Source organism: Bacillota bacterium (assembly GCA_023511485.1).
Lineage (GTDB): Bacteria > Actinomycetota > Aquicultoria > Aquicultorales > Aquicultoraceae > CADDYS01.
This window is the reverse complement of record JAIMBH010000002.1, coordinates 57,672-115,342: the sequence shown is the minus strand read 5'-3', so window position 1 is coordinate 115,342 and position 57,671 is coordinate 57,672. Positions and strand designations below refer to the sequence as shown.

The 57,671-nt window shown below is 44.8% G+C and carries 56 protein-coding genes (2 of these 56 cut by a window edge); 22 read left to right on the top strand and 34 right to left on the bottom strand.

Translation table 11 applies throughout. From position 1 onward, the window contains the following. The 8 genes from groES to K6T91_01430 form a co-directional block, all read right to left on the bottom strand. Nucleotides 1–278 carry the 5' portion of a co-chaperone GroES gene (groES, locus tag K6T91_01465; protein ID MCL6471473.1) on the bottom strand. It extends 13 nt beyond the left edge of the window, so the window shows 278 of its 291 coding nt (coding positions 1–278); its start codon is at nt 276–278; its stop codon lies beyond the left edge, outside the window. Between the two features lie 145 nt (nt 279–423). Next, nucleotides 424–1,953, bottom strand: coding sequence for an apolipoprotein N-acyltransferase (gene lnt, locus K6T91_01460; GenBank protein ID MCL6471472.1), 1,530 nt, complete (start codon nt 1,951–1,953; stop codon nt 424–426). A gap of 170 nt (nt 1,954–2,123) precedes the next feature. Then, complete coding sequence (gene tsaD / locus K6T91_01455) at nt 2,124–3,155, bottom strand: tRNA (adenosine(37)-N6)-threonylcarbamoyltransferase complex transferase subunit TsaD (GenBank protein ID MCL6471471.1); 1,032 nt, start codon at nt 3,153–3,155, stop codon at nt 2,124–2,126. A 189-nt stretch (nt 3,156–3,344) separates the two neighbouring features. After that, complete coding sequence (rimI, locus tag K6T91_01450; GenBank protein ID MCL6471470.1) at nt 3,345–3,863, bottom strand: ribosomal protein S18-alanine N-acetyltransferase; 519 nt, start codon at nt 3,861–3,863, stop codon at nt 3,345–3,347. A 6-nt stretch (nt 3,864–3,869) separates the two neighbouring features. Further along, the gene (gene tsaB, locus K6T91_01445) at nt 3,870–4,577 is read right to left on the bottom strand and encodes a tRNA (adenosine(37)-N6)-threonylcarbamoyltransferase complex dimerization subunit type 1 TsaB (GenBank protein ID MCL6471469.1); all 708 of its coding nucleotides are present in this window, start codon (nt 4,575–4,577) and stop codon (nt 3,870–3,872) included. Continuing rightward, nucleotides 4,578–5,045 (bottom strand): tRNA (adenosine(37)-N6)-threonylcarbamoyltransferase complex ATPase subunit type 1 TsaE, encoded by a 468-nt coding sequence (gene tsaE / locus K6T91_01440; GenBank protein MCL6471468.1) that lies wholly within the window; start codon nt 5,043–5,045, stop codon nt 4,578–4,580. A gap of 26 nt (nt 5,046–5,071) precedes the next feature. Further along, a complete protein-coding gene (locus tag K6T91_01435; GenBank protein ID MCL6471467.1) occupies nt 5,072–5,668 on the bottom strand; it encodes a uracil-DNA glycosylase in 597 nt (198 codons plus the stop codon). 39 nt (nt 5,669–5,707) lie between these two features. Further along, nucleotides 5,708–5,932 (bottom strand): zinc ribbon domain-containing protein, encoded by a 225-nt coding sequence (locus K6T91_01430; GenBank protein ID MCL6471466.1) that lies wholly within the window; start codon nt 5,930–5,932, stop codon nt 5,708–5,710. 202 nt (nt 5,933–6,134) lie between these two features. On the opposite strand from K6T91_01430, the gene K6T91_01425 reads away from it, so the two are divergent. Next, nucleotides 6,135–6,326, top strand: coding sequence for a hypothetical protein (locus K6T91_01425; GenBank protein ID MCL6471465.1), 192 nt, complete (start codon nt 6,135–6,137; stop codon nt 6,324–6,326). A gap of 97 nt (nt 6,327–6,423) precedes the next feature. Here K6T91_01425 and K6T91_01420 read toward each other — a convergent pair whose 3' ends face one another. From K6T91_01420 to K6T91_01385, 8 genes are all read right to left on the bottom strand, one after another. Next, a complete protein-coding gene (locus tag K6T91_01420) occupies nt 6,424–6,849 on the bottom strand; it encodes a hypothetical protein (GenBank protein MCL6471464.1) in 426 nt (141 codons plus the stop codon). A 160-nt stretch (nt 6,850–7,009) separates the two neighbouring features. Then, nucleotides 7,010–7,558, bottom strand: a complete 549-nt coding sequence (locus K6T91_01415; protein ID MCL6471463.1) for a hypothetical protein — start codon at nt 7,556–7,558, stop codon at nt 7,010–7,012. A 3-nt stretch (nt 7,559–7,561) separates the two neighbouring features. Then, nucleotides 7,562–8,701, bottom strand: a complete 1,140-nt coding sequence (gene alr, locus K6T91_01410; protein ID MCL6471462.1) for an alanine racemase — start codon at nt 8,699–8,701, stop codon at nt 7,562–7,564. A 111-nt stretch (nt 8,702–8,812) separates the two neighbouring features. Then, the gene (locus K6T91_01405; protein MCL6471461.1) at nt 8,813–9,265 is read right to left on the bottom strand and encodes a CBS domain-containing protein; all 453 of its coding nucleotides are present in this window, start codon (nt 9,263–9,265) and stop codon (nt 8,813–8,815) included. Between the two features lie 75 nt (nt 9,266–9,340). Then, nucleotides 9,341–10,867, bottom strand: coding sequence for an NAD(P)H-hydrate dehydratase (locus tag K6T91_01400; protein ID MCL6471460.1), 1,527 nt, complete (start codon nt 10,865–10,867; stop codon nt 9,341–9,343). 5 nt (nt 10,868–10,872) lie between these two features. Then, entirely contained in the window at nt 10,873–11,250 is a 378-nt protein-coding gene (gene acpS / locus K6T91_01395) for a holo-ACP synthase (protein ID MCL6471459.1), read from the bottom strand. Nucleotides 11,251–11,453: 203 nt separating this feature from the next. Further along, a complete protein-coding gene (locus K6T91_01390) occupies nt 11,454–13,121 on the bottom strand; it encodes an FAD-dependent oxidoreductase (protein ID MCL6471458.1) in 1,668 nt (555 codons plus the stop codon). 175 nt (nt 13,122–13,296) lie between these two features. Next, nucleotides 13,297–13,896: a class I SAM-dependent methyltransferase gene (locus K6T91_01385; protein MCL6471457.1), complete on the bottom strand. Its 600-nt coding sequence runs from the start codon at nt 13,894–13,896 to the stop codon at nt 13,297–13,299. Between the two features lie 512 nt (nt 13,897–14,408). Here K6T91_01385 and K6T91_01380 point away from each other — a divergent pair. Both K6T91_01380 and K6T91_01375 read left to right on the top strand, forming a co-directional pair. Further along, nucleotides 14,409–16,439 carry a sodium-translocating pyrophosphatase gene (locus K6T91_01380; GenBank protein ID MCL6471456.1) on the top strand — a complete coding sequence of 677 codons (2,031 nt, stop codon included), beginning with the start codon at nt 14,409–14,411 and terminating at the stop codon, nt 16,437–16,439. A 214-nt stretch (nt 16,440–16,653) separates the two neighbouring features. Further along, the gene (locus K6T91_01375) at nt 16,654–17,574 is read left to right on the top strand and encodes a UbiA prenyltransferase family protein (protein ID MCL6471455.1); all 921 of its coding nucleotides are present in this window, start codon (nt 16,654–16,656) and stop codon (nt 17,572–17,574) included. Nucleotides 17,575–17,610: 36 nt separating this feature from the next. Here K6T91_01375 and glmS read toward each other — a convergent pair whose 3' ends face one another. The 8 genes from glmS to K6T91_01335 form a co-directional block, all read right to left on the bottom strand. Beyond that, nucleotides 17,611–19,434: a glutamine--fructose-6-phosphate transaminase (isomerizing) gene (gene glmS, locus K6T91_01370; protein ID MCL6471454.1), complete on the bottom strand. Its 1,824-nt coding sequence runs from the start codon at nt 19,432–19,434 to the stop codon at nt 17,611–17,613. Nucleotides 19,435–20,000: 566 nt separating this feature from the next. Beyond that, complete coding sequence (glmM, locus tag K6T91_01365; GenBank protein ID MCL6471453.1) at nt 20,001–21,332, bottom strand: phosphoglucosamine mutase; 1,332 nt, start codon at nt 21,330–21,332, stop codon at nt 20,001–20,003. Between the two features lie 296 nt (nt 21,333–21,628). Continuing rightward, nucleotides 21,629–22,672 (bottom strand): alanine/ornithine racemase family PLP-dependent enzyme, encoded by a 1,044-nt coding sequence (locus tag K6T91_01360; GenBank protein ID MCL6471452.1) that lies wholly within the window; start codon nt 22,670–22,672, stop codon nt 21,629–21,631. A gap of 175 nt (nt 22,673–22,847) precedes the next feature. Then, nucleotides 22,848–23,243 (bottom strand): 30S ribosomal protein S9, encoded by a 396-nt coding sequence (rpsI, locus tag K6T91_01355; GenBank protein ID MCL6471451.1) that lies wholly within the window; start codon nt 23,241–23,243, stop codon nt 22,848–22,850. A 3-nt stretch (nt 23,244–23,246) separates the two neighbouring features. Continuing rightward, nucleotides 23,247–23,690, bottom strand: a complete 444-nt coding sequence (gene rplM / locus K6T91_01350; protein MCL6471450.1) for a 50S ribosomal protein L13 — start codon at nt 23,688–23,690, stop codon at nt 23,247–23,249. A gap of 186 nt (nt 23,691–23,876) precedes the next feature. Beyond that, nucleotides 23,877–25,004, bottom strand: a complete 1,128-nt coding sequence (gene hemW, locus K6T91_01345; GenBank protein MCL6471449.1) for a radical SAM family heme chaperone HemW — start codon at nt 25,002–25,004, stop codon at nt 23,877–23,879. A gap of 67 nt (nt 25,005–25,071) precedes the next feature. Beyond that, nucleotides 25,072–25,707, bottom strand: a complete 636-nt coding sequence (locus K6T91_01340; GenBank protein ID MCL6471448.1) for a hypothetical protein — start codon at nt 25,705–25,707, stop codon at nt 25,072–25,074. Nucleotides 25,708–26,049: 342 nt separating this feature from the next. Continuing rightward, nucleotides 26,050–26,550, bottom strand: a complete 501-nt coding sequence (locus K6T91_01335; GenBank protein ID MCL6471447.1) for a hypothetical protein — start codon at nt 26,548–26,550, stop codon at nt 26,050–26,052. Nucleotides 26,551–26,918: 368 nt separating this feature from the next. On the opposite strand from K6T91_01335, the gene K6T91_01330 reads away from it, so the two are divergent. Next, the gene (locus tag K6T91_01330; GenBank protein MCL6471446.1) at nt 26,919–28,025 is read left to right on the top strand and encodes a fructose-1,6-bisphosphatase; all 1,107 of its coding nucleotides are present in this window, start codon (nt 26,919–26,921) and stop codon (nt 28,023–28,025) included. 131 nt (nt 28,026–28,156) lie between these two features. Here K6T91_01330 and K6T91_01325 read toward each other — a convergent pair whose 3' ends face one another. Beyond that, nucleotides 28,157–28,918, bottom strand: coding sequence for a ZIP family metal transporter (locus tag K6T91_01325; protein MCL6471445.1), 762 nt, complete (start codon nt 28,916–28,918; stop codon nt 28,157–28,159). 235 nt (nt 28,919–29,153) lie between these two features. On the opposite strand from K6T91_01325, the gene K6T91_01320 reads away from it, so the two are divergent. Genes K6T91_01320 through K6T91_01300 form a run of 5 tightly spaced genes read left to right on the top strand, consistent with a single transcriptional unit; the run spans nt 29,154 to nt 34,344 of the window. Beyond that, entirely contained in the window at nt 29,154–30,245 is a 1,092-nt protein-coding gene (locus K6T91_01320; protein MCL6471444.1) for a GAF domain-containing protein, read from the top strand. A gap of 22 nt (nt 30,246–30,267) precedes the next feature. After that, a complete protein-coding gene (locus tag K6T91_01315) occupies nt 30,268–31,371 on the top strand; it encodes a 4Fe-4S dicluster domain-containing protein (GenBank protein ID MCL6471443.1) in 1,104 nt (367 codons plus the stop codon). After that, nucleotides 31,368–32,243, top strand: a complete 876-nt coding sequence (locus K6T91_01310; protein ID MCL6471442.1) for an FAD/NAD(P)-binding protein — start codon at nt 31,368–31,370, stop codon at nt 32,241–32,243. The genes K6T91_01315 and K6T91_01310 overlap by 4 nt, the downstream gene beginning before the upstream one ends. Nucleotides 32,244–32,261: 18 nt before the next feature. Further along, nucleotides 32,262–33,092, top strand: coding sequence for an oxidoreductase (locus tag K6T91_01305; GenBank protein MCL6471441.1), 831 nt, complete (start codon nt 32,262–32,264; stop codon nt 33,090–33,092). Further along, nucleotides 33,052–34,344 carry a Ni/Fe hydrogenase subunit alpha gene (locus K6T91_01300; protein MCL6471440.1) on the top strand — a complete coding sequence of 431 codons (1,293 nt, stop codon included), beginning with the start codon at nt 33,052–33,054 and terminating at the stop codon, nt 34,342–34,344. The genes K6T91_01305 and K6T91_01300 overlap by 41 nt, the downstream gene beginning before the upstream one ends. A 14-nt stretch (nt 34,345–34,358) precedes the next feature. Here the strand turns inward: K6T91_01300 and K6T91_01295 are convergent, their stop codons facing one another. Further along, a complete protein-coding gene (locus K6T91_01295) occupies nt 34,359–36,275 on the bottom strand; it encodes a PAS domain S-box protein (protein ID MCL6471439.1) in 1,917 nt (638 codons plus the stop codon). 25 nt (nt 36,276–36,300) lie between these two features. Then, nucleotides 36,301–39,396: a PAS domain S-box protein gene (locus K6T91_01290; GenBank protein MCL6471438.1), complete on the bottom strand. Its 3,096-nt coding sequence runs from the start codon at nt 39,394–39,396 to the stop codon at nt 36,301–36,303. A gap of 468 nt (nt 39,397–39,864) precedes the next feature. On the opposite strand from K6T91_01290, the gene K6T91_01285 reads away from it, so the two are divergent. After that, on the top strand, nt 39,865–40,026 hold the full coding sequence (locus K6T91_01285; protein ID MCL6471437.1) for a hypothetical protein: 162 nt from the start codon (nt 39,865–39,867) through the stop codon (nt 40,024–40,026). 249 nt (nt 40,027–40,275) lie between these two features. Here K6T91_01285 and K6T91_01280 read toward each other — a convergent pair whose 3' ends face one another. Then, on the bottom strand, nt 40,276–42,261 hold the full coding sequence (locus tag K6T91_01280) for a SpoIIE family protein phosphatase (GenBank protein ID MCL6471436.1): 1,986 nt from the start codon (nt 42,259–42,261) through the stop codon (nt 40,276–40,278). Nucleotides 42,262–42,499: 238 nt separating this feature from the next. Then, on the bottom strand, nt 42,500–43,411 hold the full coding sequence (locus K6T91_01275) for a 4Fe-4S binding protein (GenBank protein MCL6471435.1): 912 nt from the start codon (nt 43,409–43,411) through the stop codon (nt 42,500–42,502). Between the two features lie 99 nt (nt 43,412–43,510). On the opposite strand from K6T91_01275, the gene K6T91_01270 reads away from it, so the two are divergent. The 4 genes from K6T91_01270 (at nt 43,511) to K6T91_01255 (ending at nt 48,513) form a co-directional block, all read left to right on the top strand. Continuing rightward, entirely contained in the window at nt 43,511–43,969 is a 459-nt protein-coding gene (locus K6T91_01270; GenBank protein MCL6471434.1) for a hypothetical protein, read from the top strand. A gap of 257 nt (nt 43,970–44,226) precedes the next feature. After that, entirely contained in the window at nt 44,227–45,222 is a 996-nt protein-coding gene (locus tag K6T91_01265) for an NAD-dependent epimerase/dehydratase family protein (GenBank protein MCL6471433.1), read from the top strand. Nucleotides 45,223–45,496: 274 nt separating this feature from the next. After that, on the top strand, nt 45,497–47,284 hold the full coding sequence (locus K6T91_01260) for a DUF255 domain-containing protein (GenBank protein MCL6471432.1): 1,788 nt from the start codon (nt 45,497–45,499) through the stop codon (nt 47,282–47,284). Nucleotides 47,285–47,511: 227 nt separating this feature from the next. After that, nucleotides 47,512–48,513, top strand: coding sequence for a carbohydrate kinase family protein (locus K6T91_01255; protein MCL6471431.1), 1,002 nt, complete (start codon nt 47,512–47,514; stop codon nt 48,511–48,513). Here K6T91_01255 and K6T91_01250 read toward each other — a convergent pair. Continuing rightward, the gene (locus K6T91_01250) at nt 48,493–48,789 is read right to left on the bottom strand and encodes an EscU/YscU/HrcU family type III secretion system export apparatus switch protein (protein MCL6471430.1); all 297 of its coding nucleotides are present in this window, start codon (nt 48,787–48,789) and stop codon (nt 48,493–48,495) included. The two genes, K6T91_01255 and K6T91_01250, sit on opposite strands and share 21 nt — an antisense overlap. Before the next feature lie 2 nt (nt 48,790–48,791). Next, nucleotides 48,792–49,979 carry a hypothetical protein gene (locus K6T91_01245; GenBank protein MCL6471429.1) on the bottom strand — a complete coding sequence of 396 codons (1,188 nt, stop codon included), beginning with the start codon at nt 49,977–49,979 and terminating at the stop codon, nt 48,792–48,794. A gap of 189 nt (nt 49,980–50,168) precedes the next feature. Here K6T91_01245 and K6T91_01240 point away from each other — a divergent pair, with 189 nt between their 5' ends. From K6T91_01240 to K6T91_01225, 4 genes are all read left to right on the top strand, one after another. Then, nucleotides 50,169–50,354 (top strand): hypothetical protein, encoded by a 186-nt coding sequence (locus tag K6T91_01240; GenBank protein ID MCL6471428.1) that lies wholly within the window; start codon nt 50,169–50,171, stop codon nt 50,352–50,354. Nucleotides 50,355–50,594: 240 nt separating this feature from the next. Further along, the gene (gene dapA / locus K6T91_01235) at nt 50,595–51,500 is read left to right on the top strand and encodes a 4-hydroxy-tetrahydrodipicolinate synthase (protein ID MCL6471427.1); all 906 of its coding nucleotides are present in this window, start codon (nt 50,595–50,597) and stop codon (nt 51,498–51,500) included. Nucleotides 51,501–51,684: 184 nt separating this feature from the next. Next, nucleotides 51,685–51,819: a redoxin domain-containing protein gene (locus K6T91_01230; protein ID MCL6471426.1), complete on the top strand. Its 135-nt coding sequence runs from the start codon at nt 51,685–51,687 to the stop codon at nt 51,817–51,819. A gap of 18 nt (nt 51,820–51,837) precedes the next feature. Further along, entirely contained in the window at nt 51,838–52,161 is a 324-nt protein-coding gene (locus K6T91_01225) for a redoxin domain-containing protein (protein ID MCL6471425.1), read from the top strand. Between the two features lie 117 nt (nt 52,162–52,278). On the opposite strand, the gene K6T91_01220 is transcribed toward K6T91_01225, so the two are convergent. Then, complete coding sequence (locus K6T91_01220) at nt 52,279–52,731, bottom strand: rhodanese-like domain-containing protein (protein ID MCL6471424.1); 453 nt, start codon at nt 52,729–52,731, stop codon at nt 52,279–52,281. Nucleotides 52,732–53,173: 442 nt separating this feature from the next. Here K6T91_01220 and K6T91_01215 point away from each other — a divergent pair, with 442 nt between their 5' ends. The 4 genes from K6T91_01215 to K6T91_01200 all read left to right on the top strand — a co-directional run bounded on the left by K6T91_01215 (nt 53,174) and on the right by K6T91_01200 (nt 56,234). Continuing rightward, nucleotides 53,174–53,617, top strand: a complete 444-nt coding sequence (locus K6T91_01215) for an RrF2 family transcriptional regulator (protein MCL6471423.1) — start codon at nt 53,174–53,176, stop codon at nt 53,615–53,617. A 2-nt stretch (nt 53,618–53,619) separates the two neighbouring features. Then, nucleotides 53,620–54,069: a DUF4418 family protein gene (locus K6T91_01210; protein ID MCL6471422.1), complete on the top strand. Its 450-nt coding sequence runs from the start codon at nt 53,620–53,622 to the stop codon at nt 54,067–54,069. Between the two features lie 73 nt (nt 54,070–54,142). Next, complete coding sequence (locus K6T91_01205; GenBank protein ID MCL6471421.1) at nt 54,143–55,231, top strand: glycosyltransferase; 1,089 nt, start codon at nt 54,143–54,145, stop codon at nt 55,229–55,231. After that, entirely contained in the window at nt 55,146–56,234 is a 1,089-nt protein-coding gene (locus K6T91_01200) for a radical SAM protein (GenBank protein MCL6471420.1), read from the top strand. The genes K6T91_01205 and K6T91_01200 overlap by 86 nt, the downstream gene beginning before the upstream one ends. A gap of 224 nt (nt 56,235–56,458) precedes the next feature. On the opposite strand, the gene K6T91_01195 is transcribed toward K6T91_01200, so the two are convergent. Together K6T91_01195 and K6T91_01190 are read right to left on the bottom strand one after the other, a co-directional pair. Next, nucleotides 56,459–57,532, bottom strand: a complete 1,074-nt coding sequence (locus K6T91_01195; GenBank protein ID MCL6471419.1) for a DUF362 domain-containing protein — start codon at nt 57,530–57,532, stop codon at nt 56,459–56,461. 27 nt (nt 57,533–57,559) lie between these two features. Then, a protein-coding gene (locus K6T91_01190) for a decaprenyl-phosphate phosphoribosyltransferase (GenBank protein ID MCL6471418.1) crosses the window boundary here: on the bottom strand, nt 57,560–57,671 show its 3' end. The gene runs 833 nt beyond the window's last position; the window shows 112 of its 945 coding nt (coding positions 834–945); the start codon falls outside the window, past its right edge; it ends in the stop codon at nt 57,560–57,562.

Here is a 57,671-nt window from a genome sequence, read left to right as displayed (position 1 = left end):
GCTAAAATATCATCCTCGCGCATGATGAGATATTCCTGATCATCAATTTTTATCTCACTGCCTCCGTATTTCGAGTAAATAACCTTATCTCCAACTTTCACAGACATTGGAAGAACCTTCCCGTCTTCCCCGCGTTTTCCCGGACCAACGGCAACCACTTCTCCCTCTTGAGGCCTTTCTTTTCTCGCGGTGTCCGGAATCACAATCCCGCTTTTCGTGGTCTCCTCTGCCTCCACTGGTTTGATAATCACGCGGTCATTTAATGGCTTAAGATTCATAAAACAACCCTCCTAGCAGTGTTTTTAGCACTCTTTATATTAGAGTGCTAAACGAATATTACAATAGCCTTGCTGCTAAATCAAGACCCTAGATTATTTTTTTTGCCAAAATCGCAAGACTGCAAACATTTTGGTAGACAGGCCCTTAAAGGAAAAACCACACCTGCCCAGGCCTAATATTCAATAACCTGCCTAAAATACCTGCCAGCAATACAGCCGGAGAAAGGCATGTTACTAAATGGCCGAATCTTGAGTAAAAACTTGGCCTTTTGCTGAAATCAACCTGGTGTATTAGAATTGCCTGCTTGTTTTTATGGGTCCTTATACTAACTCTGCCGCTACTTTCGATAACACCTGAAACTCCGGTATTTGCCGCCTGTATAACCGGAACCCCGTATTCCGCAGCACGCATGCGTGTAATCCGAAAATGCTGCTCTAAAGCCGCAGTTTTACCGAACCAACCATCATTTGTAATTACAACTATCATCCGAGCGCCGTTCTGGACCATCCTGCCAACAAGCCTGGAATCTGATGACTCGAAGCAAATGACTGTTGAAAACCGTCCCAGTAGATAGCCATCTTTCGCCATGTTAAAAACCCAATAAGTCTTTCCAGGCGTACGGTCTTCTACAAACCTTGCCAAGCTATTTATCCTCTCGACAAGCGGGCGAAACGGCACATACTCGCCAAATGGCACGAGGTGTATTTTTTGGTAGGACCGATATTTCCCTTGCCTATCGACATAAATGGCATTGTTATAAGTCTTGCCCTGGGCATCCATACTAATGCCTCCGAAAATAAGCTCAGTTTTTGTAGAGGAAGTCAAATCGGTTATTTTCGAAAGGTATTCTTGCTCCCCGTTAATCATCGAAGCAAAAACGCTTTCAGGCCATACAATCAAGTCAGGCTTAGATTTTACAGCCTTTTTGGTCATGCGAAAGTAGATGGCCTTAATCTCATCGTTGTTAGATAGATCAGCTTTCAAGTTTTGGGCTATATTGGGCTGAATTATTGCAACTTTAATTTTTTGGGAGGCAGTCTTTTTGACCGGGTCATCTTTTAGCATGTCAATAACCGGTACCAAGAGTAATAAAACAAGAAGTACTAATCCAACAGCAATGGTCCTCCGCTTCTCATCCTCCATGCCACCGGCTACAATATAAAATAAGAGAATGTTGACCAGGACAATTAAAAATCCGACCCCCAGTTCGCCAAAATATGAGGCAATCTTGAGTATATATATGTTATCTACGGTCGAGCCAATATAGCCCCAGGCAAACCCCCACGGCCCCACAGACCGCCCGAGCTCACACGTAGCCCAAAGCGCAGGTATAAGAACTAGCTGAGCTGTAGATGTAAATTTTTCCATCACTGCTCTTGCACCCAACGCAAATAAGACCATCCATACAGAGAGAACCAGGCTTAGGGATATCCAAGCGATATAACCAAAAATCTGGATCCAATATAGCGACGTTGAGAAAAAAACCGCGCCAAAAACGGCTCCCAAAATCAGGGAATCTTTCAGTCCACCGCCTCTTATCGCAAAAAACAGAGGAACAAGTGCAAACCATGCCAAGACGCCTGTTGATGGATATACAAACGGAATAGCAAGCAAAAGCCCAGATGCAGTAGCGAGGATGTAATTTTTTAATATATTGCTCTTTAAAGAATCCAACGCATCAACCTATGGATCAAAGGTTTGAGGTTAAACCCTCGCTTTCTATGTCAAAGTCTTGACGTGCCAATATAACAATATACCAATATGCCAAATTCAAGAAATAAAAGACGTTGGCGCTTTGCAAAATTGCAATTTTGCAATTTTGCAATTTTGCAATTTTGACACGTCTAGACCCGAATTTCCTGTCCCAGTTTTAGATTCGGTATCGGGTTGGCCTCAATAGATATTCTATCACCAGCTATATATCTATGATAGGCAGCCGCCGCAATCATAACTGCATTGTCGGTACACAAAAAGATGTGGGGGTAAAATAGCTTGATGTCCTCTCTACGGGTCTCCTGTATCATACGCTCTCTAAGATAGCTATTAGCGGCAACTCCGCCAGCCAAAACAACTGACGCTACTCTTTTTTCCTTTGCTGCTTGAATTGTCTTTGCAACCAGCACATCAACCACAGCAGCCTGAAAACTGGCAGCGATGTCATAAAGTGGTAGCTCTTGGGCATCAAGGTTCAAGCGTGAGACATAAGTAAGAACAGCGGTTTTTAGTCCGCTTAAGCTAAAATTAAAATCGCCGGTTCGCATCATTGCCCGAGGAAACTGTATGGCCGAAGGGTTGCCCTCTTTTGCCATTTTGTCTATGATCGGCCCGCCTGGATATCCTAACCCTAAAAATGCGGCTACCTTATCATAGGCCTCACCGACCGCATCATCGATTGTCTGGCCAATAATCTCATATTTCGAGAAATCTTCCATATAGGCGAGCATTGTGTGCCCACCCGACACAACAAGAGCTACAAGAGGTGGCTTTAAATCTGGATGGTCGATAAAGTTAGCATGTATGTGGGCCTCGATATGATTAACCCCGACCAGGGGCAGCCCCTTAACATACGATATTACTTTTGCTGCGCCGAGCCCCATAAGAAGTGCTCCTACAAGCCCCGGACCAATAGTAACAGCCACCGCATCCAAATCTTCATACTTAAGTTTCGCCTTTTCCATAACATCATCAAGAACCGGATTTATCGTCTCAAGATGCTTTCTTGAAGCTATCTCTGGAACAACGCCGCCGAATTTCTGGTGAAATTCGATCTGGCTTGCAACTACACTTGAGACCACATCGCGACTGTTTCTAACAACGGCCGCTCCGGTCTCGTCGCAAGACGTTTCGATGCCCAATATATAAATGTCTTTGCGCAAATCGATTAATTCGTCACTCATAGTCATAGTTTATGGTCGATGGATTTGAGGGTAAGAACGCTGGTTTAGAAGCCAGAAGGTTTTCACCCTCCCCTCCCTTTAAGAGAGGGTAAATATCGCTTGTTAATTATTAATTAACAAGTGTTCATAATTAATTAACACTTGTTCACTAATTATGAACATACCTGCTTATGCGTACTTTCTCTCAAGCTCTTTGCTTATTTCGCTAAAGAGCTTCTTGTAATAATCACTGGTGATATCACCGGTCCAAAAGATAAAAGCATCCTCATAATTATCTGTATAATAGCCTTTACGAATACCCTTCATCCTGAAACCAAACTTCATGTATAGATGCTGGGCTTTGGTATTTGACTTGCGCACTTCAAGGGTTATATGTTTGATTCCGCGGTCCATCATAACCTCGATGGCTGCCAGCATAAGGCGTGTCCCTATGCCTTTGTTCTGAAATGGCAAATCGACCGCAATATTGGTAATATGTGCTTCATCGAGCACATAATACATGCAAATAAACCCTACGATCCGTTCACCAAGCTCAGCAACCAAACACATATTGTGGTGATTGCCTAAAAGTTCCCTCTGAAACGTCATCTTGCTCCACGGAGCAGACTGAGAGCGACGCTCTATATCATAGACCTGATTGATATCGGCCATAGTCATCTGGCGTATAACTGGTTTCATCGTTATCATAAAAACTCACCCCCGATGACGTTTTTCCCACATCTCTTCGGCTTGAGACAGGCGGACATAAATCGGCAAAAGTTGGCGTAAATCATCGAAATCCCCTGCCGCTACCCGAGGCCTTGCCAAATCAATCAAGTCTGAGGCTCTCGGCCACCAATCTTCCTCAGAAGCAAATTTTGCTCTATCCCCTAAAACTCTAGCAAAAACATCAGAATATAACTTTAGTGCATCACCCGTGATGACAATATTCCCATAGCCCTCGATAAGTAAAACGTCGGCTAGCTCGTCTGGTCTGACCGCCCTAAAATCCATTATGCGTTCTGTGGCACCATTAGCGGATTGATATAGAGCTGTATAGACCTCTCCTCTCTTTGCATCGGTAACTGGGCACACCGGTGATCCATAATGTTTATTGTGATTAGCAATTGCATCAAGACTTGGTATGCCAATTATCGGAATATCAAGCATCTGAGCAAAGGTACGGGCCATAACCATACCAATACGAAGACCTGTATACGACCCCGGACCACTTCCAATTACAATGACTTCGATGTCACCAATATCTAATCCTGATACATTCAATAGCTCATCGATAGCTGGAATAAGTTTCGCCATATGGCCTCTTGGAAGCCATATATTAGCATCGTTTATTATCTTTTCCTGGTCGCCTATGGCGATAGTTAAAACAGGGCTTGATGTATCAAAGGCAAGTGCTAACATTTAGTCTCCAGATAACCAATTCTTAACTTTTTGCCGCCATTCATCGCCGTACGGATTTATCTCTATGCGCCGATAAGACTCATCGATTAACCTTAGTATCCGCACCTCCAGCCGTACATCGGGTAGGAGTTCCTCGATTTTGTCGCCCCACTCAACTATCGTGATACCGTCTCCATAAAAATACTCATCAAAACCAAGCTCCTCAAGCTCATCAGGGGACGATAAGCGGTAAACATCAAAGTGATAGAGAGGAAAAACCCCCTCATCATATTCTTTTATAATAGTGAAAGTAGGGCTGGTAACCGGCTCAACAATCCCTAAGCCAGCAGCTACACCTTGCGTAAAGACTGTTTTGCCGGCCCCAAGATCACCAGTTAAACTAATCAAATCGCCTTTAGATAAGGTAGGAGCCAGCTTTCTTGCCAGCTCCCACGTTTCCTCAGACGAATGAGAAACAATGCTAATCATAACGTCCGATCATTGCTCATAGACCATTAAAATAATCCCATCTGCTCTACTTCAGGTTCGCTGGTTGCTTCCAACCTTACCTCCGGTTCCTCAAGGTACTCTTTCAGCTTCGCAAAATCTTCCGATAACGGCCCCAGATTTGCGCGGGAATGAAGAGCGGCTGCCGGATGGTATATCGGCACTATGAAACGTCCTTCTCTTTTAAATTTTTGCCCATGGACCCGCCCCATTGAAACATCTTTTAGGCCGAGAATAACCGCTGAAGCGAAACGTCCAAGCGTCGCGATTACTTTGGGCTTAATCTCTTCAATCTGGGTAAATAAATACCGGTTTGTACAAACTTCTATTTCTTCTGGCTTTGGGTCTCTATTTTTAGGCGGTCTGCACTTTACGACGTTGGTTATATAGACATCCTCCCGCTTAAGCCCGATGGACTCTAGAAGCTCTGTTAAGAGCTTCCCTGCAGCTCCAACAAAGGGTTTTCCCTGTTTGTCCTCATAAAAGCCAGGGCCTTCTCCAATAAACATAATATCTGCGTTTGGATTTCCATCACCAAAGACAACCTGCGTGCGCCCTTGCTTTGCTAAGGGGCAAAGCATGCAGTCTTTTGATGATTCCATCATGTCGAAAAGCCTTGTCATATAATCAAATCACCATATTGTTTATTTACTGCATGTAGCGCAGCTTGAACTAGAACAACTACTGCATGCGCTGGTAGCCTTTGCAAGGCTATTTCTTTCACTAGAAGTAAAACCAAAAGAGGAGAATAGCTTCTTAACGTCATTGCTACCGCATTTTGGGCACGTTACCGTACCATTCCCTGAAGCCAGAACCAGCTTTTCAAAAGTATCCTCACAGCTTGCGCATTTAAACTCGTAAAGAGGCATTAAATCACCAAAACCCTAAAACTACTGGATATCATAGTTAATTCTATCAATTTTATGAAGAATAGCATAGAGCGATAAAACTTAAAACTAGCAAGAGAATTCCCCAATATTGGGGAATTCTTAAAAGAATTCGAGATACCGATATTAGTAAAGGATTTGCTAGTGCTCTACTAGGACTTTATTTTATTAAGGGGTGAAATAGATGAATTGCTGGGAGTTTAAGAATTGTGGTAGGGATAAGACCGGTGATTGCCCAGCTTATCCAAACAATGGCAATGAATGCTGGCGGGTAGCCGGCACTATGTGCGGCGGTAAAGTTCAGGGAACTTTTGCCCAAAAGCTGGCAAACTGCATGGAATGCGATTATTATAAGAAAGTTAAAGGACTCGATTAAATAATATTAAAAACAACTTCATAATCTTTGCAAAGATTAAAAAACAGCCCCGTTTGGGGCTGTTTTTTATCTCGGTCATAATTAAAATGGACAATCCCTAGTCTCTCTGCCAATTCACCCTTACGAAATCAGCGCCTTGCAACCACTGAATTATAAGATTGCCATTAAAAGCCCTTTCAAACTCCCTTCCTATGCGCTCAGCAAGTGATTTATCTGTTGTTTCTACGGTGATCCCATCACCGTTCTTCTTCATGTTAAATACTCTCGCTGCAACATTGCGATGTAACTGCCTATTAGCAATGTTATTTATCAAGTTTACTGCTTCGTCGTAATGTTTCATCAAGAAATTCCCTTTGAGAGTTACAACACCATCTACCCTTCTTTTCTCAATCCTTTGATGCCCCGGACAGAGCGATAATTCAATATTCCTTGTCCGCATGAGCCTTGTGTGCTGTCCTTCGTCGTAGAACCATTTATGTCCGTCATACACTGCCATGCATCTTGAGCAAATCTTTGTACTCATGCATTCTACCTCCTTCAAGGTGCGCACACCTGCGCCCCACACATCTTTAGCGGCTAGATTGGTGTTAAATCAAAACTATTATTCGGTTTTTATCCTTATAGCTTCCTGTAAACCACCTCCTATCTTTTACCTAATCAACTGAATCACACTCAGTTGAATCCTATTGAATTGATACCTTTAGCTTTACTTCTTCGCTTCTTAGACGGTTTGCCATAATTTTGGCATAAATATTGTAGTTGCCCGGGGCGACCGCTTTGCCTCCTGTATCTGTTAACGGCCACTGAACAGTAAAAGATACGCTTTTGCCGGGCTCAAGGGTAATAGATTCAAGTAGCTGAGCGAACATCCTTCCATCAGACCATTGCCAAACCCGACCACCCGATGAATCTTCGATTCTTACATCGAACTTTTGACTTGAGTTAAACGAAAGTTTCTGAAGCTCAGAGCCTATATTCCTAACGGAGAGACTTAATCGCAATATTTCTCCAGGCTTGATCTGCGCAGATGGAATCGAGGCTGTGATTTTTAAGTTACCGATTAGCTTTTCGGTTTTAGTATTCCCAACTAAAATACTCTCCCCCTTGCTTGCAGATTCTCGAACATTATTTTTTTCAGCAGGACTATCGCCGCTAGCACTGCAGCCTAAAATAAAAAGTGATCCAAGAAGAATTGCTGCTATTGCTACTATAACAACCCGCATTGCAGGCATTTGCTACTCCTTGTATACCCGTGGAACACGCGCGCTTATCATGCACACGATTTCATAATTGATTGTGCCAAGAATTGAGGCAAGTTCATCAACACTTATTTCTTCGTTACCTTGTCGGCCAACCAGAACTACCTCATCATCCGCCTCAGCGCACGAGTCAGGTCCTAAATCAACCATAAACTGGTCCATGCATATATTCCCAACAGCTGGATATCTACGCCCCCTAATTAAAACCTCAGCCTTGTTGGAAAGAAGTCTTGAGTACCCATCACCATATCCGGCCGGTACCGTTCCAATTCTGGTATCTCGTGCTGCCGTATATGTCCGGTTATAGCTGATGCTCTCACCGCAAGCCAGTTCTTTTACAAAAGACAAGCGTGCCTTTAGGGAAAGGGCGGGTTTTAGATCAACATAACCTTTGGTCGCTTCGGATGGATGTAGCCCGTACATCGATATACCTATCCTTACCATATCAAAGTACGATCCTGGATGTAAGTATACCGCAGCACTATTTGCCGCATGCTTTATTGGCGGGCATATCCCATCATTATTTAATTCTTCAAGAAGAGTTTGAAACCTTCTTAATTGATGATCGGTGTATGCGCTTTTTGGATTGTCCGCTTCGGCAAAATGGGTGAAAATTCCCTCAATTTCTATATTTGGTAGCTCTCTTACCTTTCGAATAAAAGATACTGCACGCTCTGGAGTCAAGCCCACGCGGTTCATCCCGGTATCGACTTTGACATGAACCTTTGCGGTTTGCCTGCGGAGCAAGGCTTCTGACGAAATTGCTTCTGCAAACCTTAAGGAAAAAACCGTCGAGGTTAGATTATGCTCAAGCACCAGCGGAATTGTATCAATGGACGGTTCGGATAATATGAGGATGGATTGACTTATGCCGGATCTCCTTAGCTGGATACCCTCTTCGGGCAAGGCTATACCAAGCCAGGTCGCGCCGGCTTCAACAGCAGCTTTCGCAACGGGGATCGCGCCGTGTCCATAAGCGTTAGCTTTAACCACGGCCATTATCATCACTTTATCGCCGATGGTTTTTCTCGCCTGTTTAACATTATGCTTAATCGCAGAGAGATCTATCTCAGCCCAAAGGGGCCGCATAGTTGCAGTATCTTTCAAAATGCTCATCTGCCAACAAAAGCCTTTCAGATTAATAATCGGCTGGTAGTTTTCAGTTATCGGCTTTAAAAAGACCCGATAGCTGATAACTGAAAGCTCTTAGCTCTTAGCTCTTAGCTCTTAGCTCTTGCTGATTGCCCTTACTATGTCGCCTTTCGTTATTATTCCAACTACCCTATCAGCGGACATAACCGGTATGCGGCTTATATCCTTTTCGGTCATTAACGTAGCGACATCCTCTATGGTTACGTCTTCATCGACTGTAACAACATCAACTGTCATTACATCCCCAACCTTAGCCCCTACCGCTTTTCTGAACTCTTCCTCAAAGCGACTGAAACTTATAGGTGAGTAGAGGTAGCCGTCAAATATCTCAATATACGTCGGGAAACGAAGCCGAACATCCTGTATTATCAAATCGCTCTCGGATACTATACCAATTAAACGGCCATCTTCATCAAGAACCGGTGCCCCGCCGATATCTTTTTCGGCCAGAATCTTTGCCGCCTCTTTCACCGGCATATCTGGCGTAAAAGTAATAGGATTTTTTGTCATTATTTCTTTCGCACGCATTTTATATTCAGCCATTTATTTCTCGCACCTCGAATTACTCTTAAAGTACTAATGTTTCAAAGCGCCAGATCCACGCTAGCCCAGTACCCATCCTATGGCCTCAGGCAAATAATCGATAACATCTGACGCCATCAGGCAATATTCACTGATATCCTCAGCTGCAATATCTGCCGCAAGCCCATGTAAGTATACCGCAACAGAGGCTGCATTATATCCATCGAGTCCCTGGCCGATAAGGGCAGCAATAAATCCGGTAAGCACATCACCGGTACCGGCAGTAGCTAGGCCGGGATTGCCCGTAGTATTGATTGTTGATTCAGTCGATTTACTGATTATTGTCCTTGAGCCTTTAAGAACAGTAACTGCCCCAAACTCATCAGATGCTCTTTTTGCAAAGCCGACCGTATCATCCAATATCTGTGCAGTTGATACTCCAAAGAGGCGAGCCATCTCACCCGGATGCGGCGTTATTACTGTTTCCGCCCGCCGATTTTTTAAAACATTAGTATTTTTAGCTATGGCCGTAAGAGCGGATGCATCTACAACCATAGGTTTTTCTATATTAGAAACAAGTTTGTGTATCAGTTCTATCGATTCATCAGCCAGCGCCAAACCTGGCCCTATCGCCACCACATCATAATTGTTTGAAACAGCTAATAGCGATTCATACGCGCTAATGGATAAGACGCCGGTAGCGCTCTCAGCCTGCGGCCATGCAATTGCCTCAATCAAGGCACCGTTAAGAATGGGGGTAATACTCTGAGGCGGCGCAAATGCAACCAACCCTGCACCCATTTTATATGCCGCCCGCCCGATAAGAGCAGCCGCGCCCGGCATGCCTTGCGATCCAGCGATTACCAAAACCTGCCCGACTGATTTCTTATGCGCGCTTATCTCTCTTGCCGGAAAAAGCTCATAGACATCTTCTCTATCGAGCTGCCTAAAACTACTATATTCATTTACCAAGCTTTCAGGTATGCCGATATCAGCAACTATGATTTCGCCTACATACTGAGCCCCCGGTTGAAGAAACATGCCAACTTTGGGAGCGGTAAACGTTACCGTAACGTTAGCTACAATACCAGCACCAAGAACTCTTCCAGTATCTGCCTCAAGCCCAGATGGCATATCAACCGAAAGAACTGTCTTGTTTGAAGCGTTTATATGTTCGATGACTTCAGAAGCTATTCCCCTGACCGCACCTTTTAAACTAAATCCGAAGATAGCATCTATAACAAGCTCGCAATCTACTAGCTCTTTATCAAGGAGAGCAAGGTCGGGCTCAGTAATCAGCCTTACTTCTGGGGGAATTTTGTCGAACGCATCTCTTGCCGCTGGAGGGAAATCATCCCGTTTGGCAAGAGAAAATACGGAAACTTCATATCCTGACCGACTTAAATGTCTTGAGGCGACAAAACCATCGCCGCCATTGTTGCCTTTACCGCATACAATTAGCACTTTTCCTGGCTCAGGCAACATTCTCTGGGCTTCCTCAGCCACAGCTTGTCCGGCTCTTTCCATAAGCAAGCTAACACTTAAGCCGAACAATGATTCTGCCTGCTCTTCTATTTTAAGCATCTCAGCGCTTGTAGCTACCCGCAAAGAATCTACTCCGTTCCTATGGCTATCGCTTGGGCTATCGCCGATTCGCGGCTAAAGGACAGACTGATAAATATATCACAGATGCCTTTCTCTCTTGCCACTGTCGCGGCGTTCCCACTCAAACAAAGATAAGGTCTGCCCCATTTATCCCGACGGATCTCAAAATCAGTCCATTTGAAGCCCCTCATCCCAGTACCTAGCGCCTTAACTGCGGCCTCTTTTGCTGCAAACCGAACTGCAAAGTGCAAATGGGGGCGGCGTTTACTTAGACAATATTGCCTCTCGGATTCAGTAAATACACGCTCAGCGAATCTTTTACGCCGGCTTATTGCCTGCTCTATACGGGTTACTTCGACAATATCGATGCCAATTCCTTTGATCATGATGCCCCTTTTGTCGGCATTACTTGAGTGTATTTTACTACATCATTATCAGAAACAAAATAAAACAGCTGTCAGCTTTCAGTTATAAGCTGTCAGCAGGCAGCGGTCAGCAGTCAGCCAGTGAAAGCAAGTAACGAGGGCAGTAGGGTTGTACTACGTTTTTTATAATCCTGGTTTCTAAACCCTTTTTCTTCTTACTTTTTTTACTTCTTACTTCCTATACTACTAGCAACCCTATATGTCGAATAACCGCCACTTAAGTTTTTGACTTTATATCCATATTGCATAAGCATCCTGCAGGCAACATATGCTCTAAGCCCTACCTGACAAAACACATATATATCCTTATCCTTAGGGAGCTCGCTAATTTGATGCCTCAATTTATCAACCGGAATGTTGATGGCCCCTTCAATAGTTCCGACCCTTTTGAATTCAAATGGAGTGCGTACATCCAGCAAAATGCTTTTGTTAAAATCAATTTTCTCGATATCGTCCCAATAGAACACATCGCAATCACCGCGCAGTATGTTTGCGGATACATACCCAGCGATATTTACTGGAGTCTTTGCGTTTGAAAAAGGCGGCGCATATGAGAGCTCGAGTTTTTCAAGGTCAAAAACTGTCATGCCTGCCCTCATTGCAATCGAGAATGCGTCAATGGTCTTGTCAACACCCCCGCCTCCGACAACCTGGGCGCCAAGGATCTTCCCGCTCCCTGGTTCAAAAAGCGTTTTAACTGACAACGAACTAGCGCCTGGATAATAATAGGCATGTGAGCTTTCGTGGATTATCGACTTTTTATACGGCATGCCGTATCTTTGAAGTGCATTTTCGCTTAAACCTGTTGCCGCAGCGGCCACATCAAAAACTTTTAGTATGGCAGTGCCCTGGGTTGAGGTGTATTTGTCTTCCCTACCGCAAATATTGTTTGCAACAATCCTGCCCTGTTTGTTGGCAGGTCCGGCAAGAGGGATAAGAGCTGGATTTCCGCTAACAAAGTCTTTTACCTCAATTGCATCGCCAATTGCATATATATCCGGATCTGAGGTTCTCAGGTACTCATCGACTGCAATTCCGCCGGTCACCCCCAATTCTAAGCCTGCCCCTTTAGCAAGCGTCACCTCGGGACGAACACCGAGACCTAGGACAACCATGTCAGCAGACAGTGTTTGACCATCGCTCAATTCGACTAATGTCTGCCCGCTATTGTGGTAAAGCGCTCGGACACCGTTGTTTACGATAACATATAGGCCTTTATCTAGAAGATGTTTGTGCACTATCGCCGACATCTCAAAATCAAGCATCGGCAAAACACGATCGGCAAGCTCGACTAGAAACACATTTATACCCCGCTGGTATAGGTTTTCAGCGACTTCTAACCCAATAAATCCCGCCCCGACTACAACCGCCGTTTCTGGATTGGATTGGTCGATGAAGTCCTTGATTGCATCCATGTCCGGGATATTTCGAAGTGTAAAGACGTTTGGACTGTCCAGACCGGGAATGCCTGGCTTAAATGGGGTCGCCCCGGGTGACAGGATAAGCTTATCGTACGGTTCAAGATAAGTCCCACCGGTAGCATGGTCATAGACTTCAACCTCGTGCGTCTCGCGCAGTATTCGCTTTACTTCACTTCGAACTCTAACATCTACATTAAAGCGCTCGCGCATTCCCTCAGGAGTTTGGACAAGCAGGTTGTCCCGCTTTTTTATAACGTCTCCTATATAATAGGGAAGACCGCAATTAGCAAACGATATATGTTCATCCTTTTCGAAAAGAACAATCTGCGCGCTCTCATCTAATCGCCTAAGTCTGGCGGCGGCACTTGCCCCACCTGCAACTCCACCTACTATTAGAACTTTTAGTGACATACTAACCTCCAGATCAGCATCTGGCAGATAGCCCTGGCTGCCAGAAAACTGCTTAAAATTACTTGAAATAATCCTATCGCCTCTTTTTTGCTTCTTTTACCTTACCCTAGCTCCCAGAAGCAATAGCCCTGGAGTAAAGTTATGTAAAGTTATGTAAAGTTATGTAACGGCTTGCTTATACCCACGCTCTATCAAGTGGCTTGCATGTGGGCACGGTGAAAACAAATCCATCTGCATAACGGCTCGGAGCGAACCGCTTTTTCAACGCGTAACTCCGATCTTTGAAAAAATTTATTATATCCTTTGCGGGTACGCGCTCGTGCATAGGTGGCCCCATCTCCCCCTGCACATCATTCCACTCAACAACCACAATAGAATGTAGAGGCTTTGATATACGGCGAATCTCTAATAAGAATTTTACCGGGTCCTCCAGTTCGTGGAAAACAGTAAGCATAAACGATACGTCAATAGTGCTGCTTGGGATCGGTATGTTATTTTCTTCTGATTTTACTAACTCAAGATTATCAAGACCATCGGCGCGCTCTTTTAGAATTGAGAGCATCTCAGAATTGATATCGACGGCATAGACGGTTCCGTTTCCGGCAATATGCTTGGCTAGCGGTATGCTTAAATAGCCCGTCCCGCAGCCAAGGTCTGCAATTGCTATACCTTCGGGTACCTCTTCAATCGCATTGATTATTGTATCAATCGGAAAAATTTCTTGCCTCTTTGGGTTGTCCAGTCTTGAATAATCACCGCTAAATTTGTGTGCCATTTGGCGCACCTCCTTTACAGCAGAACGCGGAATCGTTCAACAGTTAACATGAATTTTAACACAGTATACCCCCATAGGGTATACTCTCATTTTGCAGATTGCTTTTCACTACGTTGTTTTTGCCTAGTTTTTGCTAAAGCCCCTTCCTCTAAACAAAGATTCCCTTGCCTTCTAGCACTGCCAGGGAATAATAATTATATCAAATGATATATCAATACCTACCATCAATACCTATCTTGCCAATACTTAGCGGAGGACTTACGCATCCTTCAAAAGCCGGCATTATGCCTTTGGCAAACATCCGCCAATAACTCATCGTAACTTTTGTGACAATTTCTTGCCGTCAAATGTAGGCATAGCCCCTCTGAAGTGTTATTATGTATCCATGAGGAATGCTGGTAAATTCACAAAATGCTTGCTTTAGCTACTGCAATTTTGCTATATTAAAGTAACCTCATTCAGAGACGGCTTCCTCGGTATGTGGCACAAAATCAGAAGAAAAGGAGTGGAGTATGGAGAACAACGCTATTTTAATTGCCTTGATTGCAGGCGTTGCGGCTATTATTTTTGGTTTATACCTAATCGCCGTAACCCTAAAGCATCCTCAGGGCAACCAGAAAATGCAGCAGATCGCAAGAGCGATCCAAGAAGGCGCTGTCGCCTATTTAAAAAGGCAGTATACGACTGTCGCTTTTGTAGCAATTATTTTATTCGTAGTTCTTGGTGTTGCCCTTAATTGGACAACCGCTGTCGGCTTCTTGGTTGGCGCCGTTGCTTCAGCGGCAGCCGGCATCATTGGAATGAGCGTAGCCGTTCGCGCTAACGTTAGAACAGCCGAAGCTGCAAGAGGCGGTCTTAAAAAGGCCCTTGATTTGGCCTTCAAAGGGGGTGCCGTTACTGGCATCTTAGTAGTAGGACTTGGAATTCTAGTTGTGACCGTCTTCTGGATGGCCACAAAAGACGCAAATGCTTTGATCGGTCTTGGTTTTGGTGGAAGCCTCATCTCAGTCTTTGCCCGTATTGGTGGCGGTATCTTTACAAAAGCAGCTGACGTAGGTGCTGACCTTGTGGGTAAAGTCGAGGCGGGAATTCCGGAAGACGATCCGAGGAATCCGGCAGTTATCGCTGATAACGTTGGTGATAACGTTGGTGACGACGCCGGTATGGCAGCCGACCTGTTTGAGACTTATGTTGTAACCGCTATAGCTGCGATGCTACTAGGACACCTTTACTTCCCGAACTTTGCGGCTGCAACCGTATATCCACTACTGCTGGCAGGTGTTTCAATATTCGCCTCAATCCTTGGTACCTTTGGTGTAAGACTTGGTAAGAAAAACAACATCATGGGTGCACTGTATAAAGGACTTATATGGTCAGCAGGTTTGGCAACGGTTGCTTTCTACTTCGCTACAAATTGGTTCATGGCCGATAACGGCAAATACTCAACCGCTGAACTCTTTGGTTCTGCGCTGGTCGGTATCGTTGTAACTGCGGCAATGGTTATCATCACCGACTACTACACATCTTCAAAATATGCGCCGGTAAGGCTTATCGCAAAGGCATCTGAGACCGGGCACGGCACAAACGTTATCCAGGGTCTCGCTGTCGGTATGCAATCAACTGCGCTTCCGGTTATCGTTATTGCAGCCGGTATCTTAACTTCATTCAGCCTTGCAGGCGTTTATGGTATAGGTATTGCCGCTCTTGCAATGCTGAGCATGACCGGTATCATCGTTGCTATCGATGCTTTTGGCCCAGTTACTGACAACGCAGGCGGTATTGCTGAGATGGCTGGCCTAGAGGGCAGCGTAAGAGATGTTACCGATGCACTCGACGCTGTTGGTAACACAACCAAGGCTGTTACTAAGGGTTATGCCATTGGTTCGGCAGGTCTTGCCGCTATCGTTCTGTTCTCAGCTTACACCGAAGAGCTTAAGAAAATTGGTTTAGAGAACTTAAGATTTGAGCTTTCAAATACATACGTGATCATTGGTTTATTTATAGGCGGTCTTCTACCTTACCTCTTTGCATCATTCAGTATGGGCGCGGTAGGTAAAGCAGCAGGCGCTGTCGTTGAGGAGGTAAGGCGCCAATTCCGCGAAATCAAAGGGATTATGGAAGGAACCGGCAAACCCGAATACGGTCGAGCTGTTGAGATCGTCGCGGCAGCTGCTATAAAGCAAATGATCGTTCCGGCTCTTATTCCAGTTCTTACCCCACTAGTTATCCTTATTATAGGTGCTGCACTTGCCTCTATTGAGGCAAATATAGCTGCAAAGATGCTTGGTGGAGCTCTCGTTGGTAGTATCGTAACCGGTCTGTTCGTCGCTATCTCGATGACTACCGGTGGCGGTGCATGGGACAATGCCAAGAAGTACATCGAGGACGGCAACCATGGTGGCAAGAAGAGCTTTGCACACCAGGCAGCAGTCACTGGCGACACAGTTGGCGACCCTTACAAGGATACAGCCGGTCCGGCTATCAACCCGATGATCAAGGTTATCAACATTGTCGCACTATTGATCGTACCGTACCTGAAGTAATTCAGTATAACTTGGCCTTTTGCGCCGAGGACAAACCGAATAGAAAACATAAACGCCTCGCAACTGAGAAAGAGCGAGGCGTTTTTCGTTGACTTGTAATTTATTACATCACGGTTTTTGAACATTGGGTGGCAATTTAACCTGCCGTTTCTTGCCCATTATCCTCGGGTATAGGTACTGGAGCCTACGCGTCATCAACAGGATGGAGGTTTGGATGGTTCCAGCATCAGGCAGAGCGCTTAAAGCCGATTATTTTGTAAGATTCTATGACCTTGCAAGAGGCATACATTCGCCTCTCTCGCTATTTCAGCCGCTTCTTGGAGCGATAATCTCGCTTCGGGCTATGCCGAGTTCTCGTGTACTTCTCCTGGGTCTAATAGCAGCAACCGCTGGCTACTTTGCTGTGTTCTCACTAAACGATATCTTGGATCGTAAGACGGATCGCAAATCTATCGAAATTGGGAAGGCCAAACGGGATAAACATGATATTGGGGTCACTGTTTTTAAACACCCTCTTGCTCGCGGAGAAATTTCTCTGGCCGCAGCAGTTACATGGGTCTCACTTTTGACGGCGGTCAGCGGTTTTTTTGCCTACCTGTTAAATCCGTTATGTTTATTGCTGTTTGCCGGATGTGTAATTCTTGAAACCGTTTACTGTTTAATGCGAACAGTATCTTGGACTAAGACAATCGTTACAGGAATTATGGTGGCGATGGGTGGACTTGCAGGTTGGGTGGCGGTAGCTCCGCTTACGCTAGCCGTAGTACCTTTTTTCTTGTTTTTGGCTTTCTGGGAGATATTCGGACGCAATCTAGCAAATGACCTGGCCGATGTTGAGTCGGATAAAGTGGTGGGCTTAAGAACAGTTGCCACCACTTTCGGAAACCGTACCTCGGCAGCTGCCATCCTCATAGGGTCCTGGGCGATAGTTATCGTAGTGCTAACCCTTCCGATAGTGCCAACAGCAAGATTAGTTGGATCTGCAATTGCCATTTGGGCAATGGGGATTCCTTCGATCGCACTCGTAAAAGCGCCAACAAGTATTCAGGCATCTACCTATTTTAATAGAGCAAGCCTTGTCCCCATGCTTATCTTTGTAGCTTTACTGCCATTTTTAGTCCTTGGGTACCTATAAACTGCAAGGGACGTTGCGAATTCCGCAGATTCTTTTTTACTCCACCGTCACACTCTTCGCCAGATTCCTTGGCTGGTCCACATTACATCCCCTGATTTTTGCGATATAGTAGGCAAGAAGCTGCAGTGGAATAACTGCAGGTATCGCCGATAGAAGCTCGGAGGTTTTTGGCACGTAAAAGACATAGTCAGCGTGGTTCTTTATCTCGATATCTCCCTCAGTTGCGATGGCGATGGTTTGCGAGTCGCGCGCCTTTACCTCTTGGATGTTGCTTATTACTTTTTCATAGGTATGTCCTTCGGTCGCAATTGCGACAACAGGCACGTTTTTCTCAAGAAGAGCAATGGGACCATGCTTCATCTCGCCTGCCGCATAGCCTTCGGCGTGGATATAGGATATCTCCTTTAGCTTAAGTGCCCCCTCTAAGGCAACAGGAACGCCAATACCCCTTCCCAGAAACAAAAAGCTCTTGCAGTCAGAGAACTCCATGGCGCACGACTTTAAGCCGTTTATATCTTTTAGAAGGATTTCTATCTTGCCAGGTAGCCCATTCAACTCGGCGATTATGCTTTCAATCTCGGATTGCGATAGAGTAGAGCGTACCTGTGCGAGATACAGTGCAAGGGCATAAATAGCGGCCATCTGAGAGACCAAGGTCTTTGTGGCGGCTACACCGATCTCAGGGCCTGCATGCGTATAGACCGTGCCGTCAGCCTCTCTTGTGATCGTGCTTCCAACGACGTTGCTAATAGCAATTACCTTTGCACCCCTTGCCTTTGCCTCACGCAGGCTCGCAAGGGTATCTGCTGTCTCACCAGATTGTGATATGCAAACAACCAGCGTATTATCATCAATTATTGGGTTGCGGTACCTAAACTCGGATGCAATATCTACCTCAACCGGAATTCTAACCCAGTTCTCGATTACGTTTTTACCGACAAGTCCGGCGTGGTAGGACGTACCGCAAGCTACTATGAATATCTTGTTTATACCCTTTACAACCTCATCTGTCAGATGAGAGCTCTGCTCAAGAACCACCTTTCCATCCTGGAACCGGCCTCTTAAAGTCTCTTTGACCGCCATGGGCTGCTCGAAGATTTCCTTTAGCATGAAATCTTCGTAGCCACATTTCTCTGCGGCTTCATCGTCCCAGTGCACAGTAAATACCTCACGCTCAACGGCCATGTCATCAAAGGTAAGTATTCTTACGCTATCGCAAGTTATATCAGCCATCTCATCGTTTTCAAGAAAGATGACTTCTCTTGTGTGACCAAGAATTGCCGGGATATCAGATGCGATGAAGTTCTCGCCATCGCCAATTCCGATAACCAGTGGGCTATCTTTTCGCGCAGCGACGATTCTATTCGACTCATGCTTGCTAATAACAGCCATCGCAAAGGAACCCCTAAGTCTTTTAACAGTTGATTTGACCGCTTCAAGAAGGTCACCGTTGTAATTATCTTCAATAAGGTGAGCTATCGTCTCGGTATCAGTTTCAGAGCCAAACGCATGGCCCTTCGCCTTGAGTTCTTCCTTAAGTGAGGAGTAGTTTTCAATGATGCCGTTATGTACTATGGCAAAATCACCATTGCAATCCATATGAGGGTGCGCATTTTCCTCCGATGGTTTGCCATGGGTGGCCCAACGCGTATGTCCAATGCCTATCATGCCGCTCGGCCTCTTCTCTAAAAGGGCATCTTCTAACTCTTTTAGTTTACCAAGCCGTCTTACTACACTTATCTCTCCATTTAAAACCGCTATTCCGGCCGAATCGTATCCTCTGTACTCTAACCGCTTAAGTCCATTAACTAATATGGGCACAGTATCCTTATAGCCAATATACCCGACAATTCCACACATACGCTCTCCCTTCAGTGGTGTCAAATAATTGAACAAATAACGTTTCAAGCGCAAAATATGCAATTCATAGTCAGATAGGAACGCATAGCCAACCAGGGTTAATAAGGGGATTAAAAGGAAATCGTAAGCATGCAGCCTCTAAGCATGCTTTACTTTATGCCACCTTGATACCACTTTGTCCCGGAGGTCGCCCTCCGGTTTTGTAGGTACCATAACGGCTGTGGCTTGCCGAGAGGCATCCGCCGAACGCTTGAAAAGCCGGGAAACGGCTTTTCAAACACCTCGATTAACCTCTCCCTCGTCAACTGCCCTTTCTATAATGGCTGGTAAAATAGGCAGTTCTGGCGCTAAAAATATTATCCCCTATTAAATTAGCCCTTTTCCTTTAGACTTGCACTCTTTCTATTATATCACATTTCTATTATGTAACGGAGCATTGCTGTTTTAGATACTAGGCAGGGCTAAAGCCCTGCACTACATTCGAGATTGCCACGTCGCTTTGCTCCTCGCAATGACAATCTCCTTAGACCCTCAGCAATGAACCATGAATGATGAATCATAAACCATTAATATCCGAGCTCCTGTCTAACCACACCGGCAACGCTGTTTGCTATAAACTCGGCAGAGGTTTCGGTGTCGGCCTCAACCATCACTCTTATCAAGGGCTCTGTTCCTGAGGCTCTTACCAATATCCTTCCCCTGTCCGAGAGTTCAGCCTCGGCCTTCGCAATGCTATCTTTAATTGACGGTATATCTTCCCACCCATCGGTTCTTTTAACCTTAACATTAACCAAAACCTGTGGCATTTTTTCCATGATTTTCTTCAGCTCAGACAGCGGCTTGCCGGTCTCCACCATAACAGAAGCCAACTGCAAAGCGGTAATAAGACCATCGCCCGTTGTGTTGTGGTTAAGAAAAATAATGTGTCCGGATTGCTCACCGCCAACAGACACACCCTGTTTCAACATCTCTTCAAGCACATAACGGTCACCGACTTTTGTCTTGATAACATTGATTCCGTGCTTCTTCATCGCAATATCAAAGCCAAGATTGGCCATAACGGTTGAGACAAGCGTGTTCTTGGGCAATAGCCCGCGCTCTTTCATATGGGCGGCACAGATAGCCATAATATAGTCGCCATCTACGACCTCGCCATTTTCATCCACTGCAATCACTCTGTCGGCATCCCCGTCATGGGCAAAGCCGATGTCAACATCGTGCGAGGTTACTATCTCTTGGATGAAATCTACATGGGTCGAGCCGCAACCATGATTTATATTAATGCCGTTTGGCTTTGTATTTACTGCCATAACCTTTGCGCCGAGTTGGCGAAATACAGCTGGCGATATATTGTACGATGCGCCGTGACCGCAATCGATTGCAACCTTAAAACCCTCGAGACCGCCCGAAATCGTGTTAATGACATGTTCTATATAGATATCAGAGGCTCTCCTGTTTTCCCTAACAGTACCTACACTTGGACCGATCGGCATATCCTTATCCATGTCTATAGCGGCTTCTATTTCATCTTCAGTGCTGTCTGCAAGCTTAAATCCGTCAGGACCGAAGAACTTGATCCCATTATACTCGGCTGGGTTATGAGAAGCAGATATGACAACCCCGCCATCGGCCCCGAGGGCCTTTGTAAGATAAGCAATGGCAGGTGTCGGGAGCACCCCAACCTTTACAACATGGGAGCCGACGGAACATATGCCCGCAGCAATAGCTGCTTCAAGCATGTCTCCTGATATCCTGGTATCTTTCCCTATGACAAAAGTTCCACCTTTGCCACGGCTTAAGACAAACGCACCCGCCTGGCCAAGCTTAAACGCCATTTCTGCGGTAAGCTCTTGATTTGCAATTCCCCGAACGCCATCAGTTCCAAAAAGCCTCGCCAAATCCAACCTCCATTTAGAGTCAAAGCTAGGGAACTAGAACCGAAAGATTTAAACCTTCCCCGTTCTCCCAGGCCTGCTATTTAAGACACTGAAACATTCATAAATTGTTGATAAGCTGGTATTTATGATTTTACTGAGCAATCCCTAGAGAGGATAGAGGGTCTTCCAGGGCCTTTTTAGTATATCATTAATGCTTTTTAAATAACAAAAATTTCTTAATCCTGTTAAGATTTGCCGGCAGTAGAGGATACAAACACAATCGATACAAATACTATCATGTTTTGCTAACGGTTTCCTTATGGCTCCTGGTTTGCAGCCTCTGGCTTCTCAAAGAATTTCTTCTTAACAAAAGGAGATGTCATAGCAGCAACCATAGCCTCATAGCTGGGGATAAAAGACATAAAATCGCCAACTTTATAAACAATGTTAGAATCGGTCACATCGACTACTAGATGGTCACTGCTTCTTCGCAGTACCTGCACTTTATTATCTAGAGGCTTTAGCTCGCCCCTGCAAATATCCTGGACTCCGAGGGCAAGAATAGCCCGCTTACTTGTGGATGTAATAAACCTTGATTTAGGCTTATCTTTTACCTCGATTATCTCAGCCTCTAAGATGAACGCATCTTGGTAGGTGCCTGGAATAGGGTCGAGATTTATAGTTTCTTGACCAAGAAGAATGGCTTCTCCCAGCCTGAATTGATTTACGCCCTGCGGGATAGAGCCCGCTTCAAGCAATTTCCACGCGCTTGAGTTACCTCCAGAAATAACCGGAAGTTCGATTTTTAGACGCTGCCTTAAGTCACTTGCCAGTTTAACAAGAAGGTCGAGCATAGCAGGAGTTGGAGGAACGCCCTGCAAACAGGCGACATTGGAGCCGATCCCCTCTAGTTTTATCCAAGGAAACCCCATCGCCGCTTTTGCGAAATCAAAGAGATCTTCAGGAAGCACTCCCTCACGCAGATCCCCAGTTTCAACCATTATTATCAGCCTATAATTTTTACCAAGGGCTCCCGCTGCCTCTGAGATCTCCTCTATGGTTTTAAGTTCAGAGACTAAGCAGAAATCTGTAATCTCAACTGCCTGCGGGACCTCCCAAGACATTGGCTGTCTAAGCATCATGAGCGGAGCGTTAAGGGTGCTTAATCGCTCAAGGTTTTCAAGCCTGGAGTCCCCGATAATCGAGACTCCGCCTTTCATCATCGCCCTTGCAACCTCGATGCTACCGGGGCACGCCTTAACTACCCCGACAACTTCTATATTTAAGTTATCGCAAACAGAAACAAGTACTTTGGTATTGTGTGCTATTTTGTTAAGATCGATCCTTACTTGTGGATACATAACAGCCATTCTAATATCAAAGCTTTACAAGCTTTCAATCGCTCTTAGCCATCAGCTGCCAGCCACCAGCTATATTTTTATGTTTTAAGCTGACTGCTGGCAGCTGATGGCTGGCAGCTACAAACAAAAAAAGAGGTTAAAGAAAAACTCTTTAACCTCCCTAATACTGCAGATATTACCTCTTAGAGAACTGCGGGCGCTTGCGAGCTTTCTTCAGGCCGTACTTGCGGCGCTCCTTCATTCTTGGGTCACGCGTTAGCAGGCCGGCCTTTTTTAATTCCGCACGGAAACCTTCATCGGCCTCAAGTAAGGCCCTTGCAATGCCATGCCGTAAAGCTCCTGCCTGACCGCTTATCCCGCCGCCTTTAATCGACGCAACAACATCAAACCTGCCGTTCGTGCCAGTTACAGCAAAGGGCTGTTGAATTAAGGTCTGCAGTGTCTTGCGCCCAAAATATGCCTCAAGACTCTTGCCATCGATATTAAACTCGCCCTTCCCAGGCATTAAGCGGACCCGAGCCACGGCATCTTTTCTACGGCCTGTTCCGTAGTAAATTACTGTGCTTGCCACCGTTTACTCTCCTTCCGCCCTAAGATCTAGTGTTTTTGGATGCTGGGCGGAATGCGGATGCTCCGGCCCGGCATAAACTTTTAATTTTCTGAACATAGCTCTGCCCAAACTGTTATGCGGCAACATTCCTTTGATTGCCAGCTCAATAACCCTCTCCGGATGTTTTGCCATCATTTTCTCAAACGTGATAACCTTAAGACCTCCAGGATAACCGGAATGACGATAGTATTTCTTAGCTTGAGCTTTTTTACCGGTTACTACAACCTTTTCTGCATTAATCACAATAACGTGATCACCGGTATCCATGCTTGGGGTATACATTGGTTTATGTTTTCCCCTGAGAATGGCCGCAACACGTGTTGCCAGGCGGCCTAATGGTACGCCAGCCGCATCGACTACATACCATTCTCTATTGATATCCCTTGGCTTGGCTGAATAGGTTTTCATCTCTCCTCCATACTACATAAAAGCAAGTCAATCGCATAAAACGCTAATATTGCAACCAGAATATACTATACAAAACCGCAGTAAATGTCAACTGTAAGATAGTAAAACGGTGAAAGGGTAAACGGGTAAATTGAAAAAATGCATCTTTGGGCTATTCACCGATTTACCGATTCACACATTGACCGATTATACAAATCTCGAAAATACCTCGTTTCCGAGCAAAATCCCCTTGTGCGTTAATCTGAGTGAACCGTTATTTCGCTCTAGCAGCCCATCCTTGATCAACTCAGCAATTTGATCACCATAAATATCCTGCAAAGAGCAGCCGAATCGGGCTTCAAAAGAGCTAAGGTCAAGCCCCTCTATCTTCCTCAAACCCAAAAAGATAGTTTCGCTTATCATATCGTCTTTTGTAAGGTCCACAACCTCGAAGGCATTATTTGTACCTGCTATTACGCTGTTTATATATTCCTTCGGACCGGAAACATTGCGAAACCTTTTATTGCCAATCTTTGAATGTGCACCCGCACCAAAGCCAATGTAGTCGCCGTTATTCCAATAGACCAGGTTGTGGCGCGAGCGATGGCCAGGCTTAGCATAGTTTGAGATTTCATAATGCTCATAGCCGGATTCGCTTAAAGACTCAATTGTATATGTAAACATATCAGCCTGCAGGTCTTCATCCGGTTTGGAAAGCTTACCCGACGCTATCTCTCGTTCAAGCGCTGTTTGAGGCTCGACCATAAGCCCGTAACAGGATAAATGATCAGGCTCCAGAGCTACAACCTGCTCCAGTGTTATCGCCCAATTTGCCAGGGATTGGCCAGGTATACCAAAAATCAGATCAATGTTTATGTTTTCAAAGCCCGCCTCTCTGGCGTTATTAAACGCCCTAACAGCCTGCGCTGCGGAATGCTTTCTTCCAAGAAGCTTAAGAAGCCCATCGTCAAGGGACTGGAAGCCTATACTTAAGCGGTTTACACCCGCTTGTTTAAGCTGCGCCAGCTTAACCTTGCCTATAGTCTCTGGATTTGCCTCAATTGTAACCTCCGCATCGTCGGAAACTGTAAACCTTCTGTATACCTCAGTTAACAGCGCATCCACGTGCAGCGGGTCTAAAAGTGTGGGCGTACCCCCACCGATATAGATGCTTTCGGTATTTAGATCATCAAGCTCGAGAGCCTTTGAAGCGATCTCAAGCATTACGGCCCTCACATGAAGGCCATAAAGAGCCTCTAACCCCGCAAAGGAATTAAAATCGCAGTATTTACATTTTTGCTTGCAAAACGGTATGTGAATGTAGATACCGGGCACAAAATCACCTTGTGTTTTGCGCTGATTATCTCAAATTTATCCACGAGTTTCTACATTCAAGAGGTCGCTAAGCATACCACCTGACAACGTTGCCAAAATAGGGGCATTTCTCAAGCCTACAGCCATGCGGATGCTTATCAACGTATGTACACGGTTTGGTCGGATTTGTAGCTGAAAGAGCCAGGCCGAATTTATCTTTAAGTAGCCCGACTGCCATCGATAAACAAGCTCTCACATATGCCTTACAGCAACTCGGACCCGTCAAATCTGCGATAATTTGCGATGCTCTGGCGGCTGCATCCATCGTGACATGCTGCTCCTCAGCCATACCGCATTTTGAGCCAAGCAGAATTGAAAATACCACCCCTATCGCGGGTGCGACACTGCATATGCCCGTAAGCCCGCAAAAACCCCCTATAGCCTGCTTATCAAGACGGCCAAAAGCCTCCTTTATATCGCTGTCTGCAATTTTATACGACCCTTCGTTTCTTATGGCTGCAAGAAGGGCTCCGGCAGCAATATATGCATGCTGGCAGCCAAGCATAGGAAGCCCGGGGTGGCCCATCATGATTTCGGCTATTTCCTGAGGGTCCTTTGATTTAGTAGTTACAGTAACGCGCTCGATGGCCTCGATGGACCCTTTGTTATGACAATCGTTGCATACATAATGTTTTTGAGGGCAGATGATATAGCCCGAGTCCATCCGGCCGCAATAAGTGCAGATTACTTGGCAGGCTTGTTCCAGGTATTCAAGCGAAGAACCACAAATCATGCAGTTTTCAGTGTTTGCACCAGATTTGTCTTCGTTGCTAAGCGACTGGGTAACTGGCTGGTGCTCCCCGGCACCTACTGTATCACATCAGCTACTCACGCTTACTAACCTTGCGTTGCTATCCATATGCAGACCTCCAGACCAAACAGTCTTAAGTTAAGCCTTATTAAAACTATTAGTAATACTTATATTACCAATTCCTACTATAATACTAGATTATACCACAAGATTTTTCATATCGCTCGCTTTACAAAGGTAGATTTATAAAATCTCTTAGATTTTTGCAATTGCTCTGATAAACTTAGTTAGTTCAACCACAGTGCCAACCACCGTACCCACCAGACCGAGGATCAACACAACCCTTACAAGTATGGTGACCAGCCCTTCGCTAGCTAGAGAAGAAAAATCAAAGGGGAAAGTGGTATATAGGATGTATACAAAGATAGCTCCAATAATATTTAGGATTGCTCGAATACCGGCTAAAAACCAGGCGGGGTCATAAAATATAAAAACAAGATTGGCCGCTATAGTGGCAGTTATCGAGATGTTTAAAATTGTTAGAGGAACGACAAAATCTCTCGTTAAAAACGGCACATGCCATTTAAGCAGATTGTTAAAGACAAAGAGCAAGATTAAGTTTACAACTATGGAAACGATATACTCCGACAGCCTGGAGCGTTTGGAGCGTTTTTCCGGCTTGCCAAGCCCTTCATGCTCACCCTCGCGTGGCTCCTGGGTTTGTTTTGGCTCCTGGCGTTTTTTCTGTTTTTCCATGGTATCCTCCAGGTTTCTATGATATCTTCTACCCAAATCGCTCAGGAGAATTTGCCATGGTTCGGATTTGCCACGGTTTAGGCCTTCTCCTAACTTGCCTCCAATATAGCTGACCAACTATCGCCGTAAATATAACGTATAGCAACAGCCAATAGCTAACAGCCAATTCTTCCGTAGCCAAATTGAAAATCCAGTTACCACATTAATTTTAAGCAGTTCCTAACGTGCACCAGATGCTCTCTTAGTCATCGCTCAGGTTATCTCCATCGTATATTTATTCTATTAAAAGAAGGGTAAAAGTTTAATGTATTTATTTTAATAAGCAAAATTACAGTGATAGTTTGTTAGCAGAAATTTTGGGAGGATTTATGGCCGGGAAAATTACGATTAGCATTATTAAGGCAGATGTCGGTGGATACGTCGGCCACGGCGATGTCCATCCTGCTCTAACTGAAATAGCCAGGGAAAGACTTGCCCTGGCCAAAGCAGATGGCCTTCTTATCGATTATCATGTCGGTAAAGTAGGAGACGACACCTCGCTTATTATGACCCACAACAAGGGTGTGGATGCAGAACCCATACATAAATTTGCCTGGGATACTTTTGAGGCCATGACTGAGGTGGCCAAGAAATATAAACAGTATGGCGCAGGCCAGGACCTTTTATCTGAAGCGTTCACTGGAACTGTTAGGGGGCTGGGGCCTGGTGTTGCAGAAATGGAAATTGAGGAGAGGCCTAGTGAGCCGATAATCTGCTTTCTTGCAGATAAAACAGAGCCGGGAGCCTGGAACTACCCTCTTTTTAAAATGTTTGCCGACCCGTTTAATACAGCCGGCCTTGTTATCGACCCTAAAATGACAGATGGCTTTACGTTTGAAGTCCATGACTTGATTAAAAAGAGAAAGCTTTTACTCTCCTGCCCTAACGACTACTATGCAACTCTTATGTTTATTGGGGCACCCAGCAGGTTTGTCATTAAGCATGTTTTTAGAAATATCGATAATATGATATGCGCGTCAACATCAACGCAACGCCTTAGTTTAATTGCCGGCAGATACGTGGGCAAAGATGACCCTGTAATGATAGTGCGTGCGCAGAGCGGTTTGCCGGCGGTAGGAGAAATACTAGAGCCGTTTGCCACACCTTACCTTGTTGCCGGCTGGATGAGAGGATCACACCACGGCCCTCTTATGCCTTGCTCGTTCAACAAAGCCCGCCCCACCCGGTTTGATGGGCCTCCAAGGGTTGTAGCCTACGGTTTTCAGCTAGCAGATGGGGAGTTTATAGGGCCAAGAGATTTATTCGATGACCCAGCATATGATGAGGCTCGCAGAAAATGCAACGAAATCACTGAATTTATAAGGCTAATGGGACCATTCGAGCCGCACAGGCTCGGTCTAGAAGAGATGGAGTATACAACAATGCCACAGCTTATGGAAAAATTTGAGGATAGATTTGAGCCTTCAGAGGATTAGTTTTTTCTCATTTTAAAGAGACCTTTAAATATCTTTATTACATTTGGTATATCTTTATTGCATTTGGCGCCAACTCTAGGGCTCTTAATTTTGTGTTTCCTTCTAGCCAGCCCTCAGCAAAGTGCCAATCTTTAAACTTCTAACGCTTTGGCTGCCCACAGTAGGACAATACCTGAAACAAATATCAAAAATTGTAAAACCTTTTGACTGAGAGTGCCCATTTCTCTTATTTCCCCCAGCAAATCCACCATTGCTATATAGATAAATCCCCCTGCTGCAAAAGGGATCGTGTACTTAACCAAGCCTGTAACCAGCTCAGAAAAAATATAAAAACCTATTGCTCCTACAAAGATTGTGAGAGCGGCAATATAGTTGAGAATCAAGGCTTTTGTTCTGCTATATCCCGAATATATAAGAATCGCGAAATCTCCAATTTCTTGAGGAATCTCATGCAGTGCGGCAGCAAGCGCTGTGACTATTCCAAGGTCTATGCTAACGAGGAAGCTTGAAGCAACAATAATGCCATCGATTATGTTGTGCACGCCATCGCCTATTAGGCTTAATATTCCAACCGGCCTAATATGATGTCTACTATCATGGCGATGGGTCATGTGCCCGGTATGTCGATGATATGCTGCATAGAGGAAAGTCTCGATCGCGAAAAAGATAGCAATACCGGTCACGACCATGGGAAATGTAGGTCCACCCTGCACGATGCTTTCAGGTAAAAGATGAAAAAATGCTCCTCCAATAAGAGCCCCTGCGGCAAAACTTACAAGATTTGTAATAATCTTGTTTAACGATTCCCTTGCCAACAATAGTGAAAAGAAGCCAACCAGCGCAAGCAAAGAGATTATAAAACAAGCTATAAAGATATATACCAAACTGCTCAAAGACCCGTTCATAGTTAAGTTATTTCCATAACTTAACTCTGCAGAACAAACAGCACATAGGATGAACCCGTCTGGATTTTGACATATACTTGAGTTTGCCGACCACCTCTACCTCGCTACTAGACCGAACAGTACTGCTATTAAACTCGAGTTTCTATGGAACTAAATTGGTTACCGCTATTTCAATAGGGGTAATTAAGTAGAAGCGTGATTCCTTATTGTATAGAGGTAAAAGATGGTTCTGGAAAATCAACGTTGTTTAGCACTGCTTGAGATAAGCAAATCATTAGCTTCGGCTCAAAACCTGCCGGCTATTTTGCAAATTATTGTCAAAGACGCGACGGAAGCCACCGGCGCAAAGGCAAGCTCAATTCGCCTACTTGATGAAACAGGAAAAGTCCTAAAACGTGCAGCTGCTTATGGCCTAAGCGATGCCTATTTAAAAAAAGATCCGATTGAGGTGATAAAAAGCCCAGTAGACCAGGAAGCCCTACAAGGAAAGGTAGTAACCGTATCTGATGTAACAAAAGACCCCAGGTGGCAATACTCGGAAGAATCTAAACAAGAAAAAATAGGCTCGGTTCTAACATTGAGTCTTCCCATACATGACACAGTTTTGGGTACCATTCGGCTTTATTTTTCTCAGCCCCATACATTTTCAGATGCTGAAATCGAATTTATGACAGCTTTGGCCAGCCTCGGCGCTATTGCTATCGAAAACGCACGTATTTATGAAAGAACCAGAAGGCGTTGCGCCGACCTTGTAGTTCTTAACAAAGCCGCGGAAGAAATAAACCGTACTTTGAATCTTTCAGAAGTAATGAATCTTGCTGTTAAAAACACGGCGCAACTGATAGGCGTAAAGGCAAGCTCAATCAGGCTTCTTGACGAGAAGACTGGGATGCTAAAGCTTGCGGCAGCCTACGGGCTAAGCGATGCCTATGTTAGAAAAGGGCCTGTTGAGGTTAGAAAAAGTCCAATAGATCAACAAGCACTACGAGGAGAGGTAGTGACAATTACTGATGTAGCCGCCGATCCCCGCTGGGAATATCCTGAGGAAGCGAAGCGCGAAGGAATTGTCTCAGTTATGGCAGCTCCGATGTTTATTAAGAGCAAAGCAATCGGGGTGCTCAGGATATATACAGGCGAACCACGCGTCTTCCTAGATGAAGAAAAAGAATTACTAAAAGCAATCGCTAGACACACAGCAATTGCAATAGAAAATGCTAGATTGTACGAGCTTGCGGTAAAGAGCCATGATGAACTCATCCAAGAAGTTTTGCGTGGCTTACCTGATATCTGGTCTTCCGTAACAGGAGCGGCTTAAAATTATAATTAATCAACCGGTTATGAAGTCAAAATTTGAGGCATTTAAGTTAAAAAACCTGAGTATTCTTATTGAGGCGGTATCGCAAAAGTATCGCACGTATGGTCCAGTTGCTAAAGACGGGGAGCATGCTTTTGAAATAATTGAACCAGAGAGCAAGCTTTACTTAGGTTGTGCTGTCACCATGCTCCCGGCAAAATATATCTTGCAACCTGTATGGCAGGACCTTTTTTCTTTTAAGCTTGGCGACGGCTTTCAAATAGAAGAGCCGCGCCTTGATGAAAAACTTGCCATCTTTGGCATCAGCCCCTGCGATGTAAATGCATTGCTTGCACTAGATCAAGTCTTCGGTGGCAAGTTTGTCGATCCATACTACTGGAAAAGGCGCGAAAATACGCTTATCATTGCCGCTAATTGCACCGAAGTTGCTAGTGAGAGTTTTTGTACATCTTGGAACACAGGGCCTGAGCTTCACTCAAATTATGACCTGTTATTAACAGAGCTTTCCGACGGCTACCTTCTCGAAATTGGAAGTTTAGAAGGTGAAAACGTCATTGTTGGGTTAAACCTTATCAAAGCAACGCAAGCAGATTTAAACGAGAAAATGGCAAGGCTTGATAGCGCGCGCACTAACGCAAAGAAAAAACTACCAGTTGCCCCTGACGATTTACACCAGTTTTTTAGAGAGCGTTTTGATCATCCAGCATGGGTACCAAATTCAGATGTTTGCTTCTCGTGTGGTAACTGTACTATAGTTTGCCCAACATGCTACTGCTTTGACATAAGAGATGAGATAATGCCAAGCCGGAGTACCGGCGTTCGCCGTTCAGAATGGGACTCTTGCCAGCTGCTGGAGTTTGCAGAAGTCGGCTTTGGGGCTAACTTTAGACGTCTCCGAATTGACCGTTTCAAACATAGAACAATACATAAACTGTCCTGGATGAAACAGCAGTACGGTCTGACAGGTTGTGTCGGTTGTGGCCGCTGTGTTCGCTGGTGCCCTTCTTGGCCTGAAAGACGGGGGCGTTTAACTTCACTTGCCGACCCCGTCGAGATCATTGCGGATTTGATGGAGCCGCTTGATAAATACGGGACTGCAGAAATATCTAGAGGTGAGGCAGCATGAGAGCAGAAGCTAATGAAGAACAAGGCCAAGCAAATAATCCTTATGTCACTCACCCGGCAATGATTACTGACATCCTGCAGGAGACTGCCGAAACAAAAACATATACTTTTGAATTTGCCAAACAAGAGCGCAGTTTTGTATTTATCCCGGGACAGTTTAACATGATTTCCTTGCCTGGTTTTGGAGAGGGACCTTTCTCTATAGCTTCTTCACCTCTGCAAAAAGGGACTTTTAAGCATACAATTCGTACCGCAGGCAGCCTTACAAGGCAGATCAATCGGTTAAACATAGGGGATATTGTAGGAGTGCGAGGTCCTTACGGCCGAGGCTGGCCGGTAAATTTAGCAAAGGATAAAGACCTTTTGATTATTGCCGGCGGTATCGGCCTTGCTCCTTTCAGGGGCCTGATCGATATGATAATAGAACAAAGAGACGGCTTTGGAGAAGTCGAAATTATGTACGGCTCCCGCAAACCGGAAAATCTTATCTTTACGAGAGACTATGATAGCTGGCGCTCGGCTTCAAATATAAGGCTCTTTTTAACTGTTGACGAAGTGCCCAAAGGTGTTGAATGGCCATACGAACAGGGTGTTGTAACTAATCTGCTTAATTTTTCGAAAATTGATCCGGCAAATGCTCTCGCCTTGATCTGCGGCCCAGAGATCATGATGCGCTTTATCGTCCGTTCACTACTGATAAGAGGATTTGCTGAAGGGAACATTTTTGTTTCGATGGAAAGGCGAATGGAGTGCGGTATGGCAAAATGTGGCCGTTGCATGATCGGGCCCAAGTATGTGTGTACTGATGGACCGGTCTTTTCTTACGGCGATGCAAAGACACTGCCGCATAACCTTTTAACAGCGATTCTGTAAAATTCGGAGGTATAGCCAGTGGCAGGAATCAATACCAACAACAGAGTTAAAACGGCAGTTTTCAAGTTCACGTGCTGCGCAGGATGCCAGTTTGCCCTGCTTTACTTCTTTGACCAACTTCCAGAAACCCTTGAGCTTCTGGACTTTGTCTATTTTAAAATGGCCAGGCGAAAAGAGTTAGATGAGCCTTATGACCTTGCCCTTATTGAAGGCGGCATTAGCACACCAGAGCATATCGAACAGTTAAAGAGAATCCGCAAGCAAGCTAAGATATTGGTTGCCTTTGGAGCCTGTGCAGCTCACGGAGGCGTCCCGTCTATCAAGGATTGGCAAAGGGAATTGGCGGTTGAAGCACGAGTCTACCCTGACCCTCTTCTAATAAGCTCTATAAAAGTGAGCCCCGTTGATGAGTTTGTTAAGGTCGACCACTATCTACGGGGGTGCCCAATCGACGAGGTTGAGTTCATGGAATTGATAAGGTCTATTGCCGCAGGCAAAAAACCTTATATTAGAGAGCACCCTGTCTGTGTTGAGTGCAAGCTTAGAAATAACATTTGTATACTTCTCATGCGTGAAGGAGTGCAGGAGAGCATGTGTTTAGGGCCCGTAACAAGGGCTGGCTGTCGCGCCGTCTGCACATCCAACATGAGGGCTTGCTTTGGATGCCGGGGGCCGATGAGCAACCCCAATATCCCAGAGATGGTTCGCACTTTTAAAGGAAAAGGATTTAGTCCAAAAGATATCGAGATGCGCTTTACAGAATACTCAGGGTTGAGCAATGAATTTAGTGAAGGAGCTAGAGCTTACTATGGCAGAAAAGCACCATATTACCGCCGGAAAGCCGCTTGAAAAACAGATAAAAATAGATTACCTGGCACGAACCGAAGGAGAGGCCGGTATATACGCGCTTGTCTCGGATAGAGAAGTAAAAGAGCTTAAATTTAATATCTGGGAGCCGGCAAGATTCTTCGAAGGCTTCCTTGTCGGCAGGATGTACTATGAGGTGCACGACCTTGTCTCAAGAATCTGCGGCATATGCCCTGTATCGCACATGACAACCGCATTAAGAGCTCTGGAGAAGGCTACCGGCGTTATAGTAAGCGAGCAGACAAAAACCTTGCGCCGTATTTTATCGCGCAGCCAGGTAATGGCAAGCCATATAATCCATCTTTACATGCTTGCCGTCCCTGACTACATGAACTATGAGAGCATTCTGCCGGTTGTATCTGAGTATCCTGACATATTCAAACGTTTTCTTAGAATGAAGACAGCGGCTAACAACTTGACTGCCGTAATCGGTGGTCGGGCACTTCACACTATGACTGCGATTTTTGGCGGCTTTACCCGCATCCCACCGCAAAAGCAACTTATAGAAGCGGCAGATAGCCTAAAGAAAATAAAAGATGACGCCCTGGAAACTGTAAGGTTTATAGCCAATCTCCCGATCCCTGAATTCTATAGCGAAAACATCTATGTCTCCTTAAAAGGTGTAGATGCCTACCCTGTAAACGAGGGACTCCTTGCTTCAACATCCGGCCTTGCTGTCTCGGAGGACGAATATCGAAAGCATTTTGCTGAACGCCAGCTCCCATATACTAACGCCAAATATTCAAGCCTAGAAGGGAAAGACTCTTTTATGGTCGGCGCTCTAGCAAGGATAAACCAGAATTTTAACCTTCTCTCAAGTGATGCAAAAGCAATTTCAGAGGAAGTTGGTTTCAAGGTTCCTAATCATAACCCATATTTAAACAATCTTGCCCAGGCAATTGAGATAGTAGACTGTATCGATGATTGCACGAGCTTAATCGATAAACTTCACCTGAGGGAAGAAAAACCGTCTTATATAATAAAGGCGGGAGAAGCCGGGGCAATAACTGAGGCACCGCGCGGTCTACTTTATCATTCCTACCGCGTTTCAAAGGACGGTGTAATAGAGAAGGCAGACATTGTAACACCAACAGCACACAACGCTTTCAATATTGAAAAAGATTTAAACCTTCTCCTCCCAACGATTAGCCACATGGATGTAGATACAATAACCATGCGCTGTGAGGAGCTAATCCGTGCATACGACCCCTGTTTTTCCTGTTCGGTTCATTAACTACGGTTCATTAACTACCTTTGTCTCCTGTAAGGATAATAGCCTTTTACACCTAACTCAACCGGGCGTAAATTATATTCGAGAATGATGATTGTGCCTGCCGGGCCAGTAGCTAGGTAGAGGTGGTCGGCAAACTCAAGCATAATATTAAAACCAAATCCAAGGGTGCCTTTGGTAGAGAACCCCAGCAAGAGGACTGAGCGCGGCAGCACCGAGAAATCAATGCCAGGGCCGGAATCGGCTATCTCGACTTGTAAAACATTGTTGGCACGTATTTCTACCCTACCGCCGCCGGCATGTTTAATGCTATTTACCAGCGCCTCCTCTACAGAAACTTGTATCTCAAAAATACGCTCGGGCTTTATTCTTCGATTCTTTAGAATCGAACCGAGGAAGTTGCGAACAAGGCCAATCTCTTCTGCCCTGGCCACAAACTGGCTATATACCGGCGTGCCACGGCGATTCCTCCCGATATCTTCATAAGTACATAATATAAAAAGATCGCCGGTAACAGCTGCCATAGCATCGGCATAAACCCTCTTTACCTGCTCGCGGCTTTGTTCAAGCTCCTCCTCTATCCTCTTGCGCTCAGTTATATCCTGAACCGTTCCAATCATCCGAAGAGGCTTGCCGGCCTCATCAAGGACGACTTCAGCCTGTTCATGAACCACGCGCTCGGTACCATCAGGCAGAATAACACGGTGATCAATACTATACGGCTTGTGCTCGAAAAGAGCTTCATTAACCGCCTTCTTAACAAATTCCCGGTCTTCTGGATGAACCAATTTAAGAAAGTCATCGTATGTTGCACCAAATTCCTCAGGCGTCAAGCCAAAAATGCGGTAAATCTCATCAGACCAGGTCAACTTGTTCGTTCGTATATCCCATTCCCAGCTCCCCATATGGGCGACACGTTGAGCCTCAGCAAGCCTGGCTTCGCTCCTCCTCAGTTCCTCAATCGCCTGCCTACGCTGCTTTGCCTGTTCAGCAGCTTCAATTGCAAAGGATAAGTCATTTGCAAGTGATTCAAGCAAACGCACCTCTTCTTCAGTAAAGAAGTTAACCTCACCGGCATATAAAGATATAGCTCCCACAACACGCCCTCTGACTATCAACGGAAAGGAAGCAGATGATTTATAGCCACGTTTTAACATCTCATCGCGCCAGGGCAACATGGCAGGGTTATGCTCGGTATCGTTGTTTATAAAATACCTTCCTTCCCGAAGAGCGCTTCCCGTTGGCCCACGCCCTTCAGGGATGTCAGCGCGTATGGATATCTTGATTTTATCAAGATATTCCCCATCATATCCGTACCAGGCAACAGGTTTTACAAAAAGGGTGTTCGGGTCTACAATTCCGACCCATGCCATTTTAAATAATCCATACTCAACGGCAATTCGACAAGCCTGCTTGTAAAGCTCCTGCGGATCGCGAGTACGAACAATAGCTTGATTGATTTTGCTTAACACTGAATAGAGCCGATTCAGACGAAGAATTTTTTCTTCCGCTTGCTTTCGTTCGGTGATGTCTTGGAAAGCTACAACTGACGCAGTAACCTTTCCGTCCTCTATAATCGGGGTTGCTATATAAGCCACAGGAAGCGCACTTCCATCTTTGCGGATAAAGACATCGTCTTCTATGCGGACAGGTGTTCCCTCTTTAATAACTTTAAGTATAGGACATCTTTCAGGAGGAAGCCGAGTGCCATCTGGCTTTAGGCAATGGATTATTCCATGTATGTCTTTACCGAATAGCTCTGCCTCGGTCCAGCCCAGGAGATGCTCTGCTTCGGGATTCATGAAGGTAAGTTGCCCATGCGCATTAACCTCGAAAACTCCTTCACCTAATGCCGAAGTGATACTGCGTAACTTCTTTTCTTCAGCCTTGATCGTCTCTTCTGTTCTGTTATACTCCTTTGGATCCCGAGCCAATAAGAAACACCTCAGTCTTACTGGTTTATTTTTGGTTTGGCTTTGAGCCCAAAGAAACTACAAGGATAGCTATATCATCCGATAAAACGCCGCCGGTAAATTTCATAACCTCGTTAAAAATAACCCCTGGCATTTCTTCTGGTGTTACTTTTTTGAGTTGCCCTACGAAATTTACTAACCGTTCCTCACCAAAGAACGAGGCATTGCTTCTTGCCTCAATGACACCATCGGTATAAAGGACCAGCATATCGCCCTCACTTATACTTGCCTTGCCGCTTCTATAATGGAGTCCTGGAAACGCCCCTATAATAGGAGAGTGCTTTAACAGTAATTCTGCGCTAGAGGTTGCCCTTTTAATGATCGCAGGAGGATGCCCAGCCGAGCAGTAGACAAAATTTCCGGTATCTGTATCAAGAACACCAAAAAAGACAGTAGCAAAATCTGCCGGTGGGCTAAATTTAGACACCAAGTCATTCGTCTTTGCCATAATAAGCGCAGGCGTACCGTCCTCAAAGGCATGTGCCTTAATGGTATTTTTTACTAGGGAAGTCAATGTTGCAGCTCCTAGGCCTTTACCGGATACATCACCAATTACTATGCCTACTTTTCCGTGCTCCACCTCAAAGATATCGAAGAAATCGCCGCCTACTCTTGTAGCTTCAGTTGCCGAACGGTAGAGATGACCAAACCTTATCCCTTCTACTTGAGCCGGCATAACAAGAAGCGCTTCCTGCAAAGTATCTGCAATGTTTCGCTCAACTTCATAAAGGTGGGCATTTTCAAGGGCAAGTGAGACAGACGCTGCAAGTTTACTAGCAAAATCAACCGCTTCATCGGTAAATTCGGTGACCCTTGAGTGATAGTTGAATAATATAGCACCAATAACATTCTCCCTAACTATCAAAGGGATTACCAGAACTGAGCGAATTCCATACCTTCGCTGGATATCAGGATTTACCCTTGGGTCGTTATATGCATCATTTATAACCACTGGCCTTCTAGTTTTGGCCGCTAAAACAACATGCGGAACCTCTCTAGCGGTAAAGCGAGCTCCGGTTTTTTCGGGTGGAAATTTATAGGCATATCTTGATACCCAGTATTCACCTTCGCGCAGCATTATTCCGGCAGTTTCAGAGCCAATGGCCTCAGCGGCCTCAACGACAATCCTTTGCATGATCTTATGGGGATCAAGCGTTGAAGTCATTGCCGCATTAATATTATTTAAGGCCTCACTTAACTCTCTTGCTCTTTTGCGCTGCGTTATGTCCTGAAATGCAGTAACAGCTCCAACAATTTTCCTTTTTTTTACAATGGGAGTAGATACATAAGCGACCGGAATCGTCGTTCCGTCCTTGCGAGTAAAAACATCTTCTTCCGTACGATAAGCTCTACCCTCTCTCGTAACCCTAAGAACAGGGCACTCTTCAACTGGAATACGCGTGCCAGCCAATCCATGATGATGGATTACTTCGTGTATGTTCTTGCCGAGAAGTTCTTTCTCGGACCAGCCTAAAATTCGCTCTGCTTCCGGATTCATAAAAGTAAGGCACCCGTTTTCATCCAACACATAAACGCCCTCGCCTAATACTGATGTGATGCCTCGCAATTTTTGTTCGCTTTCTTTAAGTCTTTCTTCCGCTGCCCTGCGTACTGAAATATCCCGAGCAACGCTTACAATTACCTTTTCACCTTTGTGCTCGATGACCTGCGCGTGAATCTCTACAGGCATAATCGAACCATCCTTCTTAAGATGGGCAGCTTCAAATATGGCACTTCCGGTTTGCAGTAATTTATCAATTCTTGGTTTCTCCAATTTTACGTACTCAGGAGCATCAATTTTATCAAGAGGAAGCGAGAGCAGCTCTTCCTTCGTATAACCTCTGTCTTTGTAAGCTGCTTCATTGACATAGATCATTCTCCCATCTGGAGTAAGAACAAACACCGAGTCTATAACGCTATCAAGAAGCATAGATTTGAATTGTAATTCCTCCTCTACTTTTTTGCGCTCGCTGATGTCTTCAATCATACCAAGCCCATAAAGCGGGTTTCCCCTCTCGTCCCTGATAATAGAAGCTGTTAGAAGAATCCAGAAAACCTCCCCATTTTTCCTTACGTATCGCTTCTCGATTTGAAAATATGGTATCTCGCCCGCGATTAGCTTCTTGGCAAGGTTCACATCTTTATCAACGTCTTCAGGATAGGTAATATCGATAAAAGTCATGTTTTGAAGTTCTTGCTCAGTATATCCAAGCATCTGGCATAGCCTGGCATTAACTTTAATAAACTTGTAATCCAAAGTGTTTAGAGCTATGCCGAGCGGACCTTCTTCGAATATTTTGCGAAACCGCTCCTCGCTCTCTTTAAGACCCCTCTCTGTATCCTTGCGCTTGGAGATATCAGAAAAGTAGCCTGAAAGACCATATTTATAGGGATAGACATGCACTTCGAACCATTTGTTTAGTGGAGAATAGAACTCTTCAAAAGATGCAGGGGTCATCTCTTCTTTTGATTTTTTAAACTCGTTGTAAAATTTAGTGCCAACCGCTTCCGGAAACACTTCCCAGATATTCCGATATAGAAGCTCTTCCTTTCTTTTCCCAAGTAGCAATTCTGCATTATGGTTTACATATGTAAACCGCCAATCATTATCTAAAGCAAAAAACCCATCGCTTATGCTCTCTAGAATATCAAGCACTTTCTTCCTTGATTCCCTAACCTCGTCTACTGCCAGCTTGAGACCCGTAATATCGATAAGCGATAATACTACCGATTCTACTTTCCCCTGCTTATCGATAAAAGGCGTCGCATTTACTGAAACTATTGCTTGCGCACCATCCGGCTTTTCAAATACGTACTCGACCCCGTAGATGGCCCTGCCAGTGCTGATGACCCGGCGGAAAGGTCGCTCCTCTTCTGGAAATGGTTTGCCTTTAAATGTCATGATGCGCCAGATACGATTTGGGAACTCCCTACCGAGAAGGTCGGCAAGACCAATCCCAAGTAAATCCTGTGCCTTAGGGTTGGCAAAAACAACGGTCCCTTCTCTGTCTAATATAACAATCCCTTCAGCAACGACCTCTATTATCTTGTAAAGCTCTTCTTTTAACTGTTCTTGCTCCAAAATAAACCTGTCCCATTCATATAGTTTTTTAAAATTTACCCAATTCCACTATTTTCATAGAAGTTTAACAGGCCACATACTGCCAGCCTGTAATTTCAACAAGGGTTTTTAGCTTTCGATAGCAAAATGGGCTAAGCTTGGCATCAAAAAGATAAGTATCTCCAGAAAAGTAAGGCTTAAGTATAAAAAGAAGGCAGCACCAGAAACAGAGGTGGTTTAAACGGCGGCAGCGATTCAGGGCCAGTGGTGAGGCTACCATTAGTCTGCGCAAAGTCTGCCTAAGAAAAAATACGCCCATAAAAAAACTTGGCTTATAGGAGTCATGCTGGAGCAAAGATATGGGTTGTATGGCCAATTTTGGCATTCAACTTCAAGAAGTTATCGACTTTGACAGGTTAATGAATAAACCAGATAGAACCATTCAAATAGTACGGACGTGGGTATAGGAAACAACAGGGGGTGAGATATATGATGCATCATGAAGAGTATAGAGAAGAACATGAAGCACATCGGCATCCTGCTATTGAAGATAGGTTGGATGAGGCAAACAAAAAGCTCGATCAGGTAATGGACCTGCTGAAGAAATTAATGGACGAAGTAAAATCGCTGTCCGAAAAGAAAGCGGCTTAATAATTACCGGATAAGTTAGTCCATATCCGGTAATCCAAGCTCTTCTAGCAACTACTTTACCTATCGCATGTTCGCCATCGACAGGGCATATTAAGACTCTAGATAATATATTATTTATGCTAACTCTGCTAGTGATTGTATCAGTCTTATCGCTTAAATGTACCTTATATTAACCGTTATATAAGTTCCCATAGAACTTATGTGCAGCCTTGCAACCTATCCCAAACATAAAGCTAATAAGGCCATCTTTCATATACCTACTGCTAAAATCGCAACATCGTCGGTAAGCCTGCCTCCGGTGAAATCCATCACTGCCCTAAATACAATATCAGGTAACTCCCTAGCCGATACATCCCTCAACCCACCAATGAAATCAATAAGCCGTTTCTCTGTAAATAGTTCATGGTCACGTCGTGCCTCAATCAAGCCATCAGTGTACAAGAACAAAATGTCGTGCCTCGCTAATTTTGTAGCGCTGTCGGTATATTTCATTCCTGCAAATGCCCCTATAACTGGCGAGTGCTCAGCCAGCACATCCGTGCCGTTTTCTGCTCTTTTAACTATAGCTGCAGGGTGCCCTGCACTACAATAAATCAGAACATGATTTGATAAATTAAGAATGCCAAGAAAAACAGTCACAAAATAACCGGGTGAGAATACCCTCATAATTAGTTCATTGGTTTTTGATAGAACCGCAGCGGGTGAGCTGTTTTCAAAGGCATATGCCTTAATGGCATTCTTAACCACCGATGTGAGCACCGCAGCCTCTACACCTTTACCGGCAATGTCACCTATCACTACGCCAACCCTTCCATGTTCCAGTTCAAAAATATCGTAAAAATCTCCACCGACCTGAGCAGCCTCTGTTGCCGAGTGATAAGTGTAACCAAAATCAACACCGGCTACATGCTCCGGCATCACAAGAAGCGATTTCTGTAGCGTATCTGCTATCCTATGCTGTTCTCTGTAAAGACGGGCGTTTTCCAGAGCAAGCGAAACCGACGCTGCCAGCCTTGCGATGAAATTTATATGCGTCGAATTTAAAATAGTCGGCCCTTTTTGGAATACAAAACCCAACATGCCGATAACATTGTCTTGAATTATCAAAGGTGCAGCTATAAACGCCCTTATGCCGTGTGCTTCCATAAGTGCGCGGTCAACGCGTTCATCCGTGTAAGCATCGCTTATTATCACCGGTTTTTTGGCCTGGGCGGCAAGTGTAGTAATTGGGACTTGCTCATCGGTATATCGAGTCCCGATTAGCTCTTGTGGCAGCCCATGCGCATATCTTAATACCCAGTATTTATCCTCTCTCAGGTACACGTGTGCCTGGTCGCATCCTAAAACCTCTGTGGATTGAGCAATAGCCCTCTGCATCCTTTCGTCGATATATAGTATCGAGTGTATAATCATATCGATACGGTTAAGGGCATCGCTGAACTTTGCCTGCCTACTCTCAGTGATATCCTCAATAGCGAGAAGAATCAAAGACGGGCGGTTCTCTCTTTTTATCTGCCTTGCGTTGAGTAACATGATTCTTGGGCCTATTGTTGAAAAATCGTGGGCGACCTCAAAATCGCTAAACTGGGTATTTCGAGAAATGATGGACTCAAGCAGCTCCTTTAATTTAGGAATATCCCATTGTCTGTTGCCAAGTTCGTAGATAAGGCGGCCTTTTGTCTCTTCCTCGGTAACCTTAAATGTTTTATAAAACGACTGATTTGCCGTAACAACCCTTAAGTCGGCATCTAAGACTAAAAGAGGTTCTCGGATAGTCTGGATTATGCTCTCCGCATAATCGCGCTCTTCTTTTAATCGTTGCTCTGATTCACCATATTCGGTAATGTCACTGATTGTTAAAACCACACCTGATATAGGTCCGCCATTTATAAAACATGGAGAAGCATTAATCGATACAATTATGCGGCTGCCATCCGGTTTCTCAATAACCTGCCTAATATCATATACAGGCTTTCTTTCTTTTATAACACGTGCAAAAGGATGGTCATCTCTTGATAAAGGCTTGCCATCTAGAGTTGTAGCTTTCCATGGTGGATTCAAATAGCTTCGACCGATGATTTGATCGCAAGGGACGCCAAGTAGTCTTTCTGCTGCTTTATTAGCATAAGCAAATAAACCATCTTTGTCCTGTACGATAATAGCAACAGGCAAGATCTCGATTATATTTTCAGTACTGAGTTGAAGCTTCTCATCCCGTAGTTTCTTTTTTGACATTGCTCCCCGTTTTTCTTGTGCATACCCCAAACGAGACGCTTGCAAACCGGGTGACAGGCACCGGGTAAATCCATGACCGGCAGAAACCCCGTCGGTATTATAAAAAAGTATGCGCTTGCAAATCTAGCCTTTAAGAAAAAACGGTTGTAGCCTCAGAGAGCTACAACCCATTTCTTTTTCTCCCTAGGCAGGAAGATAAGGTTTGGATCTAAACATGCGCATACGAGCCGTCTAAAGCCTATGGTAAAATCAGCGGTTTCGTTTTCGTAGCATCCTCCTGAAGCGAGATCGACTCGGTCGGACAAGTTGTGGCGCAAACGCCACAGCCTTTGCATTTTTCTGTATTTATCTCGACCAAATCGCCAACTGTGATTGCGCCAAAATGGCAGACATTTTCACACTCACCGCATAGCGTGCATTTATCATGGTCAACCCAGGCGATATACCCAGATGAGGCAATTATTTCAAAACCATGCGATAAAGCCCGAAATCCCATGCAGCAGCATGAGCAGCAATTGCAAATAGCGTACAGCCTATTCCCCAGGGCATCCTTAAACCATGCCGTGTGTACGCGACCTCTGTCGCGCTCCTGCTTAAGTAGCTCAAGGGCTTCTTCCACCCCCACCCTACGGGCGTTATGTTTCTTGTGTTCAATGAGAAAATCAGCAAAAGGTTCACCCAAATAAAAACATACGTCTATCGGATGACACGGATTTTCTGAGACTTGCCTGCAAGCGCAATCAGTAACCACAATATGGTCTGAATTTTTCAGGATAATATCTCTCGCCTTCTCAAAAGGCAGAACCTGTTCCGAATTTCTTACCTCAATCGGCGAATTGATATCGATAATGCGCTTGGCAGTGTCGTCCGTGATTACCTTGGAATGGTGCGTTTGCATAAGCCTGTTCCCCGCACGCCGGTAGAGCTGACCAGGAAGAATATAGGGTCGTTCAAGCACATACTTAACCAAGCCTACATATTTAGAGGTCCATTTCAGATAAACATAACTATGAATAAAATCCCAGATGCGGTGACCATGAAAGCGTGCGAGCCTTATTGTGCTTTTCTTGTGGTTCAGAAACAGCCGGCCCCCGATAAGTGCCACTGCCAGTAAAAATATAGCCCCCATGCGCCTTCGTTTTGTTCCCATAAGGTTAGGTTACCACTTTTTCCCTAAACTAGCGTCCTGATTTTGCCGAAAATACATAATAAACCAAAATAAGTCCGTTTTAAGGAGTTGGTAGGCTAGATGCCTTTTCTGATCCTGCTTAGTGCGATCATTGGCACAGTAGTTTCACTTCTCTATTACCCGAGCTCACCTATCTATATATTCCATAACGTGATACTTGAAGAAGTTTGGCTTTGGTCGAAATACTCAGCGTTTTTAGCTGCCCTTCTTTTTATTTTTACATTGCTGGCATTTGACAACGATATAAAAGGTCGCGATGTTGCAAGAAGCCTTTCGGCCTTTGTAATGGTTCTTCAAGGCATCCTAAATCTGCCGCCGGCCATCTCATACGCAATATTCCTTCGCGGCTCCATGTATACAGAATTAACAGCAAGAGGAGGCACGATCTTTATATCCTACAAATGGCTTCTCCTGCATATCGCGGTCATCGTAGTCTCCTGGGCTACTGCCGTCTACCTTGCTTTACGCAAGAAAAAACAAGAGTTTGACGAAACTTTCAACCTGCCTGATGCAGCTTAGCTATCCATCAACATCTAAAATTGCATAAAAGCATTTTTTAATCTAATAATCCTATATTCTAGCTGCAATATTACACAGAAACACTATACTCTGCTTTTGTAGCTCTTTGTAGCTTTTTTGTAGCTTTTTGTAGCTTCTGTATTTGAAAAGCGCTCTACATCAAAGTAGATAAAAATGTTTTTGGGTATTAACTTAAGGATAGAAATTGCCAATCAAATGTGCGGGCAAGCGATTATGATTATCAGTACGGAGATGTCATGAAAATACTCGTAACTGGTGCTGGTGGCGATATCGGCTCCCAACTAGTACCTTCTTTTATCAAGCAAGGCCATAAAGTTAGGGCTCTGGTCAAAACCCCAGAAGAAGCAAACAGAATAAGACAACCCGGACTTGAAATATTTATGGCCGATATCACCGACCCTGCTACCCTTAGCGGTGCCGCTTTAAATATCGACGTAGCGTATCACCTAGCCGCAGCCCTTTTTGTCACCAGACCAGAAGAAACGCTCCGTGAGATTAACTATGGGGGTACGATTAACATAGCCAACGAGTGTATCGACAAGGGAGTTAAGAGGTTTGTCTTCCCCAGTACCCCTCTAGTCCTGGGTCCGCACACCAGGCCAGAAAAGCCACTAAGCCCAGAAGATGCAATTATCGAGCCAACATCCTATCACGCGCTTTATAAAAAGCTAGCGGAACAGCACCTGCTTGTTTTAAGCAAACATGAACAGCTCCCTGTTACAATTCTTCGCCTTGGTACCGTCTATGGGCCAGACATAAGGTTTATTAAAACATTAAAAACATTCATGAAGCGCGGCCTATACCGCATACCGGGAAAAGGCGACTACATAATGAGCACAGTTCACATCGATGACGTGATTCAAGGTATGAACCTGGTATTAGAAAACGAGGAGGCGGCCGGACAAATATATAATATCGCCGATGATAGGCCGGTTGAGTTCAAAGAGTTCGTCTTTGAACTGGCGGACCTTCTGGATGTACCGAGACCTGGATTTGCCCCAATGTGGCTCTACAGAATGTTTGCGTCTCTTGACACCTTATGGGCAGAAATAACCAAAACGGCTCCTCTCATAACTAACGATGTCCTCACTTTTAGTACATCAAGCTTTGCAGCAGACAATAACAAAGCTAAAGAGCAGCTCGGCTTCAGACCAAAATATCCGACAATCTACGAAGGTCTTCCCACCTGCGTTAAGCCGCCCAGTATACAGAAACGGCAGGCTGCAGCGTAAGAAAATCCGAGATGCAAAGACGCGAATGTACCAGGGTCAGAGAGTAACGTGAGGATAAACAACAGAATTTCACCCCACATAGCTCTAACGGGAAAGGAATTATTATTTAGCATCAACTTCGGCTTTTTAAACTTCGCTACTTTTAGACTTCAGCACTTTAAAAGGCCTGAGGCTGTTTGAACGATTTAACGCGCGGCCAACGGGGTATGAGAAAGTATCATCATGATGATTGGAGCAGAATATGCAATTGCCAAAGCCTCAATCTAGGGGTCAGTTGCCAAAGTTTCGGTTTTCCCCAAACCCAAATAGAGCCAGCGACATAAAATGGCGCGAGTGGTCAGTTGAAGCCTTTGAGCAGGCTAAAGAACAAAAGAAGCCCGTACTTCTTGCAATATCAGCAGTCTGGTGCCATTGGTGCCATATCATGGATGAAACCTCTTACTCCGACGAAAGAATAATCCGACTTATCAACGATGCGTACATCCCTATAAGGGTGGAAGCAGATCAGCGGCCGGATATACAAAGCCGGTACCTGCTTGGCGGCTGGCCAACCACCGCAATCCTCACTGACATGGGTGAGTTAATAACCGGTGGTACCTATATCCCGCCGGGCCAGTTAAGAAGACTTCTTGAGAGAACTGCCGAGTATTATTCTAACCACTATGACCAGCTACAGAAGGAATCAGCGGCAAGACGTGAACAAATCACCGCACTCCAATCAAGGCAGACCATAGTACATTATGAGGTTAACCGCCGTATTGTTAATGATATTATAGGCAACTTGCACCGGTCTTTCGATTCAAAATACGGTGGATTTGGCAACGCTCCAAAATTCCCTAACCCACCGGCTATCGAACTATTGCTGCGACGGGCCTTTCTCGAGAATAATTCCACCCTTCTTGAAATGGCTATCATCACGCTTGACCATATGGCCGAGGGCGGGCTTTTCGATAAAGTATGGGGTGGATTCTTCCGCTATTCTACTGAGCGCGACTGGAGTAGTCCCCATTATGAAAAGTTGCTTGCAAACAATGCTGAGCTCATCATAAGTTACCTGCATGGCTATCAGGTCTCTGACTTTATAAGATATCGAGATATCGCAGAAAAAACGCTTGAGTTTGTAGATAGCTTTTTTGCAGATAAGCAAAACGGGGGCTTTTTTGGAAGTCAGGATGCGGACGAGCAATTCTACAAATTAACTACTGCTGAGGAGAGATTAAAAAGCAAAATACCCTACATCGACCCCATTATTTACGTTGATGCGAATGCCCTCATGGTTTCAGCATACATAGAAGCTTATAAAATTCTTGGAAAGGCAGATTATCTTGACTTTGCGAAAAAGACAATTGAGTTTTTGATCAAGAAATGTTATTCAAAAGACAAAGGTATGGCACATTATTTTGATGTGGAGCCGCACTATCTCGGATGGCTCTCAGATCAGGCAAATATGCTCGGTTGCCTGATCGATACCTATAATGTAACCGGAGATTGGTATTATCTCGATATTGCAAAAAATATTGCAGCCATCTGCGAAAAATGGTTCCTGGCCTCAGATGGCACCTTCTACGATAGAGGACAAAGCGGCGAGCCCGATTTAGGCGCTCTATTTATAAAGAACAAACCGCTTTATGAAAACTCAATGATGGCCCGTCAACTATACCGATTGGCATACGTCAACGGTGAGAACAGATACGAAAAGATGGCTGAGCAGATTCTTGCAAACATTGAGATCGGCCCATTATCTCCATCTCCTGAGCTATCTTACTATGGGCTCGCTGTCGATGAGATATTAACCCAACCCGTTATCCTTACAATAGTCGGAACCAAAGACGAGGCCGGTACCCGTGCACTTTTAAAGGAAGCTTGGAGGCAATACGTCCCGGGCAAAGAGATCAAACTGCTTGAACCGATAAGGGATTACGAGATTCTGGAGAAAAGCGGTTTTCCACCAGACCGTCACCCGACCATGTATCCCTGTATCGGCAGGATGTGTCTGCCCCCGGTAGATACGCCTCACGAGTTTAAGGCTATCCTGGAGGACCTTCCGGGTCGGCCAAAATAAGCTTTAAACCGGCTATTTGCCAGCCGATAGTATATACTATTACTAATTGAAAATTGAAAGCGTTAGATTGAAGTGCAGTATGGCCCTTTAGCTTTTATGTATAGGCAAGATTTTTTAGACCGCCAATGGGCAAGGATAAAGCCATGCTTGCATTTATTCTGCGCTACATTTCAATCTTCAATTTGCTTTTTTAATTTTCAATTTTTATCTCTGTAGGAGCATATTTTATGTTCGATGTCATAACCATAGGAAGCGCAAGCAGGGATATCTTTTTTATAACAAACCGAGGAATAATCATCCCCGACCCTGCGAGCATTGAGGGGAAACTGCTCGCATTCTATTTAGGCGCAAAAATCTCCATTGAGACTGCACACACAAGCAGCGGAGGCGGCGCATGCAACGCTGCCACGGCATTTGCCCGCCTTGGACTTAAAGTTGCCCCTTACATGAACGTGGGAAACGATGAGTTTGGTGAACAAATAATCCTGGAGCTTGTGCGTGAAGGAGCAGATACCGAATTTATTTGGGTAGATGATAGGCTTAAGACAGGCATTGGGCTTGTTCTCATACCTGAAGGAGTAGGTGACAGAACCATCCTCTTTTATTCAGGGGCAAATCGTGACCTTACAATCCGCGATTGGAATAAAATAGCTGAAACTTCCTGGATTTATCTGGGGCCAGTTACCAGGCAAAAACCTAAACTGCCTAAGCAGATAGTCGATTTTGCATACAGTAAATCGATAAAGATAGCTAACAACGCCGGTATAGGCCAGATCGAACGGGGCTACGAGTATATGGCCCCTATACTTGAAAAACTCGATGTGTTTATAGTCAACCGGACAGAGGCCACTCTACTACTGAGATCAAAAAGCCCGGATATAAAGATCAAAGAAGATCGGCAGCTTGCTGTCGAGCTCGCAAAACTTGGGCCAGACATAGTTGTGGTTACCTGCGGAAAAGACGGAAGCTATGCAACCGACGGCGGCGAAGTCTACTATCAGGAAGCGATCAAAACAGAAGTCGCCGATGCTACCGGAGCCGGCGATGCTTACGGGTCTACATTTGTTGCCTCCCTTATTATGGGCTACGATATAAAAACCGCCATGTATATGGCTGCCATCAACTCTGCTTCGGTGGTGAGCCAAATCGGGGCTCACCCTGGCCTTTTGCGCTTGGATGAGATAAGAAAAAAGGTTATTCAGAGAGGCTCAAGAACGATTAATCTTTGATACGCGACCGTCTAGAGTGTATATAAACGCAAGCACTTCAGCAACTACACTATATAGCTCCTCAGGTATTTGCCTGCCCAAATCAACAACACTTAACGCCTCAACAAGCGCGGGGTCTTCATAAAGGTCAATCCCCTTTTCTTTCGCAAGGTCGATTATGCGTGTGGCAACATATCCCGAGCCTTTTGCGACAAGTCTTGGCACACTATCCTTTGCTGGGTCGTACGCGAGTGCGGCTGCTTTTTTCTTTTTGATATCTTTTGAGTCCTTTTCCATACCTAAGCCCTGAGATCTATTCCTTCTAACTTTAAGCCTACTTTCTCTTCAATCAAGCTACTCGGCGTGTCTTTTTTTATCTCGGCCGCTTTAAAGCGGCCGACCTTGTACCCCATATCTTCAAAAGAGCACTTCAGATCTTTGAAAAGGTCTTTGGCTTCTTTTATTCCCAACACGTTTTCGGTTGTAATCGAGAAACTGATACTTCTCTCAATTACCTCAAGCCATGCCCGCGTCTTGCCTAAAGATGGCATGTCAAGCGCAAAGGCAACGCTATACGACGAGCGGCCCAACCTCTTTTTCCCGCCTGGCCTGTCTGCGTAGATTCTGATATCTGCCGTTCTTACCTCATCTCCCAACCTTACAGGCAAGGGTAAGTAAATGAAATTCCTCGCCTGTGATTCATTGGGTAAATTTAAAACCGTCGTTGAACTAAGTAAATCAAGTAGCTTCTCTACTGCGGCTTTCATAGCAGAGAGTGAGCCATCGGATGCAAACTGTTCATGACCCTGCAGCAGTGCATGCGATTGCAGAAGCCCAGCCTTGATATTTTTTATATTAGACCCGACATTAGGCCCAGAACCTTCGAGATACTCAAGCAGCCTCGCTTCATGACTTATCGCCTCGGCGAATGCCTTTAAGGCGGTTACGATTGCCTGCTTATCCTCAAGCCTGGCAGTAAGCCCATCTATTTCATTTAGTAAGCCGCTTAAGTCTATCTCTCCACTGGAACTTGCATTACTGGCTAAAGAGGCGATGAGGCTTTTAAGCTCTGCAAACTCTTTTCCGATGCTGATTTTCGTTTCCTTGAGAATACTAACCAGATTTTGAAAGTCGTCCGCTTTTATGCCTATCCGGCTCAATAGATACTTGATTAACTCATCCTTTGTATGTCTGGGTATAGCCTGAACTAGCCCCTGGTCTGTTAAATGTTTAAGTACGATTCTCTCCGGGTTTACCTCGACTATCCGAAACGAGACCTGCTCTCCCGGGTTCAGAGATACATTTGTCGAAGCCGATATCCGGGCACCTCCAATATTTAGGATAGTGCTGTCCTGAGAAACCGCAACAACCCTGGCCTGGATTATATCGCCTGCCTTAAGCGATATTTGACCATCGCCAAAGCTTGATAACGCCTTTACAAAGACTAACCCTTTGCCTCCCGATAGGCTTATCTCTCCCGTTTCCATGGTTCTCCTAATCGGATATATGCTGATTATTCTGTCTTGCGGCAACTTAGCCACATTATAACTAAGTATCGGCCTTCTTAGCGATATTTATAATCACTGCTCGGGCAGTTATTAACCACTAATCCAAGCTGGCATAACTAGAAATCCCCTAGCTTTGCATGATATTCCATAATATGGTAATATTAGATTATGCTTGATTCAGATAACTGGGCCGATTCCCAACACGAGAAATTAGAACGTATACGAACCCTGTTAAACGAGCTTGCCGACAACCATGCCAGGATGCAGCAGCTACTTCGAGATGCATTCATAAAAGTCCAGGCAGAGCGAGGCATTGAGGAAATTGAAACCTTCCTCAGAAATAGCGATAGCTAAGCTCTCCGGATACCGGATAGTATCTCCGCATACTAATCTCCAGCCTTTAGGCTTATCCTGCACCCATAATAGAAAAGCACTTTATCTTTATCTTTATCCTTATCTTCACATGATCCCTGCTTCACCAACCAAGAATTATTCTTTTTAACCGTTTTTTTACATAAAAATCCGATATTGCTTGACGCATTTACCCACTTAAAGGGTAAAATTGAAAGACATACGCAGCGAGGAGGAGTTAAGATGAGCCAGAAGCAATGGGATCTGAGGGGATGCTTAATTCCCGTTATCACACCTTTTACCGATGATTTTAAAGTTGATGAAGCAGGTCTTCGCATACTTATAGACTACTTGATTGACGAGCAGGCTGCTGCTGCAATCATACCATGCGGCACTACCGGCGAATCCCCCACCCTATCACACGAAGAACACTTGGATGTAATAAAAATAACTGTTGACGCAGTCGGCGGCAGAGTACCGGTCATAGCCGGTACTGGGTCTAACTCAACCGCCGAAGCAATTTATATGACAAAAGCAGCCGCCGATATGGGTGTTCAGGGCACTTTACAGGTTGGACCCTACTATAATAAACCGAGCCAGGACGGAATACTAAAACATTTTGAGGAAATTGCAAAAGCGGTTGATTTGCCGATTATCGTCTATAATATACCCGGACGAACCGGAAGAAATATCGAGCCGGATACGATAATCAAGCTATCAGATATCGATAGCATTGTCGGGGTAAAAGATGCCGCCGGTGACATAACACAGACTATGAAGATCATCAAAGGCACGCATGCAAAAAATTTCCACGTATATGCAGGTGAAGATGCTCTTACCTTTTCGCTGTTATGCCTGGGTGGGCACGGTGCGGTAGCGGCTGTCGGCCACGTGATTGGCAAAGAGGTTGACCAGATGGTGAGGTTGGTTGGTGCAGGCGATATCGACGCAGCCCGAAATATACACTATAAAACCATCGAGCTTGTAAATGCCCTCTTTGTCGAGCCAAATCCAGTTCCTGTAAAACAGGCTTTGGCCTGGATGGGGCTTCCTGCCGGTCCAGTAAGGCTTCCGCTCGTCGGTATGACCGATAAGGGCAAGCAAGTCTTGCAAAAAGCCCTTCTTGATCTTGGGAAGATAAGTCAATAATAGCCTCCAGTTTTTGGTTCTCGGTTTTGGTTCTCGATTTTATTAAAATACCATGAGCTAAAGCTCATGGTATTTTTCTTCGCCCCAGCGGCTTTTACGGGGCATTTGAGTTTTGCAATACTTTGATAGCTGATTGCCTCTTGCGGGAATATTTCACTTAACTCTATGAAACGGAGGATGAAATATGGCTCTTAAAATTGGCGAATTAGCCCCGGATTTTGTGCTGCCAGATCAAAATGGCGAGCAATTCCGCTTTGCAGACCTGCGTGGAACTAACGTAGTTCTACTATTTTACACTCATGATTTCTCTCCTGTCTGAACAAGCGAGCTGCTGCGTGTGCGGGAGATGCTTCCTGACATACACCAGCTCAACGCCCAGGTCGTGGGTATAAGTGCAGACAGCGAGTGGTCGCACAAGGCTTTTGCCGAACAACTTGGGATAGACTTTCCTTTGCTTTCCGATTGGTTTGGAAACGTCGGAAGGCTTTACGATGCCTGGAGTGAGGAAAAACAGCGTGAAAAAAGAGTGGTCTATGTTGTTGACTCGGCAGGCGTTATTTCTTACGAGCATGTTTACGCAGACGAAGAAGCGCCTGATTTCGAACCTGTAATCGATGTCTTAAGACGGCTACAAGAACAGGAGGAGAAACTCGCCGGGTAAATCAATGAAGGCAAGAAGCGTGGGTGCCGCACCGAAGTCTTGATGTGCCAAAGTGCCAATGCCTTTTATGTATTAGGCTTTGGCACCCTGGAACATTGGCACTTCAAGACTTCTTACTTATTTCTCAATCTCGTAAGTCCACTCGCTTATGCCATTTGTAAGGTTATATACTTTATATCCAGCTTGCGCCAAAACTTCTGACGGGCCTACACTTCTAGAACCAACGCCGCAATAGACTAAAACAGGCCTTGATTTATCGATCTCACCCATCCGTGACGTGAACTCGCCTACCGGTATGAGCTTTGCACCCGGAATATGCCCGCTGGCGTATTCGTACGGTTCTCTGACATCGATGATCTGAAGGGTCTTGTCGCTGTCTATTAGCTGTTTTGCCTGAGCTGCATTAACGTTTTGATAACTTGCCTGAGACTGCATCGGCTGTGATTGAATATACCCCGACTGCGTATCAGTTTGGCCCTGGGTAGCTACCTGACCCGAAGAACATCCTACCGCCAGCAAAATAGATACTGCGACCATGCCAAATGTAAGCACCCTCTTTAAACTGAACAATTTAATGACCTCCTAAAAATCGTTAATAATGTTAAAATATCATACCCCCATGGGTAAGTAAATTACTGCAAGTATTATAACATGCAGAGGCATCCTCATGGCTGTACTTAGGCAAAATTATTTAAACTACCGCATAAATTGAGATATGGGCAACCATTTAAACCAATATCCCTAATATATGCCAAAGGGCTTGACCATTAATACTATATAACATATAGTAATACTAGGAATTCTTGGCGTATTCCACATACTGCCTACCTGTTATCGGCCAAGGCATAGTCATAGTAATAACATAGTAATAGAAATCAAAATAAACTGAGGCTTTTACTGCCCCAGCAAAAACTATCGGCAAATGTGCATGATATTACGTCTGCAGGAGGCATGGATAGTAATTTAACAATAGATCAGGGCACTTTCGTATTTTTAGGGGTGCAATGGCTAAATGAAGCTCACTACAAAGAGCCGTTACGGGACAAGGGCGATGCTTGATATCGCCTTAAACTGCGAGAAAGGCCCGGTCTCTTTAAAAGATTTGGCACAAAGGCAGGGAATATCAGTAAAATACCTGGAACAAATAATTCCAGCATTAAAAGCAGCGGGTTTTATTATCAGTATTCGCGGACCTAGTGGTGGATATATTCTTGCAAAAAGCGCAAGCAAAATTAAGATTCTAGACTTAATACAGGCACTCGAGGGATCTGTATCCCCATCGGATTGTATCGATACGCCTATGCTATGTCCTCGAGTAGATGAGTGTGCCACCTATGATGTGTGGAAGGAAGTTCGAGAGGCAATAGATAAAATACTCGGCTCTTGGACACTAGCAGATCTGGCGGCACTTCAAAAGAAAAAGGCAAAGAAAACCAATGGGAGAAAGCGAGGTTAATTATGGTGAATTCAAAAGTGTGGAGTTTGGTTGGAGGGGTAAGTATTGCAATCGGCATTATTATTGCGCTGACGCCGTTTAATTTGGCCCACGTTTGTCCAGGGGCGATGGAGCTAAAAAACGGTATGTCAACCCCTATGAAATGCCACTGGATGGCGGTCGTCGAAGTGTTTCTTGGGCTACTAATAGCTTTTAACGGTCTTTTAGTTCTCTTCGCCAAAAACGGCTGGCAAAACCTTTCGCTTATGCTTGGTATGCTGGGAATTGCTGTCATCATTATGCCTACTGACTTAGGACTTGGCGTCTGCATGAATCCTATGATGGCCTGCCATACCACAAAAGCGGTTTTAACCGCCTCTGGTGCAGTACTGATCGCGACCGTATTAGCCGGCTGGCTGGCAAGTAGAAAAACATCAAGAATACCGTTAGGAGCATCGCAAAGCTCGATTTAACCACGGTGCAAAATACACTGCACCGTAAGATTTTACAGGATATTTTACAGGACAAGATGGAGCTCGCTTATTAATGGAAAAGTCTATATCGGTTATTATCCCGAACCATAATAAAGGCACGGCTTTGGAAAAGTGCCTCGAGGCGGTGTTCGCTTCAAAATACGAAAACTATGAAGTAATAGTTGTTGATGACTGCTCAACAGATAACTCGCTAGAAATAGCGGCGAGATTCCCCTGCAAAGTCATAGGGCTGAGCGAACATTCGGGCGCCGCTCGGGCACGAAATATCGGTGCAGGCAACAGCAACGGGGAGATACTTTTTTTTATTGACTCGGATTGTCTGCTGCAGGAGAACACATTATCTGCGGTCAATCAATCTATGGCACAACATAGCGGACTTTTAACAGTAATTGGCGGCACTTATACCAGGCTACCGTTTGATAGGACTTTTTTCAGCACTTTTCAGTCTATATTCGTAAACTACTTTGAGACCAAGAACAATGAGCCGGATTACATTGCAACTCATGCAATGGCTATATATGCCAGCCTTTTTAAGGTAATCGGGGGATTTGAAGAGCACTTTTTACCCATACTGGAGGATGTTGAATTTAGCCATCGGCTGCGCAGAAGCGGCTGCAGGCTGGTTATGGATGCGGATATACTCGTCCAGCATGTGTTTAACTTCTCCCTCCTTAAATCACTTCGTAACGCCTTGAAAAAATCAATGTACTGGATAATGTATTCTATAAGAAATAGGGATTTGCTTGCGGACTCAGGCACGGCCTCTATTGAGCTGAAAATCAATGGAGCGCTATATATTATATGCCTGATCGCCGCAAGCCTCAGCCTCTTATTCTGGAATCCGGTATTCCTGGTATTAGCGGCTACGTCTTTGATTACCAACTTACTGATAAATAGAGGATTGTTAGCGGCATTTTACAAAACCGGCGGGTTATTGTTCGCCTTGATGGCATCCCTTTACTATGCGACTCTTTATCCTGCAGCAATATGGGCTGGAACAAGCGCCGGTTTTGTAAAGTACGTCTGGGCTTTAAAAACGCAAGGGAGTTTATTGAATGTACTCACCGCTACGCTACGCAGGACATATCCTCTGGAAGAGGAGACCTATCCAGCTCACATTCTTCGTTACCAAAAGATGTAACGCAAAGTGCCCGTTTTGCTTTTATTTACAAGAGCCGGATACCCAGGCGGACCAAGCTACCGAAATATCGCTACAAGAAGTCGAGAAATTGGCTCCCTCCCTTGGGAAACTTCTATGGCTTGCCTTCTCGGGTGGCGAGCCTTACCTAAGGGAAGACATCATTGAGCTAAGCAGGATCTTCTATAAACGCAACAAGCCATCCATAATCCTCTACTCTACAAACGGTCTTGCTACGCAGCTAATCAGAGATCGAACCGAGGCAATATTGAGAAGCTGCCCGAATAGCACAGTAGTCACCAAACTTTCACTAGACGGACTATACGACAAACATGACGCTTTGCGGGGTATTCCCGGAAGCTTTGATAAAGTAATGAACACATATGAGGCATTGAGCGAGCTTCAGGAGAAATACTCAAACTTTGAACTTGGTATCAACACCGTTTTTTGCACGGCAAACCAAAACCATATCGGCGATATATTTAATTTTGTTAAAGGATTGAAAAACGTCCGAACCCACACGCTCTCGATGGTAAGAGGTGCTAGAGGCATTCTCAAGACCAAAGATTTAAAAAATATAGATCTAGATAGATACCATGAGGCAATCAAAACCATGGAAGAAGACCTTAAAAAACAACTGGCCAAGAGTTATCGCTTCCTTGGGTCCAGAATCAAATCTGCCCAAGATATCCTGCAGAGGCGCCTTATCTATAGGACACTTCTTGAGGATAGGCGTATGCTCCCATGCTACGCCGGGCAACTCAACATTGTCCTGACAGAGTCAGGTGATGTTTACCCTTGTGAGCTCTTGAACCGTAAATTTGGAAACATAAAAGATCACGATTACAATATTCGCAAGCTACTAAAATCAGGCGAGGCAAAAGCAATCGTTCAAGAGATTAAAAGCAGTAAGTGCCACTGTTCGCATGAGTGCTATTTCATCACAAACATCCTCTTTAACCCCAGAACCTACCCGATGCTTGCGAAGGAGTATTTGCAGCTGTAAAATTTTGGGGTAGGTTTTAAAGGCCTTGTAATCTTTCAAAAATCCGACCGAAACATAGATGTCTACTGCTACAGAAGAAAATGCAGCCCTTCGTATGCCCTTAACGATAGATAACATCTTTGATGCCTCAAGCGAATCCACTGCTGGTAACTATCACGATATTTGCCAGCACATAGTGCTTAATCACAGCAATAAAGACGGTGTAAGCCCTCTAAACCCTCTTCTTATTCGTACCTATCAAATAATTTACCCCATTCGGTTTTAGAAAACTTCTTTATACGAGATTTGCCAATGGTCGGATACCAGAATACGTCATGATAAACATTTGATGCAAACGGAGCCCAGACAACCAAAGGGGAATGAAGTAGAATTTTCTCAAAAGGCCTTAAGTAGCCTTTTCTTATCATCTGATCTCCCCAGATGACAAAGCTTTTCTTGGTCTTAAAACCAAAGTTTACGCCTTCGATATCTTCGCCAACTATCTCGATTTCCTTAGGGTCTCCCATGCCAAGGCCCATTTCTGTTGCCATACGGATATAGGGAATACTCATTGGGTCAAACCCCATCATCTTAGCAGCGATAGAATCAATTGCAACTGAATCAGCGCTGGCCAAGATATAGTTCTTAACTTTAGGAAACATCGTTCTTGGACCAGCACCATCACCACAGACGGTGCCATCCATGACGGCAAATATCGCTGGGTGAAGTTCTTTTTGTATGAGCATGAGGTCGACTAAAACTTCGTGCATGTACTTGTGGGCGTAGTGCCGAACTTCCTTTAGCAAGCCTCCAAATGAGTTCTTGATTGCCCCGGTCGTAACCGAATGGCCGTGCGTCTTTACCGTCGGCAGATGTAGCACATCTTTCCCGATAAACATCTCGGGGATCTGTATCCCTTCCGGGAAAATATCATTTAGCTTGAGAAGTTTGCTCTTGAAGTGATAAACCTGCCATTTAACATCAGGAAGTGGGGTGAACTTTAGACCGTATCTTTTTATAATCGGCATCCACTTGTTGTTGACCGCACCCTCAACAGGCTTTGTCACGACTGTCTTATTTTCTACAGGGTGAAGGCGGCTTTTCTTATACCCGTCTTCTATCAAAGTTTTGATAGCGCCCTCAACCTGCCAGGGCTGAGAGGAGCAAGCCGGGAAATACTTTGTCCAAGAGAGATTTAGCTTAATTAAGGTCTCCCTCTCTTTGGATAAGTACCTTTGATACTCGGCCAGATGCATGAGTTTTTTATAGTCCTCTAAAACAGTTTGTGGCTTCGTCTTTAAAACTGCTACTTTCGACAAAATAGACCTCCTGGTCAAATTAAAACTTTACCTAAAGTAAAGTATGAAAACTACTGAGAGCACCCACCCGACCACGGTTATGATAAGGGGTTTGTCGGTTAACATAAGTTTTGTCGGATCCCCCCCCTCCTCTCTCTGG

Coding starts and splice junctions, on each gene's coding strand:
- rimI (MCL6471470.1), bottom strand. CDS start 3,863: ATGATAACGATGAAACCAGTTATACGCCAGATGACTATGGCCGATATC.
- tsaB (MCL6471469.1), bottom strand. CDS start 4,577: ATGTTAGCACTTGCCTTTGATACATCAAGCCCTGTTTTAACTATCGCC.
- tsaE (MCL6471468.1), bottom strand. CDS start 5,045: ATGATTAGCATTGTTTCTCATTCGTCTGAGGAAACGTGGGAGCTGGCA.
- K6T91_01435 (MCL6471467.1), bottom strand. CDS start 5,668: ATGATGGAATCATCAAAAGACTGCATGCTTTGCCCCTTAGCAAAGCAA.
- K6T91_01430 (MCL6471466.1), bottom strand. CDS start 5,932: ATGCCTCTTTACGAGTTTAAATGCGCAAGCTGTGAGGATACTTTTGAA.
- K6T91_01425 (MCL6471465.1), top strand. CDS start 6,135: ATGAATTGCTGGGAGTTTAAGAATTGTGGTAGGGATAAGACCGGTGAT.
- K6T91_01420 (MCL6471464.1), bottom strand. CDS start 6,849: ATGAGTACAAAGATTTGCTCAAGATGCATGGCAGTGTATGACGGACAT.
- K6T91_01415 (MCL6471463.1), bottom strand. CDS start 7,558: ATGCCTGCAATGCGGGTTGTTATAGTAGCAATAGCAGCAATTCTTCTT.
- alr (MCL6471462.1), bottom strand. CDS start 8,701: ATGAGCATTTTGAAAGATACTGCAACTATGCGGCCCCTTTGGGCTGAG.
- K6T91_01405 (MCL6471461.1), bottom strand. CDS start 9,265: ATGCGTGCGAAAGAAATAATGACAAAAAATCCTATTACTTTTACGCCA.
- acpS (MCL6471459.1), bottom strand. CDS start 11,250: ATGATCAAAGGAATTGGCATCGATATTGTCGAAGTAACCCGTATAGAG.
- K6T91_01390 (MCL6471458.1), bottom strand. CDS start 13,121: ATGTCACTAAAAGTTCTAATAGTAGGTGGAGTTGCAGGTGGGGCAAGT.
- K6T91_01385 (MCL6471457.1), bottom strand. CDS start 13,896: ATGGCACACAAATTTAGCGGTGATTATTCAAGACTGGACAACCCAAAG.
- K6T91_01380 (MCL6471456.1), top strand. CDS start 14,409: ATGGAGAACAACGCTATTTTAATTGCCTTGATTGCAGGCGTTGCGGCT.
- K6T91_01375 (MCL6471455.1), top strand. CDS start 16,654: ATGGTTCCAGCATCAGGCAGAGCGCTTAAAGCCGATTATTTTGTAAGA.
- glmS (MCL6471454.1), bottom strand. CDS start 19,434: ATGTGTGGAATTGTCGGGTATATTGGCTATAAGGATACTGTGCCCATA.
- K6T91_01360 (MCL6471452.1), bottom strand. CDS start 22,672: ATGTATCCACAAGTAAGGATCGATCTTAACAAAATAGCACACAATACC.
- rplM (MCL6471450.1), bottom strand. CDS start 23,690: ATGAAAACCTATTCAGCCAAGCCAAGGGATATCAATAGAGAATGGTAT.
- K6T91_01340 (MCL6471448.1), bottom strand. CDS start 25,707: ATGGACTCGGGCTATATCATCTGCCCTCAAAAACATTATGTATGCAAC.
- K6T91_01335 (MCL6471447.1), bottom strand. CDS start 26,550: ATGGAAAAACAGAAAAAACGCCAGGAGCCAAAACAAACCCAGGAGCCA.
- K6T91_01330 (MCL6471446.1), top strand. CDS start 26,919: ATGGCCGGGAAAATTACGATTAGCATTATTAAGGCAGATGTCGGTGGA.
- K6T91_01320 (MCL6471444.1), top strand. CDS start 29,154: ATGGTTCTGGAAAATCAACGTTGTTTAGCACTGCTTGAGATAAGCAAA.
- K6T91_01315 (MCL6471443.1), top strand. CDS start 30,268: ATGAAGTCAAAATTTGAGGCATTTAAGTTAAAAAACCTGAGTATTCTT.
- K6T91_01310 (MCL6471442.1), top strand. CDS start 31,368: ATGAGAGCAGAAGCTAATGAAGAACAAGGCCAAGCAAATAATCCTTAT.
- K6T91_01300 (MCL6471440.1), top strand. CDS start 33,052: ATGGCAGAAAAGCACCATATTACCGCCGGAAAGCCGCTTGAAAAACAG.
- K6T91_01285 (MCL6471437.1), top strand. CDS start 39,865: ATGATGCATCATGAAGAGTATAGAGAAGAACATGAAGCACATCGGCAT.
- K6T91_01280 (MCL6471436.1), bottom strand. CDS start 42,261: ATGTCAAAAAAGAAACTACGGGATGAGAAGCTTCAACTCAGTACTGAA.
- K6T91_01275 (MCL6471435.1), bottom strand. CDS start 43,411: ATGGGAACAAAACGAAGGCGCATGGGGGCTATATTTTTACTGGCAGTG.
- K6T91_01270 (MCL6471434.1), top strand. CDS start 43,511: ATGCCTTTTCTGATCCTGCTTAGTGCGATCATTGGCACAGTAGTTTCA.
- K6T91_01265 (MCL6471433.1), top strand. CDS start 44,227: ATGAAAATACTCGTAACTGGTGCTGGTGGCGATATCGGCTCCCAACTA.
- K6T91_01255 (MCL6471431.1), top strand. CDS start 47,512: ATGTTCGATGTCATAACCATAGGAAGCGCAAGCAGGGATATCTTTTTT.
- K6T91_01250 (MCL6471430.1), bottom strand. CDS start 48,789: ATGGAAAAGGACTCAAAAGATATCAAAAAGAAAAAAGCAGCCGCACTC.
- K6T91_01245 (MCL6471429.1), bottom strand. CDS start 49,979: ATGGAAACGGGAGAGATAAGCCTATCGGGAGGCAAAGGGTTAGTCTTT.
- K6T91_01240 (MCL6471428.1), top strand. CDS start 50,169: ATGCTTGATTCAGATAACTGGGCCGATTCCCAACACGAGAAATTAGAA.
- dapA (MCL6471427.1), top strand. CDS start 50,595: ATGAGCCAGAAGCAATGGGATCTGAGGGGATGCTTAATTCCCGTTATC.
- K6T91_01230 (MCL6471426.1), top strand. CDS start 51,685: ATGGCTCTTAAAATTGGCGAATTAGCCCCGGATTTTGTGCTGCCAGAT.
- K6T91_01215 (MCL6471423.1), top strand. CDS start 53,174: ATGAAGCTCACTACAAAGAGCCGTTACGGGACAAGGGCGATGCTTGAT.
- K6T91_01210 (MCL6471422.1), top strand. CDS start 53,620: ATGGTGAATTCAAAAGTGTGGAGTTTGGTTGGAGGGGTAAGTATTGCA.
- K6T91_01205 (MCL6471421.1), top strand. CDS start 54,143: ATGGAAAAGTCTATATCGGTTATTATCCCGAACCATAATAAAGGCACG.
- K6T91_01200 (MCL6471420.1), top strand. CDS start 55,146: ATGTACTCACCGCTACGCTACGCAGGACATATCCTCTGGAAGAGGAGA.